The sequence below is a fragment of the Streptomyces sp. NPDC031225 genome (genome assembly GCF_055570355.1).
In genome coordinates this window covers 440,632-495,621 of sequence record NZ_JBVIHJ010000002.1, presented here as the reverse complement: position 1 = coordinate 495,621, position 54,990 = coordinate 440,632, and the positions used below count along the sequence as shown (strand labels likewise).

Below are 54,990 nucleotides of genomic sequence, written 5' to 3'. Positions count from 1 at the left end.
ACAACTACCCGGCCTGGCGCGAGCAGTCCGCCAATGCCTACATCGACGGCTTCAAGCGGGCCTACGAGACCAACCGCGCCCCCTTCTTCGTCGGCAACCACTTCGAGCACTGGAACGGCGGCATCTACATGGACGCCGTCGAGCGGGCCTTCACGCACATCGCGCGGGAGAAGGAGAAGGGCGCCGACGTCAGGCTGGTCTCCTTCCGGCAGTACGTCGACTGGATGGACGTACAGAAGCCGGAGGTGCTCGCCAAACTCCGCACGCTCGACGTCGGCCAGCAGCCGGCCGGTGGCTGGAACGGGTTCCTCAAGGCCCCCGCCACGAACACCGCCTCACCGTCCTCGAACGCCGCCTGAAATGCGGGTTTCCGCCCGCAAGGGGGGTGCGCAAGATCCCCAGAACGGGCATGCGAAACTTTTCACATGAGTGCCGCCAGGCCTAGCCGCTCCCGAACCCGTGCCGCCCTGCTCGTCGCAGGCACCGCGGCAGCCGCGCTGACCCTTTCCGCGTGCGGTTCGGGGGGCACCTCGGGGGGCGGCGGTGACACCAACTTCGTCATGGGGACGGACGGCATCTCCACCGCCAAGAAGGGGGAGCGCGCCGAGGCCCCCGACCTGTCGGGAAAGACCATCGACGGCGGCCGGCTCGATGTGGCCGACTACCGGGGCAAAGTGGTCGTCCTCAACGTGTGGGGCTCGTGGTGCCCGCCGTGCCGGGCCGAGGCGCCGGGCTTCGAGAAGGTCTTCCAGGACCTCAAGGGCCAGGGCGTGCAGTTCGTGGGGATCAACACCCGTGACACCAGCGTCACCCCCGCCCGCGCGTTCGAGAAGGAGCAGGGCGTCACCTTCCCCAGCCTGTACGACCCGACGGGCAAGCTGATGCTCCGCTTCAAGAAGGGCACGCTCAACCTCCAGACCATCCCCTCCACGCTCGTCCTCGACCGGGAGGGCGGCATCGCCGCCCGCTCGCTGGCGCCACTCAGTGAAGAGAAGCTGCGCAGCATGATCGCTCCGGTCCTCGCGGAGAAGTAGACGTGAGCACCTTCACCACGCTCGCCGCCGCGACCGACCCGAACCAGACCGTGCTCAGCGGCACCCTTCTGGTCGCGCTGCCCATCGCACTGCTCGGCGGGCTGGTCTCGTTCTTCTCGCCGTGCGTCCTCCCGCTCGTCCCCGGCTATCTCTCGTACGTCACCGGCGTCGCCGGCACCGATCTGGCCGAGGCCCGACGCGGCCGCATGGTCGCCGGCGCCTCCCTGTTCGTGCTCGGCTTCACCGCCGTATTCGTCTCCAGCGGTGCCCTGTTCGGCTACTTCGGGGACACCCTCCTGGCCAACAACGACGTGCTGTCCAAGGTGCTCGGCGTGCTCATGATCCTCATGGGCGTCTTCTTCATGGGCCTGATGCCCTGGATGACCCAGCGGGAGTTCCGCTTCCACCGGAAGCCCGCCGCCGGCCTGGTCGGCGCCCCGCTGCTCGGCGCGCTGTTCGGTATCGGCTGGACCCCCTGCATCGGCCCCACCCTCGCCTCGGTGATCGCCCTGTCCTCCCAGCAGGGCAGCGCGGGTCGCGGTGCCATACTGACCGTCGCCTACTGCCTCGGCCTCGGCGTGCCCTTCGTGCTCGCCGCGGTCGCCTTCCGCAAGGCGCTCGGCGCCTTCGGCTGGGTCAAGCGCCACTACGTCTGGGTCATGCGCATCGGCGGCACCATGATGATCGTGACCGGACTGCTGCTGCTGACCGGCGCGTGGGACCGCCTCGTGCAGGACGTCCAGTCCTGGTCCGCCGGCTTCACTGTGGGGATCTGATCCATGAGCAAGACCACACCCGACGCTCCCGCCCCCGACCAGGACCTCGGCGCCGCCGGCTCCCAGCTGTCCACCGCGCCCGCGGAGTCCCTGAACATGCCGGCCCTCGGGGTGATCGGCTGGGCCCGCTGGTTCTGGCGCCAGCTGACCTCCATGCGGGTCGCGCTGCTGCTGCTCCTGCTGGTGGCGCTCGGCGCGATCCCCGGCTCGCTCATCCCGCAGAGCGGCACCGACGCCACGAAGGTCGCCGACTTCGTCAAGAAGAACCCCACCCTCGGGAACGTCTACGACAAGCTCGGCCTCTTCCACGTCTACAGCTCGGTGTGGTTCGGCGCGATCTACATCCTGCTGTTCGTCTCCCTCATCGGCTGCATCATCCCCCGCACCTGGCAGTTCGTCGGTCAGATCCGCAGCCGCCCGCCGGGCGCCCCCAAGCGGCTGACCCGGCTGCCCGCCCACACCACCTGGCGCACCGAGGCCGAGCCCGAGCAGGTCCGAGAGGCCGCGCTCACCCTGCTGAAGAAGCGCCGCTTCCGTGCCCACCTCGTCGGTGACAACGTCGCCGCCGAGAAGGGCTACCTCCGCGAGGTCGGCAACCTCGCCTTCCACATCGCCCTCATCGTGATGCTGACCGCCTTTGCCTGGGGCCAGCTCTTCAAGTCCGAGGGCAACAAGCTGATCGTCGAGGGTGACGGCTTCTCCAACACCCTCACCCAGTACGACGACTTCAAGTCGGGGAACCTCTTCGACACCGGCGACCTGGTGCCGCTCAGCTTCACCCTGAACAAGTTCACCGGCACCTACGAGACCAGCGGCCCCAACACGGGCACCCCGCGCCTCTACCAGGCGGCCATCACCTACAGCGAGGGCGCCTACGGCAAGGGCCGGAAAACCCTCGTCAAGGTCAACGAGCCGCTGGAGGTCGGCGACGCGAAGGTCTATCTCACCGCCCACGGCTACGCGCCCGTCATCACGGTCCGCGACGGCAAGGGCGACGTCGTCTACCGCGACGCCGTGCCGATGCTGCCGCTCGACTCCAACGTCACCTCCACCGGTGTGGTCAAGGTCCTCGACGGCTACAAGAACACCAAGGGCGTCAGCGAGCAGCTGGGCATCTCGGCGTTCTTCCTGCCGACCTACACCAAGGGCAGCGAGACGGCCTCCACCTTCCCCGCGCTGAACAACCCGGTGCTCAACCTCGCGCCCTACTACGGCGACCTCGGCGTCAACTCGGGCATCCCGCAGAGCGTGTACCAGCTCGACAAGTCGCATATGAAGGGATTCAAGGACTCCAAGGGCGCCCAGCTCAGGGAGAACCTGAAGCCCGGCCAGACCATGAAGCTCCCGAACGGCGCCGGGTCGATCACCTACGAGAGCACCAGGCAGTGGGCGAACTTCCAGGTCGTCCAGCAGCCCGGCACCGACTGGGCCCTCGCCGGCTCCCTCACCGCGATCTTCGGCCTCGCCGCCTCCCTCTTCATCCAGCGCCGCCGGGTCTGGGTCCGCGCGGTGCGCGGCGCCGACGGCGTCACGGTCGTCGAGATGGCGGGCCTGGGCCGCAGCGAGTCGGCCAAGCTCCCCGAGGAGTTGGGCGACCTCGCCGGAATCCTGTACGACCAGGCACCGGGTGCGCCCGGCCCCGACGAAGACCCACCGCACGACGACACCACCCCCGAACCCCGAGTCGTACCTTCCGAAGGGGCTGAGACCAAGTGACTCTCGCCGCCGCAACCGAGTTGGCCACCGCCACCAACGAACACCTCGCCAACATCAGCAACACGCTGATCTACTCCTCGATGGCCGTCTACACCCTGGCCTTCTTCACGTACATCGCCGAATGGCTCCTCGGCAGCCGCAGCAAGGTCGGCCGCACCGCCGCCGCGCTCACCGGCACCGCGGGCAAGGCCAAGGCGCCGGCCGTCACCGTGAGCAAGGGCGGCAGCACCGCCGTACTGGAGCGGCCGCAGGTCGTGGTGCGGGCCGCGGCCGGGGCGCGGGACGTGCCCGACGGGCCCGGGGCGCACGGCGGGGACGAGCAGGGCGACCTCTACGGCCGTATCGCCGTGTCCCTCACCGTGCTCGCGTTCCTCATCGAGCTCGCCGGGGTCGTCGCCCGCGCGGCCTCGGTGGAGCGGGCCCCCTGGGGCAACATGTACGAGTTCAACATCACCTTCTCCACGGTCGCCGTCGGCGTGTACCTCACGCTGCTCGCGCTGAAGAAGAACGTGCGCTGGCTCGGCCTGTTCCTGATCACGACGGTCCTCCTCGATCTCGGCATCGCCGTCACTGTCTTGTACACCGCCAGTGACCAGTTGGTTCCCGCCCTTCACTCGTACTGGCTGTACATCCACGTCTCGACCGCGATCCTGTGCGGCGCGGTCTTCTACGTGGGCGCCGTCGGCACGATCCTGTACCTGTTCAAGGACTCGTACGAGAGCAAGCTGGCGAGCGGCGGCACGCCGGGCCGGTTCGCCACCTCGTTCCTGGAGCGGCTGCCCGCCTCCGCGACCCTGGACAAGTTCTCCTACCGGGTCAACGCGGCCGTCTTCCCGCTGTGGACGTTCACGATCATCGCGGGCGCGATCTGGGCCGAGTCGGCCTGGGGCCGCTACTGGGGCTGGGACCCGAAGGAGACCTGGGCGTTCATCACCTGGGTCGCCTACGCCTGCTACCTGCACGCCCGCGCCACCGCCGGCTGGAAGGGCCGCAAGGCCGCGTACCTGGCGATGATCGCCTTCGGCTGCTGGCTGTTCAACTACTACGGCGTCAACATCTTCGTCACCGGCAAGCACTCCTACGCCGGCGTCTGACCCCTCTTGCGGCGAAGGCCGGTTCCGCGACGAGAGTCACCGGAACCGGCCTTCGCCGTACGCGCGAGGGCCGCGCGCTACGCCGGCGGCAGGCACTCCTTCGCCGGCGGCTTCTTCTCCGGCCAGGCGATCCTCACGAAGCGGGCGGTGCCCTGCGGGGTCAGTTCCACGATCGGTACGGCCTTGTCGTACGGGTTGCCGTGGTTGTCGAGGCAGATCCAGCCGCTCGCGCCGTCGACCCGCTGCTGGGTGCCCTTGATGAGCCGCCACTCGTTGCGGACCTCCTCGAGCGTGGGGATGTCCTTGGTGCCCTTGGCGAACCGGATGCCCTGGTACGTCAGCCGCATCGCGTCGTAGGCGATGATCAGCTGGCCGTCCTCCAGGTCGACCGTGCCGATCGGGCCCACCTTGGCGCCCTGGCCCGCGCGCACCAGCTCCGCAAGGACCTTCGCGTCGGCGGCCGAACCCCCGGTCGCGGGCGGGGACGTGGTCCAGGCGTCCGGGTGGGCGAGGGCGGTGTAGCGGACGGTGAGGTTGCGGTTCAGGGCGTCCCGGTGCAGGTCCTTGTCACCGGTGAGGTAGGACGCCTCGTCGCCGGTGAGCAGGGTGAACCTCCTTTTCTGGCAGCCGCGTTCGCCGAGCGCGTTGATGAACTGCCGCAGCTGGGTGTGGCGTCCGGCGAAGAGGATGGTGTCGGTGCCGGCATCCGTGTCGCAGACCAGGTGGGTGATCTGCTCGAAGTCGTTGGCGGTGGAGCCCTCCTGGGCGCGGTCGTCGGGCGGGTTGAACGACCAGGGCGCGTACGGCGATCCCTTGAGCAGCTTCTCGAACGAGCGTTGCAGGGTCAGCGAGTAGGGGTCGCCGTCGTCCCGGTCGTCGGCCTTCTCGTCGTAGACCAGGACCGCCTTGTCGGCCGCGACCTGGGCGAAGGAGGTGAGCGCGCGGGCCTCGTCGGTGTTGGTGGGGGCGACCCGGGCGAGGCCGGGGAAGGGGTCCTTGCCGTTCTGCCCGTTGGCCAGGTTGTCGGCGGTGATGGAGGTGCCGACGACCGCGATGCCGCGGGCGGTGAGGGCGGCGACGGCCCGCTTGTTGTTGGCGGTGCTCAGGCCGACCCCGGCGACCGCCCGCAGCCGGTCCTTCGCCCCGGTCATGCCCGCCAGCCGGTCGACGGTGTGCTCCCAATGGGCGCCGGTGGCACCGGGGTTGGCGAGCACCAGCCGGATCGCCGGGACGGTCCCGTTGGACCGGTGGTTGGCCTGGTACTGGGCGAGGTACGCACCCTGCATCTCGTGCAGGACGTCACCGAGGTTGTCGGCGTCGGTCGCGGTGAACGGTTCGAGGAGGGCGACGGTGACGTAGGGGCCCTTGATGGACCTGTTCTCGCGGTCGATCGCCTTGGCGACCGGCCTGAGCGGGGCCCGGCCCCAGTCGTAGGCGGTCGCCGAGACGCCCACGCACTCGTCGCTGCCCTCGGGCCGCACGACGCCCGGCGCGCAGGAGCGGTCGTCGTGGGCGAGGGTGCGGACGCCCAGGACCAGGCCCGCCAGCACCGCCACCCCGAGCACGATCGCGAGGTACCGGCGCAGCGGGATCTCCCACACGCCCTCACGCAGCCACGTTCCGAGTCCCCTGCCGGCCATCACGCCTCCCCCTCGTCGTCGTCCGGGATCCTGAGCGCGCGCCCGGCGAGCGCGTCCTCGGGCCAGTCCCGGGAGGCCCGCCACAGCAGCGCGTTGCCGGCCGGGCGCAGGTTGGACAGCTGCTCCAGCTCGAAGCGCAGCCGGTCGCAGACCTTCGGGTCGGGCAGCGCCAGCGGGTCGGTCAGCTGCCACACGGCGTGCAGCAGCCGCCGTATCCGCAGATGCAGTACGGGGTTCACGCCGTCCGGCACCCGCTGGGCGGCGTCCGTGCGGCCGAGCGCGATCGCCGCGCGCCGGTCGTCGCGGGCGTCGAAGTCGTGGCCCTCGGCGTCGTGCGCGTGGAAGTAGGGCGCCGAGGCGATGAACCGCAGGGTGCGCAGCCAGCTGCCGGTGTCCAGGTCGGTGAACGTGTCGCGCAGGTGGGCGACGGCCGGCTCGGTCGTCCCGAGGGCGAGCTGGTGGTGCAGGTGATACCGGTCCGTGGGTTCGTAGCGCTGGATCAGCGTCTCGTGCGCCTCGCGCCACCGTCCGTGGTCGGCGGCCCGGTGGTGCAGCCGGAGCAGCAGCAGCGTCCGCACGAAGGGGTCGCCGACGAACCGGCCCGGCTCCTCGGGCAGCCCTTCCTGGACGAGCCGGGTCTGCAGGGCCCGTACGTCGGCCGGGCCGAAGTCGTCGGGCAGGAGCGCCTCGGCGAGAGCGGTGGCGGAGTCGTGGTCGTGGGCTGCGGCCAGCACCGTCAGCTCCTCCAGCCGGTCGGCGGGCACCAGCCGGTCGAGGAGTTCGACGTAGGCGGGCCGGCCGTCACGGTCCTCGTGCAGCCGGACGTCCGAGGTGAGCAACTCCCCGAGGGAGGCAGTGCTGTTCTGTGCGGCGGACTCGGTCAGCAGCACGATGCCCAGCGGGTTGCCGCCGGTCAACCGGTGGATCGCGTGCGGGAGTTGGGGCGGGACCTGGTGCTCGTCGACGATGTGCAGGGTGTCGTCGGCGGTGAGGGGCGGCAGCGAGACCAGCAGGGCGCGGGAGGACGGGGACGCGGGGTCGGGCGTCCAGTCGGTGCGCCGGGCGACCTCGGGGAGGGTGTGCCGTACGGCGTTGCGCAGGGCGGGGCGGCCGGAGCCGCGGAGCGCGCTGATGAAGACGACCTGGTCGGCGATGCCCTCGGAGCGGTCTCTCAGGACGGGGTCGGTGAGGCCGGGTCCCGGCGCGGACTGCGCGTTGTCGACGAGGACGAGCGGGCGGCCCAGGCGCTGCATGCGGGGCAGCATGCCGGTGTAGGCGTCGGTGAGGTCGGCGAGCAGGGCGCGGACCAGATGGCGTTCGGCGTGCTCGCGGGAGGTGCCGCCGGCCCTGAAGTGCCCGGACAGCAGCATGAGTCCGCGCCGGGCGTTGCGGCTCGCGTTGGGGTAGTCCCGCCACCAGGTGGCGGCCCGCTGTTGGCGCCGGTGCACGAAGCTGTCGGAGATGGACTCCAGGGTGGCCTCGATGGCGGAGGACAGCAGTGGCCCGGTCCCGGTGGCCGCAGCCGCCACGTTGGCGGCGACCCGTCCGGCCCAGCGTCCGGCGAACCCGGCGATCCACGATCCGCTCTCGTTCAGCAGCAGGATCCGCTCGACCTCGCGCCGGATCCGCTCCGAGTCGGCGTCCCGCCAGCCGCCCGCGGCGACCGCGACCAGGCCCGACATCAGCCGCGGGAAGGTGATGCGGCCCGCGCCGGTCACCGGTTCCGCGAGCTGCTCGGCGATCACCAGCAGTGCCTGGGACACCGGTGACCAGGCCTCGGCGTCCCGGCCCGCGGGCGGCGCCGTGAACTCGGCGGCCTCGCAGTCGATCAGGGCGACCGGGGTGTGCCCCTTGTAGGCATCCCGCAGTTCGCCGAGCATCGCACTCTTGCCGCGGCCGCGGCTGCCGGTGAGCACGACGAAGGGGAGCTCCTGCGGATGCTCCACCGCCGTGGCCCGGTGCTGATGGGGCCGTAACCCCACGAGCCGGGGCGCGAGCCCCGCCGGATCCGTGTCGAACAGCGCCCCGCGCCCGTGCAGCTGTCTGTGCACCCGCATTCCCCCCATGCGCGCTGTGTATCAAGACCAGGGTAAGGAGGGGGAGTTGGTTCGGACTAGATCACGGGATGTCCGTTGGATTACGAAAATGTCGATAGGTGAGCGTTCAGGCGTCCGTTCGCAGCACGAGTTCCAGCAGCCCTGGGAAGCGGATGTCGAACTCCGGGCGCCGGAGCCGGTTGATGCGCCGCGGCCCCTCGTCCCGCTGCTCCAGGAGTCCGGCCGCACGCAGCACCGCCAGATGATGGCTGAGTCCGGCCTTGCCCACGGGCACGTCGAAGCTGCCGCAGGCCAGGGCCCACTCGGGCCGGGCCGCCAACTCCCGCACGATGACGAGGCGGACGGGGTCGGCGAGCGCGGCGAGCGCGGTGAGCACCGGGACGTCGTCCGGATGGATGTGCTCGGGAGCGGCTCGGTGCCGCGGGGTGCTGCTCATGGATTCCTTCTGTTCCGCTTCCGCTGTTCCGCTTGCAGAGTGTTCGATGAAAACCATACAGTGGGGAGTGTTCGGTTTTCATTGAACAGCAGAGGTGGGACATGCGCGCGATCGAGATCCAGCAGTACGGCGGTCCGGAAGTACTGAAGGTGGTCGAGGCCGAGTCGCCCTCGCCGGGCCCCGGCCAGGTGAGTGTCGACGTCGCGTACGCCGGGGTGAACTTCGCCGATCTCAAGGCGCGTTCGGAGGGTTACCGGGTGCCGGAGCTGCCGTTCGTGCCCGGTCTGGAGGTGTCCGGGCGAGTGCGGGTGCTCGGTGAGGGCGTGACCGGGCTGAGCGTCGGCCAGGAGGTGACCGCCGCGCTGGCCGGGGGCGGCGGCTACGCGGACGTGGCCGTCGTCGGCACGGACAACGTCTTCGCGCTCCCGCCCGGCCTCGACCTGCGCACGGCGGCCACCCTGCCCTCGGTGCTGCCGACCGCGTACGCCCTCGTGCACACCGTGGGCCGGCTCCAGCCGGGGGAGACGGTCCTGGTCCAGGGCGCGGCGGGCGGGATCGGCACGGTGGCGGGCCAGTTGGCGAAGCGGGCCGGGGCCACCGTGTACGGCGTGGTGTCCGGCGAGGCCAAGGTGGCGCACGCGCGCGAGCACGGGTACGACGAGGTGTTCGTCGGCGACTTCGAGGAGCCGGTGCGGGCGGCGACCGGCGGCCGGGGGGTCGACCTCGCCCTGGACCCGGTCGGCGGCGACACCCTCCGCGCCTCCCTGGCCTCCCTCGCGGTGTACGGCCGCCTGATCTCCTTCGGCAACGCGAGCGGGGCCCCGCCGTGGCAGGTGGGCCAGCCCGAGCTGTACCCCCGCGGCATCTCCGTCGCCGGCTTCTCCATCCTCACCCTCGCCCAGACCGCCCCCGCCGAGCTGCGAACCCTGTCCGAGCAGGCCTTCGCGACGGTGTCCGACGGCACGGTGACCCTGCCGGTCACCGCCGAGTTCGGCCTGGACGAGGCGGCGGAGGCGCACCGGCTGATGGGAGGGCGGGCAAGCACGGGCAAGCTCCTGCTGAGGGTGAACGGCTGACAGGACGGGCCGGGTTCTGGACACGGAGCCGGGGATTTTGACACGGTGGGGTGCACCGGCCCGCAATCGAACACGTGGTCGATGTGACGCCTTTCGGGAGGCCTGCCGTGTCCCGCTCATTCCACGCCGTCCAGAGCACGTTCTCCGACCCGGGCGAACTCGCCTCCCTTTACGACGACTTGCCGCGCGACCCCGCCCGACTGGCCCGTGTCGTACGGGATGTGATGATCCACCGCGGCGAAGGTGAGCTCTTCGGCCACACCCATCCGGCCGACCGCCTCCACAACGACGCGGAGTCCCGCTACATCGACGACATCCTGCGCATCGTCGTCGACCGGAACTCCGCCGCGCTGACCGTGCGGCGCGAGCCCGGCGACCGGTTCGTCGGGACCTGCCGCGACTTCGCGCTGCTGCACGTCTCGTTCCTGCGGCACGCGGGCGTCCCGGCGCGGCTGCGGTCCGGCTTCGCCGACTACTTCGGTTCCACCGGCTTCCACCACGACCACGTCGTCACCGAGTACTGGGACGAGGAACGCGGTTGGTCGCTGGCGGACGCCCAGCTGACCGACCCCGGGATCACGGCCAACTGGCCGGTGGACTTCGATCCGATGGACGTCCCCCGCTCACGCTTCCTGGTCGCGGGCGAGGCCTGGCAGGCGATCCGGGAGGGCGGGGCGGACGAGACGACCTTCGGTCTGCACCCGCCGCAGGAAGGGCCCTTCCAGGGGGAGCGGTTCGTGGCCGGCAACATCCGGCTCGACCTGGCCGCGCTCAACAAGGTGGAGACGTTGTTGTGGGACGTGTGGGGCGAGGACGAGGGTGAGCCCGGGACGCCGTTGCCTGAGCCGTCGCGCGCGTTCTACGACCGTGTCGCCCCGGTCGTCAGCGGCGAAGTCTCCATCGAGGCCGCGCGCAGGCTGTTCGACGAGGAGGACGTCCTGCGCACCCCGGCGACGGTGACGTCCTACGCACCCTTCAACGGGCCGAGTCTCGTCACCCTTCGCTAGGCCACCGTCCGCAGCCCGCGCCGTACGACGGTTCCCGTTCCCCGGACCACCCGGTGGGCGCAGGTCGCCGTCAGGAGTTCTCCGAGCAGGTCCGGGTCGTCGATGTCGAGGTCCAGCAGTGACTCGATGCGCTCCAGGCGCTGGTACAGGGACTGGCGGCCTATGTGGAGGAGGGCCGCGGTGCGGGTGGGGGAGCAGCCGTTGCGCAGGTGCGTCTCCAGGGTGCGGACCAGATCGCTCGGGTGGGCCGCCTCCCAGGCCAGGAGGGGGCCCAGTGTGTGGTGGACCAGGGCCGACAGGCGTTCCCGGTTGGCGTCCAGGCCGCCCCTGGTCAGCTCCCGCTCCAGCGCCAGCGCCCGTGACGAGGTCACCACGGGGCCGTCGGGGACGGCGGGCTCGGCGGCCGGGACGGTCAGCGCCAGTTCCAGTGTCGTACGGGCCGCCCGCAGCGTGTCGCTCCAGCGCAGCCAGCCGCTGTCCGTGGCGGAGACCGCGTGGCCCACCGCCACCGTGAGGCCGGGGTCGGCGGCCTTGTGGAAGACCTCCCGCACCGCTTTCACGGGGTCGCCGGGGCGCGCTCCCGGCAGCGAGAGCAGCGCCAGGACGTCCCCGGGGAACGCGGCCCGCAGCACACCCGCCCCGCCCAGCAGCCGTACCGCGCGGTCGACCGTGCTCACGTCCCGGGTGCCGTGCAGGGAGACCCCGATCAGCCGGGCGCCGGGGCCGGGGTGGAAGCCCGCGAGCGCGGCCCGCGCCTCCACCTCCGGCTGGTTCAGTGCCGCCCGGTCGGCGAGGTCGGCGAGCAGGGCCGCCGTATGGTCGTCGCCCCACGGCCGTACGACCGCACGGCCGGACAGGCCGCGGGCCACGATCGCCCGGTTGGCGGCCTCCGTGATCCGTACGAAGGGCACGACCCGGTGCAGGGCCAGCAGCGGCAGCTCACGGCGGCGGGCCTCGTCGACGACCTCGGCGGGCATCACCGGCAGCGAACGGCCGACCTCCACTCCGAGCCCGGTGGCACCCCGCGCGGCCAGCTCGCGGACGTAACGGCGGCGGACCTCCTCGGCGGCGTCCGTCAGCCCGAAACCGTTGGTGAGCAGCAGCTCGCCGCCGTCCAGGAAGTTCGCGCCCTCGTACACCTCGCTGGAGTGCACCCAGCGGACCGGGCGGTCCAGCGCGGTGTGTCCGGCCAGCAGCTCGGGCTCGGCGGCGCGGACCGGATCGAGGGCAAGGATCTCGCGAAGGGTGAGTGCGGGCATGCGCGCCTCCCGACAGTTCGTCCGGATGTGGGCTGCCGGGAGAGTACTTTCCGCACGTTGCCCTCGTGTTTCGGCCACAGGAGAGTGAGAGACATGGATCAGGAACAGGACCGGCAGTGGCTCGCCACCGCCGTCGCGGAGGCCCGCGCCGGGCTCGCCGAGGGCGGCATCCCCATCGGGGCCGCGCTCTACGGCGCCGACGGCACCCTCCTCGGACGCGGCCACAACCGGCGCGTCCAGGACGACGACCCCTCCATGCACGCCGAGACGTCCGCCTTCCGGGCGGCGGGACGACAGCGGTCGTACCGCGGTACGACGATGGTGACCACCCTCTCGCCGTGCTGGTACTGCTCCGGTCTGGTCCGTCAGTTCGGCATCGGGCGGGTCGTGGTCGGAGAGGCCACCACCTTCCACGGCGGGCACGACTGGCTGGCCGGGCACGGTGTGGAGATCGTGCTCGTCGACGATCCCGAATGCGTCCGGATGATGACCGACTTCATCGAGAAGAACCCCGCACTGTGGAACGAGGACATCGGTGAGTAAGCCCCGCATCCCCACGATCGATCTGCGCCCCTGGCTCTCCGGGGACCCCGAGGCCCGCGCCGCCATCGCCCGCACCCTCGACGACGCCCTCCAGACGGCCGGGTTCTTCCTGGTCACCGGGCACGGCGTCGACCCCGCCCTGCGCTCCCGCATCCGGGAAGCCGCGCGGACCTTCTTCCGGATGCCGGTGGACGTCAAGCAGCCGTACACCGCGAAGGTCGGCGGCCGCGGCTGGCTCGGTCCCGGGGCGGAGGCCAACGGCTACTCGGAGGGCACCGAGACCCCGCCCGACCTCAAGGAGTCGCTGACCTTCGCCACGCACGAGCCCTTCGAGGACCCGGCCGTCAACGCCGAGTGGTACGCGCCGAACGTCTGGCCCGACGAGGTGCCGGAACTCCGGTCGCTGTGCGAGGAGTACCTGGAGCGGATGGCCGAGCTGGAGAAGGGGCTGCTGTCTCTTCTGGGCGAGGCCCTCGGGCTCGGAGCCGACTTCTTCTCCCGGCACATGGACCATCCGACGTACGGCTTCAACATCAACTGGTACCCGGGCGTCGAGGTCGTCGGGGAGCCGGAGCCGGGGCAGTTCCGCATCGGCCCGCACACCGACTTCGGCACGGTGACGATCCTCGACCGGCAGGCCGGCAAGGGCGGTCTCCAGGTCTTCACCGACGAGGGCGGCTGGGAGGACGCGCCCTTCGACCCCGACGCCTTCACCATCAACATCGGTGACCTGATGGCCCGTTGGACCGGGGACCGGTGGCGGTCCGGACGGCACCGGGTGCTCCCGCCGCCGGCCGACGCGCCCGCCGAGGAACTGATGTCCCTGGTCTACTTCGGCGAGTGCACCCCGGGCACGACCGTCGAGTCCGTCCCGGCACCGGTTGGACGGGTGGCCTACGAGGCGGTGGACTCGCATGTGTACCTGCGGGAGAAGCTGGACTCGATCACGGTGGACTGAGCGGAGGTCCGCGCCGGAAACTCCGTACGGGAACCGGCCGATCGCGTACCGTGAGGAACGGAAGCGCATGTGAACGGCCGTCACGGGGGAGGCGGTTATGGCAGGCCCGTCCCCGCGGCGCACCGCGGTCGTCCTCGCCGCACTCGGTACGGCCTTCGGCGGCCACGTCCTGGTCGTCACCGCCCCCGACCGGTACTCCGACTCCACCACGACGCTGTTCTCGGGCGCGGTCGGCGGCCTGTACCTCGGCGCCGGGCTGCTGGCACGGCTGCGGCGGCCCGGCAACATCGTCGGGCTGCTGATGCTGCTCGTCGGCATCGGCTGGTTCGCGGAGGACCTTCAGATCTCCACCGACCCGCTGACCCACACCGTCGGCCTGTTCCTGCGCTCCGCGTCCACCGGGTTCCTGATCCCGTTGCTGCTGGTCTTTCCCTACGGCCGGCTGCGCTCCCGCGAGGACGACGGCCCGCCGGCCGCCGTGGCCGACCGGGTGCTGCTGACCGTCGGCTGCGCGGTGGCCTTCGTCCTCCAGCCGGTCGCCGTGTTCTTCCACAGGTCGGTGACGCGGAACCTGGTGCTCGTGCACCCGGTGCCGTGGCTACGGCAGTTGACCGACGCCGTGCAGCTCGTCGTCAGCGCGGCCGTGGTCGCGGTACTGCTGTGGCGCTGGGCGCGGGCCTCCCGGCCGTACCGCCGTGAACTCGCCCCGCTGCTCTCCGTCGGCCTGGTCGGCGGCCTCGCCTCCGCCCTGGACGCGGCCCTCGGTGCCGGCCGGCAGTGGTCGCATCCCACGCTGCTGGCGGCCGCGCATCTGGCGGTGCTGTGCCTGCCCCTCGCCTTCCTCGCCGGGGTGTGGCGGATCCGGCTCGGCCGCACGGCCGTGGCCGAACTGCTCCGCCGGCTGCCGCTCGCCTCCCGCGCCGCACTCCAGGACGAACTCGCCCGAACGCTGGACGACGCGTCGCTCCGCCTCGGATTCCCCGACGGCGACGGCGACGGATACACCGACACCGGGGGGCGGCCCCTGACCGCCGGGCCCGGGCAGTGGACGAGCGTCCTGGAGCGCGGCGGGCGGCGGGTCGGCATCCTCGTGCACGACCCGGCGCTCAGGGAGGACCGGCACGTCCTGGCGGCGGTCGTCTCGGCCGCCGCGTTGGAGCTCGACAACCAGGCACTCGTCGCCGAACTGCGCGCCTCCCGCCGCCGGGTCATCGAGGCCGGCGACGAACAGCGGCGCGAGGTGGAGCGGGCCCTGCACGACGGGGCCCAGCAGAAGTTCGTCAACCTCGGCCTGCACCTGCGCATCGCGCGCCGCCGACTGGATCGCGCGGCGAGCCGCCCTGAGCTCGCCCGGATTCTGGACGAGGCGCTCGCCACCCTGGAACAGGGACACGCCGAACTGCGCGTGGCCGCCCGGGGAATCCACCCCGTGGTGCTCAGCGAGGCCGGGCTGGTGCCGGCGCTGCGCTCGCTCACCGCCGACCTGCCCCTGCCCGTCGACCTGCGTGCCGAGGGACTGCCGAAGCTGCCCGAGCCGGTCGAACTCACCGCGTACTACGTCGTCAAGGAGGCCGTCAGCAATGTGCTCAGGCACGCCGACGCCCGCACGGTGCACGTCGACCTCCACCACACCGACGGGGTCCTGAGCCTCAGCGTCACCGACGACGGGGTCGGCGGCGCCGACCTGTCGGACGGCGGCACCGGGCTGCTAGGACTGCGCCACCGGGTCTCCGCGTACGACGGCGGACTGACCGTCCGCTCCCGCCCCGGCGAGGGCACGGTGGTCGCCGTGACGCTGCCCACGAAGGAGCAGCGGGTATGAGCGGGCACCGGCCCCTGCGGATCGTGCTCGCCGACGACGACCCCGTCTACCTGCTGGGACTCGCGGCCATCCTGGAGGACGAGGGCCACGAGATCACCGCGCGGGCCGCGGACGCGCGAGAGCTGCGGGCCGCCGTCGACGGCACCCTGCCCGACCTCGCCGTGATCGACATCAGAATGCCGCCCACGCACACCCTGGAGGGGTTGCGGGCGGCCGTCGACATCCGTCGCGACCACCCGTCGGTGGGCATCCTGCTGTTGTCGAAGGACATGGAACTGACCCATCTGCGGCGGCTGTTGGAGGCCGGGTCCACGACCGCCGCGGGAGGCATCGGCTACCAGCTCAAGTCCCGGGTCTCCGGAGCGCACTTCGTCACCGAGGTCGTCGACCAGGTCGGCGCCGGACGATACGCCATCGACGGCGAGATCCAGCGCGCTCTCTACCGCACCCCGGGCCGCCGTGACCGCCTGGCCGCCCTCACCGGACAGCAGCTCAAGGTCCTCGAACTCATGGCACGCGGACTGTCCAACTCGGCCCTCGCGGCGACGCTGTCCATCAGCAAGAGGACGGTGGAGGACCACGTCAACACCCTCTTCGACAAGCTCGGACTGAGGCCCGAGGCCAAGGAGCTGTACGACCGCCGGGTGCGGGCGGTGCTGATGTACCTGGCCTCCGACGAATAGCGGCCGGTCATGGGGCGACCAGTCGCGTCAGCGCCGCCGCCGACAGCCGCTCCTTCGCGAGGAACCCCACCGCCGGGGACCGGGCGAGCCGCTCTCCGTACAGCTCGGCCTCCCGCGCGGAGCAGAGCACCACGGGGACCGCCGGGGCCACCCCGTACAGCGCCCGGCAGACGGCGAACCCGTCCCCGTCGGACAGCCCGATGTCCAGCAGCACGGCATCCGGCGGCGACCGCACCACGACGGCGAGCGCCTCGGTGCCCGAACCGGCCTCCGCCACCGCGAAATCGCCGTCCGCCTCCAGCAACGCCCGTGCCACGGCTCTGAATCCGGGGTCGTCGTCGACGATCAGCACGGTGCGGGGCATGACCTCATGGTCACCGCGGGCACCCGGCCCGTCATCCGTGCGGGCACGGGATCCGGGCCCCCGCCATCCCGTGCCCACCCCGATGTGGCGGCCCCCGCCGGCCGCCCACACTGACGTGACCGTTCGCCGGCCGGCGACGCGGAAGGGGCCAGAAGGAGCCAGAAGGAAGACCATGACACGCATACGGGGGAGAGGGCGCACGGTCGTCGCGCTGACGCTGGTCCTGGCCGTTCTCGGCCTGCTGGCGGGCAAGTGCCCCGCCGACAAGCCCGCCGAGAAGGTCCTCGTCAAGGCCGTCGCGCGCGGAGCGCTGAGCGCGGCGCCCTTCTTCGTGCGGCTCGGCGCAGACATCGCCATCGACGTCGCGATGGACTACCTCTCGGGGGAGCTGGAGGGCGGCGCCCCGGGTCTGTACGGGGGGACCCGGGACGCCGGCCACTGCGACAAGGCACAACTCGTCGACTTCCTCAAGAAGCCGGCGAACCGGAACAAGGCCAAGGCGTGGGCCGATGCCGAGAAGCTCGGCGGCCCCGGCGAGATCGGCGGCTTCGTGAAGAAGCTGACACCCGTCCTGCTGCGGGCCGACACCCTGGTCAGGAACCACGACTTCAGGAAGGGCAAGGCGAAGCCCTTCGACGCGCTGCTCGAAGCGGGCATCGCCGTCCTGGTCGACCAGTTGGGGAAACCGGTGGTCCAGTGCAGCTGCGGCAACCCGCTGGCCGCGTACGAGAAGGACATCGACAAGGCCGACGTGAAGTTCGACGACCGCAACAGGAAATGGGCGTCGTACGACGCGGAGAAGCTGGTCAAGGTCAAGCCCGCGCCGCAGGACGAGCCGGTCGAGGTCTTCCAGCTCGTCGACGTCCAGGACCAGGGCACCGGGCTGGCGCGCGAGGCGGGCTCGGACGGCACGGTGGACGCGGTGCTGCCGGAGCCGCCGCACCCGGACGACCCGTCCGTCACGCCCACCGACTCGCAGACCCCGTCGGTGACGGTCCCCGACGTACGGGGGCAGTCCGCCGACGACGCGCAGGCCGCTCTGGAGGCCCAGGGCTTCCAGGTGACCCGGACCGAGGAAGTGACCGGTACGGCCGCGCCCGGCACGGTCCTCGCCCAGAGCCCGGAAGCGGGGACCGAGGTCCCGGCCGCGTCGCCGGTGACGCTGACCGTGGAGAGCGCCGTCATCGTGACCGGGACCCCCACGCCGGGGGAGACCGGCGTCGTCGGGAGCGGGGCACCCGGCGGGGACGGCACGGACACCGGGGCGTCCGCCTCGGACGGATTCTTCGGCGGTACGCCCGACGGCGGCTGACGCCGAAGGCGGGGCGCCGGTGCCACGGGGGAGGCAACCGGCGCCCCGGAAGGGGGGAAGGGGGGTGGATGGTGGGCCGTCAACTCCCCTGAATCCGCGGGCAGTCGCTACCGCCGGGCGCGACGCAGGGAAACCGTTGCCGCGTACAGCACGGCACTCACCACGAAGCCGACCACGGGCGTGATGTCCCCGAACGACGGCCAGTGCTCCGGCACATAGCCGACGTAGTCCTCCTGGTTGGAGAAGAGCGGGACGGACACCGCGATGCCGATCAACAGGGCAGCGAGACCGGGCCAGTTGGTGAAGCCGCGGTCGGTGAGGCGGGCGGCGACGGTGTCGTCGGAGGCTCGGGAGCGCAGGAAGCGTTCGACCAGGACGACGCCCAGCCAGGGGGCCACCCAGTACGCGATCACCAGCAGGAACGCCTCATAGGCCGCCCCCGCGTCCGAGAGCGACGCCCACGCCGCCGCCGTACCCGCGACCCCGGACACCACGACCAGCACGCTGCGGCTCAGCCAGGCGGGGAGGTTCAGGCCGAAGGAGGCGATCGAGATCGCGCCGGAGTACACGTTGAGGGCGTTCGCCGACACCGCGCCCAGGATGATCGCCAGCAGCACCAGATCGCCCAGCCAGCCCGGGAGATGGCCGGTGAAGGCCGCCGTGGGAGTGGCGTCCTTCGGGGACACGATCGTCGCCGAGGCCGCGCCGATCACGGCGACCACCGACACGGACAGGAACAGACCGAGCGCCGGGTAGAGGACGGTCCTGGCCTTGTTGGCCGTACGGGGCAGATAGCGCGAGTAGTCCGTGGCGTACGGGTTCCAGCCCGCCGCGTACCCCCAGGCCGCGCTGAACGCGAGCAGGAAGCCGCCGACGCCGCCGCCCGTGCCGCCCCCGCCGAGGTGCGCGTCCTTGAAGGTCCACACCCCGGCCAGCAGGAAGATCACCGCGAGGGCGGGGAAGGCGTACTTCTCGAAGACGTGGACGAAGTTGTGGCCGATGAAGCCGATCAGGATCTCCGCGGCCACCACGAGGAGCAGGGACGGCAGCGGTCGTAGGCCGGTGAGGGTGTTGAGCGCGAAGGCCGCGCTCACGCTGTTCACCGCGAACCAGCCGACGCCCGCCACCAGGCCGTTGGCCGCGGCGGGCAGGATGTTGCCGCGATGGCCGAAGGAGAGCCGGCCGATCACCATCTGCGGCACCCCGAACCGCGGCCCGTCCAGGGACAGCACGCCCTGGGTGAGCGCGCCGAGCGCGGTGCCGAGCACGATGGCGGCCGTGGCCTGCCAGAAGCTCAGGCCGAAGAAGAGGACCGCGATCACGCCGATGAAGACGGTCGCGAACTCGATGTTGGGGGAGGCCCAGGTCCACAGGAGCTGGAGCGGGGTGCCGTGGCGTTCGGCCTCGGGGATGGGCTCCGAGCCCGCCGTCTCGACGGCGATGACCTTGTCACCGTATGCGGGGGCGAGGGTGCCGGTCGTGGAGTCGGCGGGAACTGTCGTCATGCGAGGTAAGTGTCCGGCCCGCGTCCGGCTTGGCCCAGGGGTGCACTGTCCGCTTCGGGCGGCTCGGCGGCTTACAAGGTGTATGGCGGCGCGGCCTGCAAGGGGTACGGCGGTGCGGCTTGCATGGCGTAGGGCGGTGCGGCCTGCAAGGGGTACGGCGGTGCGGCTTGCAAGGCGTAGGGCGGCGCGGCCTGCAAGGGGTACGGCGGTGCGGCTTGCAAGGCGTACGGCGTCGCGGCCCGCGCGGTGTACGGCTTTGCGGCCGCGAGGTGTGCGGGGCGTCCGTGGCCGCGCGGTGTGCGGCGTCCGTGGCCGCACGGTGGACGGCGTCGGGTCAGTTGTCCTTGGGGCCCTCGCCCTGCTCCCGGCGCTTCAGCTCCTCCTCGCGGCGGCGCAGGTCCGCCTCCCAGTCCTTCAGCAGGGCCTCGTCCTTCTTGTTGTCGGCCTTGAGGGAGTTCAGGAACTCGGGGTTGTCGTCGGGGGCGACGTACTCCGTGCGGTGGTTGCGGTGCCACTCGGAGGGGGTGCGGCCGTTCGCCGGCGGGGTGCGCAGCTTGCCCGCGGCGAGCCAGGCGATCGGGCCGACGATCCAGAACAGCAGGATGATGAAGACCCAGGCGATCTTGGGAAGGTGCTTCGCCTCGTCCTCGGGGGTGTTCAGACAGTCGATGAACGCGTAGATCGTCAGTGCCAGCGGCACGAGGTACATCAACAGCCTGAGCATGCGCGCAATCCCCCTGGGAACGTTGTGGGGAGCCTGTGACCGCCCCCTGACGGGGTCAGGGTAGCGGCTTGGCAAAATACCCACGACGTCTCGTCGGCGGTCGTCGTCGGCGAACTCACGGGGGAGGACTCCTTGCATCCGGCTGTCGTCGAAGAACGCTTCCGCGCCGGCACCGACCGGCTCCGGGGCTGGGGGATCGGGCTGCTCAGCCTGGCCGCACTCCTGTGGGGCTTCGCCGCCTGGCAGTTGTTCACGCCGTACGAGGTGCACTACGGGACGTACGGCAAGGCGGACTGCACCGCCCCGGCCTTCGCCGACGGGGACGACGTGTACGTCGACCGCGACGCCGACGCGCGGCACTGCGCTGCCGCCCGCGACTGGCCGCGCCCCGTGGCCGCCCTCGTGCTCGCCGTCCCCCTCGCCACCGCCGGCGGCGCGCTCCTCGCCACGGGCCTGGCAGGCGACCGTCTGCGGCGACGGGAGTCGGAACTGGAGCGGGCCCGGAGCTGAGCCCGGGCGGTGGGGCGGGCGTCGGGGCCCGGCGCGCCTCGGCGATACTGGGGAGCATGGCTTACGACGATCTTCGCTCCCTGCTCAGGGCACTGGAACGCGAGGGAGACCTCAAGCGGATCAAGGCCGAGGTGGACCCGTACCTGGAGGTCGGGGAGATCGTCGACCGGGTGCAGAAGGCGGGGGGCCCCGCGCTGCTCTTCGAGAACGTCCGCGGGTCCGCCATGCCGCTCGCCATGAACGTCTTCGGAACCGACCGGCGGCTGCTCAAGGCCCTCGGCCTGAAGTCGTACGGCGAGATCTCGGAGAAGATCGGCGGGCTGCTGCGCCCCGAACTGCCGAACGGCTTCGTGGGCGTGCGCGAGGCTTTCGGGAAGCTCGGCGCGATGGCGCACGTCCCGCCGAAGAAGGTGAAGTCCGACAACGCCCCGGTCCAGGAAGTCGTGCTGCACGGCGACGACGTCGACCTCGACCAGCTGCCCGCGCTGTTCACCTGGCCGCAGGACGGCGGCTCCTTCTTCAACCTGGGGCTCACCCACACCAGGGACCCCGAGAGCGGGATCCGCAACCTCGGTCTCTACCGGCTCCAGCGCCACGACAAGCGCACGATCGGTATGCACTGGCAGATCCACAAGGACAGCCGCAACCACTACCAGGTGGCCGCCCGGCGGGGAGAGCGCCTGCCGGTCGCGATCGCCTTCGGCTGTCCGCCCGCCGTGACATACGCCTCCACGGCACCCCTCCCCGGTGACATCGACGAATACCTCTTCGCCGGGTTCATCGCGGGCAAGCGGATCGAGATGGTCGACTGCAAGACGGTCCCGCTCCAGGTCCCGGCGCAGGCGGAGGTGGTGATCGAGGGCTGGCTGGAGCCGGGGGAGATGCTGCCGGAGGGCCCCTTCGGCGACCACACCGGGTTCTACACCCCGCAGGAGCCGTTCCCCGCGCTGAAGATCGACTGCGTCACGATGCGGAAGCGGCCGCTGCTCCAGTCGATCGTCGTGGGCCGCCCCCCGACGGAGGACGGGCCCCTCGGGCGGGCGACGGAGCGCTTCTTCCTCCCGCTGCTGAAGATCATCGTGCCGGACATCGTGGACTACCACCTGCCCGAGGCGGGCGGCTTCCACAACTGCGCGATCGTGTCGATCGACAAGAAGTACCCGAAGCACGCGCAGAAGGTGATGCACGCGGTCTGGGGGGCACACATGATGTCCCTGACCAAACTGATCGTGGTCGTCGACGCCGACTGCGACGTCCACGATCTGCACGAGGTCGCCTGGCGGGCGCTGGGCAACACCGACTACGCCCGCGACCTCTCGGTCGTCGAGGGACCGGTCGATCACCTCGACCACGCCTCCTACCAGCAGTTCTGGGGCGGCAAGGCGGGCATCGACGCGACAAAGAAGTGGCCCGAGGAGGGCTACACCCGTGACGGCGGCTGGCCCGACATGGTCCTCCCGGACCCGGAGACGGCGGCGAAGGTCGACCGCCGGTGGAAGGAGTACGGACTGTGAGCCCCATCGCGGCGGGCGGCCCGGCCCTGTTCATCGGCACCGACACCGACTATGTGGCTCTCGTGCGGCCCGAGCTGGACCCGGCCGACCCGGGCGTCCGGCTGGCCGCCGAGCAGGCGGGCGTCACGCCGGAGGAACTCGTCGGCCCCGGTGACACCTGGGCGGTCCTCTTCGAGCACGACGGCGACGGCGACGGCTTCGAGCTGCCCGGTGTGCGTGACGCGGAACCCGCCGACTTCGCGGAGCGGCTGCGCGCGGGGCTCACCGCGGCGGACGGTCCGTTCACGGTCGACGGTGGAGCGGTGCTGCGGGTGGACGCCCGCCCGGCCGGCGCGGACGCGTACACCTTCACGGCGCACATCACCCCGCCCGACGATGCCGAGACACCGCTGACCGTGGAGACCGGGCCGCTGTCCGCCGCCGCACTCCTGACCGACCTCGACGCCTTCCTCGGGAGCCTCGCATGATGACCACCGCCGACGGGGTCGTGGGCCCGGGCCCGGCGCCGCAGCCGACCGGGAAGGTGAAGGGCTTCCTTCGCCTCGTGATGATCGAGCACTCGGTCTTCGCGCTGCCCTTCGCCTACATCGCGGCGCTCACCGCGATGTTCGAGTGGGACAGGAACATCCACTGGGGGCGGCTGCTCCTGGTGACGGTCTGCATGGTCGGCCTGCGCACCTTCGCGATGGCGGTCAACCGGATCATCGACCGGGAGATCGACGCGCGCAATCCGCGGACGGCTCAGCGGGAGTTGGTCACCGGGGCGATGTCGGTGAAGCACGCGTGGACCGGGGCGCTGGTCGCGGTCGTGGTCTTCCTCGGCTCGGCGGCGCTGCTGAACCCGCTGTGCCTGGCGCTGGCTCCGGTCGCCGTCATCCCGATGGTGGTCTACCCGTACGGGAAGCGGTTCACGAACTTCCCGCAGGCCATCCTCGGTCTCGCCCAGGCGATGGGGCCGGTGGGCGGCTGGCTCGCGATCACCGGTGAGTGGTCGTGGGACGCGGTCATCCTCGGTCTCGCGGTCGGCATCTGGATCGGCGGCTTCGACCTCATCTACGCCTGCCAGGACGTCGAGACGGACCGTGAGGTCGGAGTCATGTCGGTTCCGGCGCGCTTCGGGATCCCCGGAGCGATCTGGGGGGCCAGGGTCTGTCACTTCCTGACGATGTCCCTCCTTGTCTGGTACGCCGTCGCGACGGACGCGGGTGGGTTCTTCTGGGTGGGGCTGATGATCGTCGCGAGCGCGTTCGTCTACGAGCACTCGATCGTGCGGCCGCATGACCTGTCCCGGTTGAACAGGGCGTTCTTCAGCGTCAACGGCTTTATCGGCATTGCCCTGTTCGTGTGTGCGCTGTTGGATCTGCTGGTGCGGGGGTTGACGGTCTGACCGCGGGGTCGTCGGGTCCTGGGCTCCGTTGGCCCATTGCAGGTTGCGGGTTGGTTGTGGCTGGTTGCGCCCACGCGGCGGTAGCCGCAGATCGAGTGCAGCCCCGTGCCCCTGGGTGGGTGGGGGTGGCTGGTGTTTGAGCGGGAGCGTCGCTGTCCCGGGCGCTGGTGTGGGGTCGTTGCAGGTTGCGGGTTGGTTGTGGCTGGTCGCGCCCACGCGGCGGTAGCCGCAGATCGAGTGCAGCCCCGCGCCCCTGGGTGGGTGAGGTGGCCGGTGTTTGACGGGAACGTCGTTGACCGTCGCGCCCCTGGGCGGGTCAGGCCGGGCGGCGTTTGAACGCGAAGGCTGCCGCTACTCCTGCCACCAGGCCCAGCAGGTGGCCCTGCCAGCTGACGCCCGTCTGGGTGGGGGCCAGGCCGACCAGGATTGACGTGCCCCAGATCGCGGCCACCAGGAGGCCGGCCAGGACGCTCAGGGGTCTGCGCTCGACGAAGCCGGTGACCAGCAGGTAGCCGAACAGGCCGAAGATCAGGCCCGATGCGCCCGCCGTGTTGGTGTGGGCCGGGGCGATGAGCCAGACGCCCAAGCCGTCGGCCACGATGATCAGGGCGGCGACGGCGGCGAACCGGCGCAGGCCGCCCAGGGCCGCAAGGAAGCCCATGACCAGCAGCGGGACGCTGTTCGCGGCCACGTGGGCGAAGCCGAAGTGGATGAAGGCGGCCGGGACGACGTCGATCAGCTCGGACGGGGTGCGCGGGGTGATGCCGAGGCCGTCGAGGGCGTGGCCGCTCGCCACGTCCACCACTTCCAGCAGCCACAACAGCGCGACCCAGCCCACCATCAGCTTGGCCGCGGCCTTCGCACGGTCACCGTGCGACCACTCGACTTCCCTGCCCGTCATGGCATCCCCCACCACTCGCGCGTCCCCTTCAAGGAACGCCCCGACCCCCTTGGCCGGTTCCCACCCTGCGACGCCGGATAGGCTCGGGGGTGTGAACCCAGTCAAGCCAGGAGAGACGCGGCGTACGCCTTGGATCGTAGGGGTGTCCGGCGCCTCCGGCACCCCGTATGCCGCGTCTGTGCTGCGCGCTCTCCTCGCCGCCGGCGAGAGCGTGGACCTGGTGGTCTCCCGTGCCTCGCGACTCACCCTGCTCGACGAGACGGGGATCTCGTTCCGGGACGCGCACTGGCGCGAGGACCTGCGGGAATGGCTGGCCCGGGGAGCCGACGGCAAGCCCGCGACCTTCGACGTCGACATCGACGCCGTCCGGTACTGGAACGCCGGGGACCTGGCCGCCGGGCCGTCCTCGGGGTCGTATCCGAGCAAGGGGATGCTGATCGTCCCCGCCTCCACCGCCTGCGTCGCCGGGGTCGCCCTCGGTCTCTCCAAGGACCTGCTCCAGCGGGCGGCGAGCGTCACCCTCAAGGAGCGCCGCAGGCTCGTGGTGGCCGTACGGGAGACCCCGCTCAACGGGCAGACGCTGCGGCACCTCGTGACACTGGACGACGCGGGCGCGACCGTACTCCCCGCCTCGCCGGCCTTCTACGCGGGCGCCACCCACATCCAGGACCTGGTGGACTTCGTCGCCGGGCGGGTGCTGGACGCGGCGGGTGTCGGACACGGCCTGTACCGGCGCTGGCAGGGCGAACTGGGCGGCGGCACGGCGGGTCGGTAGGGCAAGCGGCAGTACCTCTCAGCACTTCAGCACCTCTCATCACTTCAGGAACTTTTTCAGCGGAAGGCTCGATCCCATGGACGCGGTGGACAGGCAGCTCATCCAGGCCCTGAGGGAGAACGGCCGGGCCTCCTACGCGGAGCTGGGGCGCCTCGTCGGTCTGTCGGGACCCAGCGTCACCGACCGCATCAACCGGCTGGAGGCGGCCGGGGTCATCACCGGGTACCGCGCAACCGTCGACGCCGCCTCGCTCGGCCTCGGTGTCACCGCGCTGATCGGCATCTCGCTCTCCGACGCGGCCGACCACGAGGACGTGGCGGCCCGTATGAGGGACCTCGGCGAGATCGAGGACTGCTGGTTCATCGCGGGCGACGACTCGTACATGCTCAAGGTGCGGGCGGACAACGTGGACGGCCTGGAGAAGATCATCCGGCGGCTGTCCGGGACCAAGGGCGTCTCCCGGACCCGTACCACGATCGTGCTCTCCACGAAGTGGGAGAACCGGGTCGGAGAGCTGCCCGAAGAGGCGTAGACGTACGGTGGTCGGAGTCGTCGGTGGTAGCAGGCGGTCGTCGGAGAAGGGTGTGGGCATGGACGTCGGGCTCAAGCGCGAGCTGGAGGACAAGGTACGGGAGGGTGTTCGCCTGACCCGCGAGGACGGCATCGCGCTGTACGAGTCGGACGACCTGGCCTGGCTCGGCGGTCTCGCGCACGAGGTGCGGACGCGCAAGAACGGCGACGTCGTCCACTTCAACGTCAACCGCCACCTCAACATGACCAACGTGTGCACGGCGTCCTGCGCCTACTGCTCCTTCCAGCGCAAGCCGGGCGAGAAGGACGCGTACACGATGCGCATCGAGGAGGCGGTGAAGCTCGCCAAGGCGATGGAGGGCGAGAACCTCACCGAGCTGCACATCGTCAACGGCCTGCACCCGAACCTGCCGTGGCGCTACTACCCGCGGTCGCTGCGCGAGCTGAAGGCCGCCCTCCCGGACGTCTCGCTGAAGGCGTTCACGGCGACGGAGATCCACCACTTCGAGACGATCTCCGGGATGTCGGCGTCGGAGATCCTCGACGAGCTGATCGACGCGGGCCTGGAGTCCCTCACCGGCGGCGGCGCGGAGATCTTCGACTGGGAGGTCCGGGAGCACATCGTGGACCACCGCACCCACTGGGAGGACTGGTCCCGGATCCACCGCCTCGCGCACGAGAAGGGTCTCAAGACCCCGAGCACGATGCTGTACGGCCACATCGAGGAGCCGCGGCACCGGGTCGACCACGTCCTGCGGCTGCGTGAACTCCAGGACGAGACCGGCGGCTTCCAGGTCTTCATCCCGCTGCGCTACCAGCACGACTTCGTGGACATGAAGGACGGCAAGGTGCGCAACCGCCTCCAGGCGCGCACCCAGATGGCGACGGGCGCGGAGGCCCTGAAGACCTTCGCGGTGTCGAGGCTGCTGTTCGACAACGTCCCCCACGTCAAGGTCTTCTGGGTCATGCACGGCGTCCAGACCGCGCAGCTGGCCCTCCAGCACGGGGCGGACGACATGGACGGCTCGGTCGTGGAGTACAAGATCACCCACGACGCCGACAACTACGGCACCCCGAACAAGCTGACCCGCGAGGATCTGCTGGATCTCATCCGGGACGCGGGGTTCCGGCCGGTCGAGCGGAACACTCGGTACGAGATCATCCGCGAGTACGACGGTCCGGACGCGGGGCGCCGGGAGTCGCCGCAGCCGATGCGGGTCTGAGGCCGTCGCCGACCGCGGCGCGGTGGGGGCCGGTGCGTGCGCAGTTCCCCGCGCCCCTGGGGGTGCTGAGGCAGTTGGCTGTGAGATCGCCGAGGGTGTCTGCGCCGACGGGGCCTGTGGTCGTTCGCCGGCTGCGGCCCGGTGGGGGCGGGTCGCGCAGTTCCCCGCGCCCCTGGTGGGTGCTCGGGCCGGAGGGCTGACGGGTTCCCGCGTCCCTGAGGGGTGACGTACGTGACGTCGGGACTCGCTTGAGGCGACCTAGGCGTAATGAATAGCCTCGCCTCATGCCCCTTACCTTCACCCTCGACCCGGCCGTGGGACCCGAGCTCCGCGACGGGATCCTCGACCTGTGGACGGACGTGTCCAACGCGGGCGGTGCCGTCGGGTTCGTGGCGCCGGTGGAGCGGGAGACGATCCGGCCCGAGCTGGTGAAGCACCTCGCGACGATGGCGGACGGCCGCGCCCGGCTCCTGGTCGGCCACGACGAGGACGGGCAGGTCGCCGCGACCGCGTTCCTCACCTTCAACACCCACCGTCTGATGACCCACTGGGTGTGGCTGTACACGGTGATGGTGCACCCCCGTCATCAGGGCCTGGGCTACGGCCGCGACCTGCTGGCGGCGGCGGCCGACGGGGCCCGGACCTTGGAGGGCGTCGAGGCGATACGGCTCACCTGCCGCGGCGGGCTCGGCCTGGAGCGCTTCTACGGCTCCTGCGGTTACAAGGAGGTCGGCCGCATACCCGGCGCGATCCGCGTCGCTCCCGGTGACGACCGCGACGACGTCATCATGCTGCTGCCGCTCGGCTGACCCCCTTCGAAGATCGGGTGCCCGGCGTGCTTCACTGGACGGTGCCCCTTTTTGGAACCGGAAGAGTGGATTGACATGCTCCGCTACACGCTGATGCGCCTCGGGATCTTGGTGGGCTGCCTCGTGGTCGTCTGGGGCCTCGTCTACTCCGGCATCGCTCCGCGCGGCCTCGGCGCCTCCAACGGCATGTGGATCGTCCTGCTCTCGCTGCTGATCTCGGCCCCCATCAGCTTCGTGGTCCTCCGCAAGGAACGCGACCGCGCCTCCATCAAGGTCGTGCAGCGGGTCGACCGGATGAAGGCCAACCTGGAGGCGAACCGCAGCCAGGAGGACGAGGCGGCCGACGAGGCCACCCGCGCGCAGGGCCAGGCTCCGCAGGCCTCCTGACCCGGGTGCGGCGCCCAACCCCGCGCCGGACCGTACGCTTTGGGCATGGGTGTCGTGAAGAGCAAGCGGATGCCGCGTGCCGTGCGGGAACAGCAGATGCTGGACGCCGCTGTGGAGATCTTCGGGCAGCGTGGGTACATGGCCGCCTCGATGGACGAGATCGCCGAACTCGCCGGTGTGTCCAAACCGTTGGTCTACCTGTACCTGAACTCCAAGGAAGACCTCTTCACCGCGTGCATCCGCCGGGAGGCGGCCACGCTCACCGAGGCCGTCCGGACGGGTGTGCGGACAGATCTGCCCGCCGACCGCCAACTCTGGGACGGGCTGCTGGCGTTCTTCACGCACACCGCGCAGAACCCGCACGGCTGGTCCGTGCTGCACCTCCAGGCCCGTATCCACGGTGAGGCGTTCGTCGCCGAGGTCACCGCGATGCGGGAGGAGATCGTCGCGTTCGTGACCCACCTGATCGTGGTCGCCGCCCGCGAGGCACACCGTGCCCCCGACCTTCCGGAGCGCGAGGTCGCCGGCCTGGGTGAAGCCCTCGTCGGCGCCGCCGAGTCCCTCGCCGCCTGGGCCAACGCCACCCCCGGTGTCACCGCGAAGCAGTCCGCCGCGACCCTGATGAACTTCGCCTGGGCCGGACTGGGCAACCTGATGCACGGCCGGCCATGGACCCTCCAGGACGCCACCCCGGAGCCCCCGGTCACAGTGGCCTGAGCGGATACACGCCCCCGCTCACATGCACGCGGTCGCCGCCGCACAGTTCGAACCGTTCCCCGTCCGACGTGTACGTCACCGTCCCCGGCAGCAGTACCGGTGCCCTGAACTCCGCCCGGACCAGCACCGCTTGGGGCGTACCGTGTGCCGCCAGGCAGCGGGCCGCCGTCCACATGCCGTGGGCGATCGTCCTCGGGAAGCCGAAGAGGCGGGCCGTGAGCGGGTACAGGTGGATCGGGTTGCGGTCGCCGGACGCGGCGGCGTAACGCCGGCCGATGTCCCCGGCCAGCCGCCACTCGTCGACCCCGGGCAACGGACCGTGCCTCTCACGAGGTTGCTCCCGGTCTCCGCTGCCGGCCCCGGCCCCGTCCTCCGTGCGGTGCCGTGCCAGATACGTGCTGACCGACTCCCATACGACGTCCTCGCCCACCCGCAGCTCGGTGACCACGGCGGCCTCCGTACCGCGTCGGTGCGGTGCCAATCCGTCGACGTACACCGTGAGTTCGTACGTGCCGGTCGCCGACAGCTCCCGGTACCGGGTGATCTCGATCGACGTGTGGACGAGCCCGAGCAACGGCAGCGGGAAGTCCCGCGCGCTCATCAGCCGCATGGCCGACGGGAAGCCCAGCACATGGGGATACGTCACCGGCAGCGCGTCCTCCCCGGTCGGGAACCCGCACACCCGCTCGTACGCGGCCAGCCGCGCCAGATCGACCCGCAGCCGGGGCAGCACCAGCCGGGTCCGGGGCCAGTCCGCGGTGGCGGAGGGCCGCTTGAAGGGGGACCGCAGGGCGCCCGCGGCGAGAAGGGGGGCGAGGGAGGGAGGCCGGGCGAGAACGACCGGCGGACCACCGGGCCGGGGGCCGCGGCGGGGCGAGCCGAAGGGGCCCGCACCCTCGGGACGCGTCCCGTCCCCGGAGCCCGTGCCCTCGTCGCACGCGTCCCCGGCCCGCATGTCGTCGGAGTGCGTCCCCACTACGCCCCCAGCAGGCTCTGGCTGCGCACCCGCACGACCTGCCCGTTCACCGCGCCGGACGGCAGGCGTCGGGTGGGGAGACGGCCGGGCGCGGTGCGGGTGAAGCGCAGATGGCGGTCGGCCATGTCCAACTCCCTGACTGGGCTCCTTGCTTACTCCAGAGTAAGGTTACCCGAGGTAAGTCCTGTGTATCGAGAGGGCGCCGGGCGGGACGGTCGGCCGGGACGAAGATGAAAATTGTTCAGGATACCGTCCGGTAGGGTCCCGGGCGCAAGAAATGCGACGAGGTTGCACATCTCCCCCGTCAAACCGTCGCCGTATCCTCACCCTGCCATCACGCGGGCGCAATACGATCTCCTGCCTGACCTGCGGAAACTCTTCGCGGGTCGTTCTTGGTGAACCTCTGGAGTCGTCCGTGTCCACCTCGCACCCGTCGGCCTCCACGACGGTCCACTCCACGACGTACGACGGCACACCGGTGCTCGTGGAGCCGGAGATCCGGTACGCGGACGGGGCGGCGCGCGAGGTGTCCGTACCGCCGTTCGTCCCGTGGTCGACACACGGCTCGCTCGCCGAGCTGCCCTTCGACAACGCGCGCATCGCCCCCGAGGACCGCGTCCTCAGCCGCCGTACCGAGGACGGCCGTTGGGCGGACGTGACCGCGGCCCGGTTCGCCGACGAGGTACTGGCGGTGGCCAAGGGGCTGATCGCCGCGGGGCTGGTGGCCGGGGACCGGCTCGCCATCATGGCGCGGACGGTCTACGAGTGGACGGTCCTCGACTTCGCGGCCTGGGCCGCCGGCCTGGTCACCGTCCCGATCTACCCCACCTCCTCGGTCTTCCAGGCCCGTTGGATCCTCCAGGACTCCGGCGCGGCCGCCCTCGTCACGGAGACCGCCGAGCAGGCGTCGTCCCTCGGCCCGGAGCTCAGCCGGTTGCCCGACCTGCGGCACCTGTGGGTCATCGAGCGGGGCCATGTGGAGCGGCTGGCGGAGCGCGGCACGGACGTGGGCGACCAGGAAGTCGCCGTACGGCGGGGCATGTTGAGCCCCGACACGCTGGCCACCGTCGTCTACACGTCCGGCACCACCGGCCGCCCCAAGGGCTGTGCCCTCACCCACGGCAACTTCCTCGCCGAGGTCGACAACGCGATCGGACTCCTCTACCCCGTCTTCCGGTCGCGGACCAACGAGGAGGCCGCGATCCTGCACTTCCTGCCGATGTCGCACATCTTCGGCCGCATGGTCGCGGTCGCCTGCATCCGCGCCCGGGTCCGCCTCGGGCACGCGCCGAGCCTGAAGTCGGAGGAACTCCTGCCCGACCTGGCGAGCTTCCGGCCGACCTGCCTGATCACCATCCCGTACATGCTGGAGAAGGTGTTCAACGTCGCCCGCGCGCGGGCCGAGACCGGCGGCCGGGTGACCGCCTTCGACCGCGCGGTGGGCGTGGCCCGCCGCTACGGCGAGGCGCTGGAGTCCCGTCACGCGGGCACCGGCCCCGGCCCGGGCGCCGCGCTGAAGGCGGCCCGCACCTTCTACGACCCGCTGGTCTACCGCCGAATCCGCAACGCCATGGGCGGCAGGGTCCGTTACATGATCTGCGGCGGCTCCCCGCTGGGCAGGCGGCTGTCGTCCTTCTACGCCGGTGCGGGCATCGAGATCTACGAGGGCTACGGCCTGACGGAGACGACCGGCGCGTCCACGGTGACGCCCCCGCTCAAGCCCCGGATGGGGTCCGTGGGCTGGCCCCTGCCCGGCACCCGGGTCCGGATCGCGGCCGACGGCGAGATCCTGCTGGCCGGCGACCACGTCCTGCGCGGCTACTGGGACCCGCACGGCAACGGACTCGCCCCCGCGGCCGGTGACGGCTGGCTCGCCACCGGCGATCTCGGGCACCTGGACGACGACGGGTACCTGTACATCACCGGCCGCAAGAAGGAGATGCTGATCACGGCGGGCGGCAAGAGCGTCGCCCCGGCCCCGCTGGAGAACTGGCTCCGCGCCCACCCCCTGATCTCCCAGGTCATGGTCGTCGGCGACCGCCGCCCCTACATCTCGGCGCTGATCACCCTCGACATGGAAGGCGTCGGGCACTGGCGCCGAATGCGGGGCAAGCACCCCGTTCCGGCCGAACTTCTGCTGGACGACGAGGACTTGAGGAGCGTGCTGCAGCGGGCGGTGGACGAGGCGAACAAGCTGGTCTCGCGCCCGGAGTCGATCCGCCGCTTCACCGTCCTGCCCGTGGACCTCACGGAGGAGGCGGGCCATCTGACCCCGTCGATGAAGCTCAAGAGGGACGTGGTCGCCGAGGAGTTCGGGTCCTGGATCGAGGGGATGTACGCCGGCCCGGCCTTCGGGCCGCACCAGCGCCCGAGGGGCTGACCGCGGTCCACGGAGACCGGCACAGGAGCTGACAGAGATCCACCTGCGGGTCGATACTGCACAGGCCCGGCTCCGGAACATCCCGGAATCCGCACCTACCCCCCACGAGGGCGCCCTAGGATCGCCATGTTAACCGGCGGTAACCCCTGGGCCGTGCACCGCGCGTGAACGCCCAGGCACGCATCGCACGTACAACATGCAGTAAGTGCGGAATCCAGCTGCACGCCCCAGGAGTCGCTCATGTCCCTCTCCTACACCTCCGGTACCGATTACGACGGCGCACCGGTGCTTGTCGAGCCCGAGATCGTGCGGCTGGACGGAGAGGTCCGGGAGGTGTCGGTCCCGCTGCTGGCCCCGCCGGTGACCCACGGTTCGCTCGCCGACCTGCCCTTCGACAACGCGGAGACGGCACCGGACCAGCGTGTGATGAGCCGCCGGACCCAGGACGGCGACTGGATCGACCTGACGGCGGCGGAGTTCGCGCAGCAGGTGCTGGCGGTGGCGAAGGGCCTGATCTCCGAGGGGCTGATGCCGGGCGACCGCATCGCGATCATGGCGCGTACGACGTACGAGTGGACCCTCCTAGACTTCGGAGCCTGGGCCGCGGGCCTGGTCACCGTGCCCGTCTACCCCACGTCCTCCGTCTACCAGACCCGCTTCATCCTCCAGGACTCCGGCGCGGTCGCCCTGATCACGGAGACCGCGGGCCAGGCCACCGCCCTCGGCCCCGAGTTGAGCCGGCTGCCCGACCTCCGCCACATGTGGATCATGGAGAAGGGGCACGTGGAGCGGCTGGGTGAGCTCGGCCAGTCGGTGCCCGAGCAGGAGATCGGCGTACGGCGCGGGATGCTCGGCCCGGCCACCGTCGCCACCATCGTCTACACGTCCGGCACCACCGGCCGCCCCAAGGGCTGTGTGCTGAGCCACGGCAACTTCCTCGCCGAGGTCGACAACGCGATCGAGCTCCTCTACCCGGTCTTCAGGGGGAAGTCGGACGAGAACCCGGCCACGCTTCTCTTCCTGCCCATCTCGCACGTCTTCGGCCGCATGGTCGCCATCGCCTGCGTCCGCTCCGGCGTCCGCCTCGGGCACGCGCCGAGCCTCCAGGCGGACGACCTCCTTGAGGCCCTGGGCAGCTTCAAGCCGACCTTCCTCCTCGTCATCCCCTACATGCTGGAGAAGGTCTTCAACAACGCCCGCGCCAAGGCGGAGAACAGCGGCCGGGTCGGCGCGTTCGACCGTGCGGTGAGCGTCGCCGTCCGCTACGGCGAGGCCATGGAGACCCGCCACGCGGGCACCGGCTCCGGCCCGGGCGCGGCCCTCAAGACGTCCCGCACCTTCTATGACCAGCTGGTCTACAAGCGCATCCGCAACGCCATGGGCGGCCGGATCCGCCACATCATCTCCGGCGGCTCCCCCCTCGGCCGCCGCCTCGCCGCGTTCTACGCGGGCGCGGGCATGGAGATCTACGAGGGCTACGGCCTGACGGAGTCCACGGGAGCCGCGACGGTCACCCCGCCTCTCAAGCCCCGCCTCGACACGGTCGGCTGGCCCATGCCCGGCACGAGGGTCCGCATAGCGGCGGACGGCGAGATCCTGCTGGCCGGCGGCCAGGTGTTCCGCGGCTACTGGGACCCCTACGGCGAGGGGGTGGCCCCCGCCTCGGCCGACGGCTGGTTCCCCACGGGTGACATCGGCAAGCTGGACGACGAGGGCTATCTGACGATCACGGGCCGCAAGAAGGAGATCCTGATCACGGCGGGCGGCAAGAACGTCGCCCCGGCCCCGCTGGAGAACTGGCTCCGCTCGCACCCCCTGATCTCCCAGTGCATGGTCCTCGGCGACCGCCGCCCCTACATCTCGGCGCTGATCACCCTCGACATGGACGGCGTCAACCACTGGCGCCAGATGAACGGCAAGCATCCGGTCCCCGCCGAACTCCTCCTCGACGACGAGGAGTTGCGCCAGATCCTGCAGAGAGCCGTGGACGACGCGAACAAACTGGTCTCGCGCCCCGAGTCCATCCGCCGCTTCACCATCCTCCCGACCGACCTCACCGAGACGGCCGGGCATCTGACCCCGTCGCTGAAACTCCGCCGCGAAGCCGTGATGCGGGACTTCGCGGCGGAGATCGAGGGGCTGTACGCGAAGGAGTGACGCGTCAGCAGCGGCGTATGTCCTTCGTCAGCACCCCCTGCTCGCTCGCGAGCGTGTGGTCGTAGCAGGTGCCGGGCCCGTTCAGCCGGTACCGCTCACTCGTCGTCGCGACCGCGTGCCGCTCCTCGCGGGCCACGCCGAGGGTGAAGGTGGCGTCGCCGCGGTAGGTGTCGTCGACCCGGGTGGCGCCCGTCCGGGCGTGGTCGCCGAGGGCCATGACGACCCGCAGCCGGTTGGCGCTGTCGATGGTGGCCCGGCCGTCGAGTGTGTAGTCGCGGTCGGTGCGCACCAAGTGCCCGTTGGTGGCGACGACTTGGTGATCGGTCCACTTGCCGGTCAGGTCGTCGGTGTTCTCGTCGGGCGTCCACTGGTGGTCGACGGCCGCGGTGAGCGTCCGCTCGACGGTCGTGGTCACGCGGCCGTGCGAGGTGTTCAGATAGCCGGAGACCTTGAGCCGGTCCTTTCCGCTGGTCACCAGGTGCCGCAGCGAGCCGTCCGTGAAGGTGTTGCCGACGGCCGGATCGGTCTTCGCGTACGACGTCACGGCCCCCGTCACCACCGACTTGTGCGCGTCCTGCCACACCAGGACGTTCGTCGGCGCGCTCCACCCGCTCTGCCCGGCCGGCACCCCGACCACCGACACGTCCACGGTGTGCGCCTTGCCGTCGTTGAGGAGCCCCGCGAACGGCGTCAGGTCGAAGGTCAACGGCCGTACGTCGAAGGCGGTCGGGGAGGGAATCACCGACCACAGATAGGGCGACCAGCCGCCGGTCCACACGTTCGGGTACGGGGACGCGATCCCCGCGACCTTCCCGTCGACGCTCACCTGCACCTCGCGGTACGGCCCGTCGTCCCCGGCCTGGCAGGAGTACGACGCGGACGGCGTGGTCGCCGAGTACCAGAACTCCTCGCAGCCACCGCCCGACCCGGTGGCGTACACCTCGGCGAGAATGCGCTCCGAGTTGCGCGGAGTGGTGAGGGAGGCGCCGGTGGTGACGCTGTCACCGTCGCTGAGGGGGATGACCTGGTCAGGAGCGTCCGCGGCGGGCCGATGGCGCTCGGGCGCGTAGAAGGTGAGCGTCACCTTGACGTCGAGGATGCCCGTGTACGTGTCGTTGACAACGTTGCCGATGAGCATGTCGACGGACTGCGCGCTGCTCAGCGTCTTCTCGTACTCGGTGACGTCCTTCTCGACGGACCAGTTGATCCCGTCCTGCGAGGGCTCGGGCGTGGACGTCCGGAAGACCTGCACGCCACCGATGTCCAGGTACCCGAGCCGGTCGTACTGCCGCCCCTTCACGTTGCCGTCCATCCGCAGCACGACCTTCGACCAACGGCCGGGCGTCCCGCATCCGGTCGGCGGCGTGTACGTCCCTGTGTACGGGGTGAAGTCCTTGAACTGTGCCTCCGCGACCGTGACCAAACACGCCTTGGTGTGCGGGGTGCTGATCGGCGGGGCGGCGGTGACGGGGTCGTGGTAGTCGGTGCCGAACTCGACGGGGACCGTGGTGGCGGACGCAGTGCCCGCCGCGAGGGTCAGCGAGGCGAGGGCGGCGGTGAGGACCGCCGCGATGCGCCGTGGGGAGTGGGGGAGAGGTCGTCTCATGCGGCGCAGTGAACCCGGCTGCCTCGCCTGTGACCAGAGGGCTAGAGGATTTCTTGACCAATTCCAGCCAGATCGCTGACTTTCGGCTTGGTACAACCATTACCCGCCGCAGCGAGTCTCCTCCGTGCCCGACCCATGATCACCGCAGGAGACGCATGTTCACGCGCACCGGTTTCCGCCTGGCACTGGCCACGACCACCGTCGTGTCCCTGACCGGCGGACTGCTCACCCTGACCGTCGGCGCCGCGAGTGCGGCCACCCCGGCGAAGTACGCCGACGACTTCAACGGGGACGGATTCCGCGACTACGCGGTCGCCGGCCTCGGCGGTGCCTTCACCGTCACGTACGGGACGGCCACCGGCACCAGTACCACCACGAAGACCTTCACGCAGTCCACCGCGGGCATCCCGGGCACGGCCGGTGACGCGGGCGGCTACGCCGACGCGTTCGGCGAGGACATCGCCGCCGCCGACCTCAACCGCGACGGATACGCCGACCTCGCCGTCGCCGACTTCACCGAGAAGGTGAGCGGCAAGGTGAGCTCCGGCGCCGTCACCATCCTGTGGGGCAGGAAGACCGGCCTCACCGGTACCGACGCCACCCGTCTCAAGGTCACCGCCCGCTCCGACCAGGGCTTCGGAAAACAGATAGAGACCGGCGACTTCAACGGCGACGGCAAGGCCGACCTGGCCATCGCAGACGGCTCCCAGTCCGTCTATGTCTACCGCGGCGGCTTCGCCAAGGCCGGCACGACGGGCAAGGTCACCAAGCACACCCTCGACGCCACCTTCGAGAACACCGGCCTGGTCGCCGGCAAGGTCACCAAGGACAAGGCGACCGATCTCTACGTCCTGGGCCAGGGCTACCACAGCGACAAGATGACCCAGGACGCGTGGTTCCTGCGGGGCGGCTCCACGATCAAGCCCGGCAAGGTCACGGTCATCAACGGCTCGAACCCCGACTACGGCCCCACCGGTGTCGTCGCCGACTTCGACAAGGACGGCTACGGCGACCTCGCGGTCAGCGACACCCGGTACAACAACAATGCGGGCTCGGTGGTCGTCTGGCGCGGCGGCAGCACCGGTCCGACCACGAAGTACCGGCTCACACAGTCCACTTCGGGCGTGGCCACGGCCGCCACGGCACGCGAGTACTTCGGCGCCGCCCTCTCCGCCGGGGACACCAACGGCGACGGTTACCAGGACCTGGCGGTCGGCGTGCCCCGCGAGAACGTCGGCTCGGTGGAGGACGCGGGAGGCGTCCACGTCCTGCGCGGCGGCAAGTCAGGCCTGACCGGCAAGAACTCCCAGTGGTTCACCCGCGCGACCGCGGGCGTCCCCGGGAACCCCGACCAGTACGAGAACTTCGGCTCCCTCGTCCGCCTGCGCGACATCGACCGCGACGGCGACAAGGACCTGTTGATGTCGAGCAACTACTACGACCCGAGCGTGCTGCTTCCCGGCACGGGTTCCACCATCACGGCGACCGGTGCCAGGGAGCTCAACGTGGTGCCCGCCTTCCCGCAGTAGGGGAGACGAAGGCCGACCAGGCGGCGGGGGAGAGGGCGAGGTGAGGGCCGGCGGGGTGCTTGGAGTCGCGGAGGTGGATGGTGTGGGGGGTTACGGCGACTTCGAGGCATTCGCCGCCCTCGCCACCGCTGTAGCTGGACTTGAACCAAGTGAGCTGCTCGACGGTCATAGCTCCTCCAGCTTCTGCTCGATCAACTTCCGGGACTCCGAAGGGGAGAGTGCCATCGCTCGCATGATCCCATAGCGGTCAGCGATCTTCCTGACCTCTTCCGAGTCGGTGATCAATCGGGGATACCCCTGTACCTCCGTGTATGCCACCTGCCCATGGCCCTTGGGCGTCAACAGATTGAACGCGCCGTCCATGTTGGGGTGTTCCTCCAGCCCGGACGACATCACCTGAATCTCGATGTTCCTCATATCTCCGACGCGCAGCAGATGTCGAAGCTGGTCCGGGTGCACGCGGCTCCCGCCGATCGGCCGGTCCAGCACGATCTCTTCGAGGACGTAGCTCACCACCGGGGACGGCCAACGCTCGAAGACCTGTTGGCGAGAGAGCCGGTCAGCGACACGCTTCTCGATCGTTTCCTCGTCGAGGAGCGGGCGTCGCTTGGCGAACACGGCCCGCGCGTAGTCCTCGGTCTGCAACAGGCCCGGCACCCCATGGTTGGCGTAGAAATGCAGCTCGACCGCCTCCGCCTCCAACCCCGCGTAACTCCGGTACCACTCCGGATGCCGTGTCCGGGTCTTCGCCATCGCCGCCTCGACCTCGGGGAGGACCTCCTTCAACAGGCCCCCGGCGTCGAGCAGTTCATCCGCCTTCAGCAAGACCTCCGGCCGGAGTGTCCGCACTCCCCGCTCCATGGAGGAGACCGCGTCGGGGCCGTACCCCACCAGCTCGCCGAACTCCTTCTGCGTGAGCCCCTTCCGCTCGCGCAGGAACTTGACCATCTTGCCCAGCGCGACGAACAACTCCGCCGTACCGTCCGCCTCCGCAGATGTCTCCGGCCTCCGCTCACCCACGCGCCTCACCCCTCCTGCCCGACAACCCGTACACCGAACCGACCGCACCCGTACAGCTACTCAGCGTCGCCGAGTCGTACCTGGTCAGCGTAGGGACAACCCGCCACGCTCGGTCATGTGAACGCCGAAATCTCCACCCCCACCGACGAACTGACCCAGCGTCTGAGCGCGACGCCCCGCGGTGCACGCCTGGCCCGCAGACTCACGGCCACCCAGCTCGCGGAATGGGGCCACCCCCACGACACGGCGGTGAACGACACCGCGCAGCACGTCGTCGCCGAACTCGCCGCCAACGCGGTGACCCACGGCCGCGTACCCGGAAGGGACTTCGAGCTGCGGCTCCTGCTCCTCCCGGAGAACACGCTGCGTATCGAGGTGAGCGACCCAAGAGGCGACCGCCCGCTCCGCTTCGCCCATCGAGAAGACGACGAACGCGGCCGGGGGTTGGTGCTCGTCACCCTCCTGGCCGACACCTGGGGCGTCATGGAGCGGGACGTCGGCAAGACGGTGTGGGCCGAGATCGGGCTCGGGAGGGCATGAGGACGGCGGCACGGTGTGCCCGTGCCGCCGTCTTCCCGCGTTGTTCCTGACGTCAGTTGCTGAAGTAGAAGTACTGCCAGGCGCCGATGGTGTTGGTGTTGACGCTGTCGCCCGAGGACGGGTCCACGTACACGGCGCGTACCCGGGCGCGGATACCCGACGTTCCGGCGTGGCCGAGGTTGACGACGGATTTGCCGTTCGTGCCGAGGGCGAAGTACTCCGAGCCGGTCGTGTACCACCTGCCCTCGGAGTAGACCTGGAGGTCCAGGCGCGTCTTGCGGCCCGTGTAGTACGTCATCGTGGTGGTCAGGATGGCGTCGGTGTTCTTGTGGAAGTACCGGTAACGGGTGGAGCCGATCGTGCCGGTCTTGTAGTACTTGGACAGCGAGGCGGCGACCTTCACGTGTGCGTACGCGGTGGACTTGACGGTCCGTGGGGCGTAGCGGGGATCGCCCTTGTAGACGGCCTTCACGGCGGTGTCGCGGGACATGGTGACGCTCGCCGACAGGTTGCCGTGCGCGTCGACCTTGGCGGACTTCAGCAGCTTGTTGGGCTTGTCCGTGCCGTAGGGGTCGGCCCAGATCTCCACCGTGCGGTTGCTGTAGGTGGTGCCGAGGTGGGCGGTGAAGGTGACCTTCTTGCCGTAGGCGTACGTCTTCTTGTTGTTGGTGAGTGTCAGGGCGGGCGTGGCCCGGGAGACGGCGACCGTGTCCGAGGCGGACGCCGAGGTGTGTGCGGCGTCCCCGGGATACGTGACCGTGTAGCGGACCTTGCCGCCGGCCGGGGGTGCGTCGGTGAAGGAGAACGCGCCGCCCGCGCCCAGCTTCGTGGTGCCCAGGGACTTGCCCGACGGGGAGAGCATGTCGGTGCGGACGACGTTCACCGGGGTCCCGGCGGGCGGCTTGAGACCGGTGGTGAGGGTGCCCTTGACGGTGAGCTTCTTGGCACGGGTGGCGGTGGCCGGGGCGTTGACGGCGAGCTTCGCGACGTACTTGCGAGGCTCGCTCACCGTCTGGAACTGCATGGAGCTGGACGATCCGGTCAGCACGTACAGCTTCGTGCCGTCCGCAGACCAGGCCGTCGTGTGCCCGCCCCACGGCATCCAGGAGTACGACAGGTTGCGGACGCTGGCCGGGGCGTCGGCGCCGCCGGGGAAGACGAAGGTGTCGCCGGTGTCGTCGGTGTCCAGCGAGGTGGCCGCGATCGTGCCATCCGGCGCGACGGTGACGGTCTCCGCCTGGTTGTTGAGCGGGTAGTCGTGCACCTTGGCGAGGTCGGAGAGCCGGTACTCCTCGACGGACCGGCGGCCCTGCCCGACCACGAGGATCGACTCCCCGCCGGGGGTGAGCGCGGCGTCCCCGTAGAAGCCGCCCTCGTCCGCGGTGACGCGGATGACCGGGGTTCCGGAGGCGATGTCGTAGACGACGATCGGCCCGGAGCTGATGCCGCCGTCCAGCGCGACCAGGGTGTCCGGGTTGGCCGGGGCGGCGTACAGCATCGGCGTGCTGGCGAAGTCGTGGTCGCCCGCGAGGTCGAGCCGCACGGTGGCCGGGTCGGCGGTCAGGTCGACCTCGCCGAGCCCGGAGTCCCACTGGTCGCCGTAGCCGAACCAGATCCGGCCCTGTGTCAGGGCGATGTGACGCGGTGCCGTGCCCGTGCCGGTCGGGTATGAGGCGGTCTGGCCGAGCGTCGCCGTGTCGAAGGCGACGATCTTGTCGGCGCCGGTGACGGCGGCATACAGCGTGCTGCCGTCCGCACTCAGCTGAAGGTCCGAGACCTGGGGCAGGCCGGTGAGTCTGGTGACGACCTTGCCGCTGTTGTCGACGACGGCTATCGCGTCGCCCGTGCTCATGTACAGGTGCTGGTGGGCGCCGTCGACGACGGTGTCGCTGACGTCGCCGACGCCGATCGGCACGCTGGTGTCGGCGACCGCGGGAGACGCGGCGAGCAGCAGCGAACCGAAGAGAGCTGCCGTAGCGACGGCAGCAGGAAGTGTGCGAATGCGCACGGTGATTGGACCCCCCAAGACTGTGGCCGCTGTCAACGGCCCTTACCGGCCCCCTGGCCGGAGAGTGAAGCGTAGGGCAGAGCTATGACACTCCGTACGCCACCCTCAGCGATCTGATGGAGCTCGGTATCGGTGCTCGGCCAAGAACGCGAACACGCTCCCCGCCGGGATCAACTCCCGGCAGGTCTCCCACACGTCCGGCCCGACCATCTCCCCAGCTCATTCCCCCTGCATGCCTACAAGGCTGGCCCCGACTCCACCGAGCCGCGGCCAGAACCCGAGATTTTCAGCAGCCTTGTAGGGGCCGGCTCAGCCCTCGGCGACGATGCGGCGGGCCGCCTCCACCTTTTCCTGGTGGGCCGTGCGCAGTTCCTCCAGGGCCTCGGAGTTCTTCTTGATGCCCGCCTTCTGGATGTCGGTCTCCGCTGCGAACCAGATGGCGAGAAGGCCGGTCTGCTCCTTGCAGCGCACATCCGCGGTCGCGGTCCGCTTCTCCTTCGCGGAGATCTCGTCACCCTGGAACGCGGCGGTGTTCAGCGGGTCCATCGGAGAGGAGTACCGGTATTTGGAACTCCGCATACACCGGGACCATTTCCGGAATCCTTCCCTCACCGCCGGGTCCGAGAGGGAATCCTGGTAGCTCTCGTTGGCGATGCGGCTCGCGACCGCCGCTCCGGCCGGATCGTCGTACTCCTTGGAGAGCTTGGAGACCGACTGGCCGAAGCAGCCGTCGTCCGGTACCTCTTTCCCCTTGTACGTGAGTTTTTCGCCGTTGCCCTGCGGCAAGCCCCGCTTGCCGTAGAACACCGTGAGGTCGTCATTGGAGAGGCGGGGCCCTTCGGGCAGTTGGGCGGCGTCGCGGTTCGGGTGGTAGCCGAAGCGTGCGGCCTCGCTCGCGCTCGACAGCCCGTAGCGGCGCTCGGCGGGCCGGGGGGTGTCCGGGGCCTGCTCCGGCGGCTCGTAGGCGATGCCGTACGTCTTCAGGCAGCGTCGCGTCAGGACGTACTGGGCCGACTCGATCGCGGTGGTCTCGGCGACCGTGTAGCTGTAGCGGGCCATCGGCAGGCGGTTGGTGTACGTGACGAGCCGTTCCGCCGTCGAACTGCCGGATGTGGTAGGGGTGTTGGTCGCCCCGGCCGGGGCGCCGCCCTCGCCCGAACCGCTCCCGGAGGAGCAGCCGAGCAGGGCGGCGGCCAGGGCCAGGCAGAGGAATGCCAGGCGTCGCACGTGGATCAGAACTTGTAGCAGTCGCCGTCGTAACGGCCGTACCCGAAGGACGCGTTGTTGTTGTACGTCTTCTGGAGGCGGCCGCCGGGACCGTTGTCGGTGCTCTTGAAGGCCGGGATGGCGTCGCAGGCGCCCGCGAGGTTGCTGTTGTAGTAGATGACCAGGTTGTACGGCGCCAGGTTGATCGCGGAGGCGGCGTTGTTCTTGACGGCCTGACCCTTTCCGGCCCCGTCGCCCAGGAACGTGTAGCCGTTCAGGCTGTAGTGGTCGAAGCCCACGAACACGGTTCTCGAGCCCGCCGTACCGCTGTTGTAGTAGAAGACCATGCAGTAGGTCTCGGAATTGGGACACGTGAGCGAGGCATAGGCCTGGGACTGCGGGGCCGTACCGAGCACAAGGCCCGCGGTGGCGGCGGCGGTGAGGCCGAGAGCGGCGAACTTGCGACGCAGACGCATGACGAATCTCCTGTGCTGGTCGTCGGGCACGGATGACGCGGCGCGCGAGTTCCTCGCCGCGAAAACGCCTGATCGTAACAACCCTTGATTCATACGGGAATTGACTTATTTTGGCGCTGCTTCCCGGAGGAATTCATTCCGGTCGAATCGTCATGTTTCGAGAGCCACCTCACCGCGGCCGAGCACCACCTCCAGCAGCACCATTGGCCCGGGCAATTCCGATCACAACCTCAAGATCTGCGGCTGCAGTGCGTGGTTCGGCAGGATTCCGTCACGGTGTCCGCGAACGCCCGCGCCGACGGCGACAGCGCGTCCCAGCGGCGTACCGCCCAGCCGACGGAGAGAGGGCGCAGGGCGGGGACGGGAACCAGCCGCACGTTCCCCCGGCCCGGCACGTCCAGACCCGGCGACGCCGGCACCACTGCTCGCCCCAGCCCCAGCTCGGCCAGCATCAGCGCCGTGTCCCAGTCGGCCACGCTCGTGTCGAAGGCGAACCTGACCCCCAACTCCGCGCAGGACGCGTCCAGATGGGCGGCGGAGGTGGAGTTCGGGGGCAGGCGGATGAGCCGTAGGCCGGACAGGTCGGCAGCGTCGACGTGCGGGCGCCTCGCGAGCGGATCGTCGGCCCGTACCGCCAGCACCCACGGCAGTTCCATCACCGGCCGCTGCTCGATGCCCCGCACCGGCGCACCCAGCGTGATCCACGCCAGGTCGAGACCGCTGTCGGCCAGCGCGTCGAAGCAGGCCCGGCTGGAGCTCTCGGTCCTGAACTCCAGGCTGACGTCAGAGTGTTGCTGCCGGAAGGCCACCACCGCGTCCGCCATGAAGTGCCGTACTGTCGTCGCGCCGGTCGCCACCCGGACCGACCCGCTCTCGCCGTCGACCATTTCCCGCAGCCGCCGCAGGGCGAGATCCAAGCCCGCGATGCCCTCCGCCGCAGCCGTCTCCAACACCCGCCCCGCCTGCGTCGGTACGACTCCCCGAGGCTGCCGCTCCAGCAGGCCGATCCCCGTCTCCCGCTCCAGTCGCTTCACGTGCTGGCTCACCGCGGACTGCGTGCAGTCCAGTTCACGGGCCACCGCACTGAGGCTTCCGGCGCGGCACACGGCCACGAAGACACGCAGGTCGTCGAGGGTCATGACCCCCAAGCTAACACTTGGGTTCAACGACAAATCCTTAGGATTGACTGGGGTGAGTGCCCGTACGACGATCTCCTCAGGGCCCGGGCGGCAACCCGCTTCCGCACCCGGGAGGAGCGGGTGCCGACCCAACCCACCCCTCCTGCCGAGGAGTTCGGTTGCCTGTGCAGACGACCACCACAGACGAAGCCAGAGCCCTGTTACGGCGGCTCGGTGCCGACCGCACTCCCCACCCCGGCGGCACCCTCCTCGCCCACCTCGAACGCGTCCGCGTCCAACTCGCCCTCTGGGACGCCCGCCCCGCCCTCCGGCTCGCCGGACTCTGCCACGCCTTCTACGGCACCGACGGCTTCCCCGCCGCTCTGCTCCCGCTCGACCGGCGCCCCGAACTCGCGGCCGTGATCGGCCCGGACGCCGAGGCGATCGTGCACTTCTACGCGAGCTGCGACCGCGGGGCGACCTACCCCCACCTCCTGGAACCTCGCTTCAGGGACCGGTTCACCGGGCGGACGTACGTCCCAAGTCCCCTCCTGTGCCAGGACTTCGCCGAGCTCACCGCCGCCAACGAACTCGATCTCGCCCGCCGGGACCCGGTCTTCCGTGAGCGCTGGGGCCCCGAACTCCTCGCTCTGCTGACCCGGTTCAGGCCGTTCCTCAGCCAACCGGCATGGCGGGACACCCTCGCCGTCCTGCACGGTTATTGACTTCTCAAGACCCCCGCGCGACGTTCCGGACCCTTCGTCCATACCAAGCGCAGGGGGACCCGACCATGAGTGTGACCCGAAGACACCTGCTGGCCGCCGGTGCCGGGGCGGCCGTCGCCGCCGGTGTGCAACAGGGGGCGAGCGCCGCCGACCTGCCGACGATCGGGACGTACGACGTCGTCGTCATCGGCTCCGGCGCCGCCGGCATGACCGCCGCGCTCACCGCGGCCAAGCAGGGGCTCAGCGTGGTGGTCCTGGAGAAGGCGCCCACCTTCGGCGGGTCCGCCGCCCGCTCCGGCGCCGGGATCTGGATCCCCAACAACCCCGTCATCCTCGCCGCGGGCGTCCCGGACACCCCGGCCAAGGCGGCCGCCTACCTCGCCGCCGTCGTCGGACCGGGCGTCCCCGCCGCCCGTCGGCAGTCCTTCCTCGCGCACGGCCCCGCGATGATCTCCTTCGTCCTGGCCAACAGTCCGCTCCGGTTCCGCTGGATGGAGGGGTACAGCGACTACTACCCCGAGCTGCCCGGCGGTCTCCCCAACGGCCGCTCCATCGAGCCCGACCAACTCGACGGCAACATCCTCGGCGCCGAACTCGCCCACCTGAACCCGCCGTACCTCGCAGTCCCCGCAGGACTCGTGGTGTTCAGCGCCGACTACAAGTGGCTCGCCCTGTCCGCCGTCAGCGTCAAGGGCGCCGCCGTCGCCACCGAATGCCTGGCGCGCGGCACGAAGGCGGCCCTGCTCGGGCAGAAGCCGCTCACCATGGGACAGTCGCTGGCCGCCGGGCTGCGCAAGGGGCTCCTGGACGCCGGCGTGCCCGTCCGGCTCAACACCCCGCTCACCGAGCTGTACGTCGAGAACGGGACCGTCGCCGGTGCCGTGACCCCCGGCGGCCTCTACCGCGCACGGCGAGGCGTGATCGTCGGGTCCGGCGGCTTCGAGCACAACGTGGCGATGCGGGCGCAGTACCAGCGCCAGCCCATCGGCACGGAGTGGACCGTCGGCGCGAAGGAGAACACGGGCGACGGCATCCGGGCGGGCCAACGCGTCGGCGGGGACCTCGCGTTGATGGACGACGCCTGGTGGGGCCCGGCCATCCCGCTGCCCGACGAGCCGTACTTCTGCCTCGCCGAACGCACCCTGCCCGGCGGGCTCCTCGTCAACGCGGCCGGGCGGCGCTTCGTCAACGAGGCCGCCCCCTACAGCGACGTCGTCCACACCATGTACGACCTCAACCCGACCGACCCCGACATCCCGTCCTGGCTGATCGTCGACCAGAACTACCGCAACCGGTACCTCTTCAAGGACATCGCGCCGACCTTCGTCCTCCCCGACGACTGGTACAGCTCGGGAGCGGCCCACAAGGCCTGGACGGTCGACGCCCTCGCCACCTCCATCGGCGTCCCCGCCGCCGCTCTCCGCGCCACCGTCGACCGCTTCAACTCCCTCGCGCAGAAGGGCGACGACCCGGACTTCGGGCGGGGCGACAGCGCCTACGACCACTACTACACGGACCCGTCCGTCCTCCCCAACTCCTGCCTGGCACCCCTGTGGCTGCCCCCCTACTACGCCTTCCGGCTCGTCCCGGGAGACCTGGGCACCAAGGGTGGCCTGGTCACCGACGCCCGCGCCCGCGTCCTACGGCCCGACGGCTCCGTCATCCCCGGCCTGTACGCCGCCGGGAACGCCAGCGCGGCCGTCATGGGCCACAGTTACGCGGGCGCCGGCTCGACGATCGGTCCGGCGATGACGTTCGGGTACATCGCGGCCCGGGACATCGCAGGGGTGCTCTAGTCGGAAGCGCCCCCGTCCCGCCGGACGATCAGCGCCGCCTGCTGCGACACCTCCCCACGGCCCGGTTCGCGTACCGTCCGCGAGACGAGCGCGAACCCGGCCGCGCGGAGCAACTCGACGACCTGCTCCGGCTGCCGCCTGAGGAAGGTCAGTGCCACGGGGTGCCCCCAGGGGCCGTCGTGGTGCCGGTGCTCGTCGCCCGCCTGGAAGCCGACGAGCAGATGGCCGCCCGGTGCCAGGACGCGGTGGAACTCGGCGAAGAGACGGGGGAGCTCGTCCACAGGCGTGTGGATGGAGGAGTACCAGGACAGGGCACCCGCGAGCGCCCCGTCCGGAAGGTCCAGTGCCAGCATCGACCCCCGCTCGAACCGCAGCCCCGGGTTCTCCCGCCGTGCGATCGCCAGCATCGACTCCGACAGGTCGATCCCGAAGACGGACAGTCCGAGTGAGGCGAGGTGTCCGGTGACCCGTCCGGGCCCGCACCCCAGGTCGGCCACCGTCCCGTCCCTGCCCACGAGCTCGGCGAACCCGGCGATCACCGCCCGGTCCAGCGGGGACTCGGCGAGCCCGTCACGGAACTGCTCGGCGTAGCTCTCGGCGACGGCGTCGTAGAAGGTGCGGGTGGCGGTCACGAAGTCGGTGTCGGTCATGGCGGGGGACCCTAGCCGCCGCCACTGACAACGGGTCGGCGCACGAAGGCGCACAAGAAAAGGCAGGAGCCCCGCTGCCGTGCGGCGCGGGGCTCCTTGGGTACTGCGTCAGGTCCGGATCAGAGGCAGGATCGCCTGTGAGACGGGATCAGACGGGGGTGACGTTCTCCGCCTGCGGGCCCTTCGGCCCCTGGGTCACGTCGAAGGAGACTGCCTGGTTCTCCTCCAGCGAGCGGAAGCCGCTCGCGTTGATCGCGGAGTAGTGGACGAAGACGTCGGGTCCTCCGCCCTCCTGGGCGATGAAGCCAAAGCCCTTTTCGGCGTTGAACCACTTCACGGTTCCGGTAGCCATAAGCCCTCCTTGGGCCCAAAAGGGTTGCCCTGCTCCAGAACCTGCAAGTGTGAAAACAGTGCCGCACAACTGCATTCGTCTGAAAACGACTAGAGCCCGCGGTTACATGCTCCGCAGGCTCTGTACTGCAAGGGAAACCAAACTGCAACTTGCGGCGAGCGTAGCACGCAGGCAGCCGAAAGCAATAGAGGCCAAGATCACGTCACCCGGATGTTTGAAGGTCGGGAGAGGGTGACTCCTGGGGCCGAAGTCCGAAGCGTACCCCAAGGGGTCTAGTGTCGCGATGTGGACAATTCTCGCACCCGGCCGCGCGTCGGCCACATCCAGTTCCTGAACTGCCTGCCCCTGTACTGGGGGCTCGCGAGGACGGGCACGCTCCTCGACTTCGAGCTCACGAAGGACACCCCGGAGAAGCTCAGCGAGAAGCTGGTGCAGGGAGATCTCGACATCGGGCCCATCACCCTCGTCGAGTTCCTCAAGAACGCGGACGACCTGGTCGCCTTCCCCGACATCGCCGTCGGCTGCGACGGCCCGGTCATGTCCTGCGTCATCGTCTCGCAGGTCCCGCTGGACGAGCTGGACGGCGCAAGGGTGGCCCTCGGGTCGACCTCGCGCACCTCGGTCCGTCTCGCCCAGCTCCTCCTCGCCGACCGCTACGGGGTCCAGCCCGACTACTACACGTGTCCGCCCGACCTCAGCCTGATGATGCAGGAGGCGGAGGCGGCCGTACTCATCGGGGACGCGGCTTTGCGCGCGAACCTCCTCGACGGCCCGCGCTTCGGCCTGGAGGTGCACGACCTCGGCTCGCTCTGGAAGGAGTGGACCGGGCTGCCGTTCGTCTTCGCGGTGTGGGCGGCCCGCCGGGACTACCTGGAGCGCGAACCGGTGATCACGCGGCGCGTCCACGAGGCCTTTCTCTCCTCCCGCAACCTCTCCCTGGAGGAGGTCGGCAAGGTCGCCGAGCAGGCGGCCCGCTGGGAGGCCTTCGACGAGAAGGTCCTGGAGAAGTACTTCACGACGCTGGACTTCCGCTTCGGTGAGCCGCAGCTGGCCGCCGTCACCGAGTTCGCGCGGCGGGTCGGGCCGACAACTGGTTTCCCCGGGGACGTGAAGGTGGAACTGCTCCGGCCCTAACCTGCATCTCAACCTGATGGGGGAGGCAGTATGCAGCCGCTGGGCGTCGACGAGCCCACCGTCGTGGGGCCCTACCGGCTGCTCGGCCGGCTGGGCTCCGGTGGCATGGGCCGGGTCTACCTCGGCCGCAGTGCCGGGGGCCGCACGGTCGCCGTCAAGATCGTGCACCCGCACTTCGCGCTCGACGAGGAGTTCCGCGCCCGTTTCCGGCGCGAGGTCGACGCGGCGCGCAGGGTCGGCGGGGCGTGGACGGCACCGGTCCTGGACGCGGACCCGGAGGCGGCGGTGCCGTGGGTCGCCACGGGCTACGCCGCGGGCCCTTCGCTGGCTTCGGCGGTCGCGGACGGGGGACCGCTGCCCGAGCACTCCGTACGGGTCCTGGGGGCCGGCCTCGCCGAGGCGCTGACCGCCGTGCACGGACTGGGGCTCGTCCACCGGGACGTCAAGCCCTCCAACGTCCTGCTCACCGTCGACGGCCCCCTCCTCATCGACTTCGGCATCGCCCGTGCCACGGACGGCACCGCGTCCCTGACCTCGACCGGTGTCTCCATCGGCTCGCCCGGCTACATGTCCCCCGAGCAGATCCTGAGCCGGGGTGTGGCGGGCCCGGCGGACGTCTTCTCCCTCGGCGCGGTGCTGGCGTACGCGGCGACGGGCGCGCCGCCCTTCCCGGGGGACTCCTCGGCCTCCCTCCTCTACAAGGTGGTGCACGAGGAGCCCGAACTCGGCTCGCTGAGCGGTGAGTTGCGGGAGGTCGTGCAGGAGTGCCTGGTCAAGTCGGCGCAGGACCGGCCGACTCCGGCGGAGGTGGCCCGGCGGCTGGCTCCCGAAGGGGCGGCGCGGCTGGTGGCGGCGGGGTGGCTGCCGGGAGCGCTGGTCGAGCAGGTGGGGCGCAGTGCCGTACAGCTGCTGAATCTGGAGGCGGTGGGGGAACAGCCGTCGGGGCCGGTGGGGTTCAGCAGTCCCTCGGTGGGCGGGGGGTCGGCGGAAGCGTCGGATGCGGTCGGGTCGTCCGGCACGTTCGGCGCCTTCGGGCCGCCGCCCGTGATGCCGGTGGTGTCCGCGGGGGCCCCGCCGGCGCCGGCCGCCGGGCCTCCGTCGTTCCCGGTCACGCCGCCGGCCTTCACGGGCGGCCCCTTCGTGCCCGAGCCCCGGGACGCGGTGCCGCAGGAAGGCGGGGCGCACGAGACGGTGGTGCCCTCCGACCTGCGCCCCGGCTCCGGCTCCGGTCCCGGAAAGCTCTCCGTCTCCGTGGCCGCCACCTCCACGTCCGGTGACGACGGGCGTGGCCGTCGGCTGAGCTGCACCGTGGCGCTCGCGGTCGCGGGGGCGCTGGCCGCGGTGACCGTGGGGTCGGCGTTCATGTTCGACCTGCTGCCGGGGCGGGGTGACGACGACTCGGCGAGTTCCGCGTCCGGCAACGACTCCTACTCCTCGGCGCCGACCCCCTCCGCCACGGCCTCCGCCCCCTCGGGCTCCTCCCATTCGGCGCCCGCCCCCTCGGCCGTCCCGTCGAGTGCGGCGGCGAGCGGGCCCGGCGCGGTCCCCGCCCGCTATCTCGGCACCTGGGAGGGCGAGGGCAGCGGCCTCGACGGAGCCGTCCCCATGGGGACCTTCCGGATCACCGTCGAACAGGTCGCTGTCGGCGAGGAGTTGGGCAGACTGCGGCAGACCGACGTGCTCGGAGCGGTCTGCACCGACATCCTCACGCTGAAGAAGGTCACGGACACCGAACTCGTCACCACGGCCGTCGGCGCCAAGGACAACCACGCGGGCTGCAACCCCACCGCCCACACCGTCCTCCTCACCGCGTCCGGCGACGACCTGACGTACACGTCGCAGAGCGAGGCGGAGGGATATCCGGAGGCGCGGATGTCCAAGGTCGGGTAGCGCGGGAACCCGCACAGAGCTGCGGCTGGGTACGCTCTCGCCATGCCGCGCCCCCGACGCCGTACCGCGCACTCGTGACCGCACTGCTCATCGCCCTGGCCGCGTTGTGGGGTGCGGGCGCGGGGGCACTGCTGCCGAGAGCGGCGTACCGGTTCTCCGTCCCGCAGGAGGAGGACTGGCGCACCCTCTGCCCCGGCGGGCACCCCCTGCCCGGCTGGCTCGGTCGGGGGCGGTGCGCGCGATGCGCGGCGGAGACGGCGGGGGCCGCGGCGGTCGTGACCGAAGCCGCCGTACAGCCGCCGCCCTCGGCGTATGGACCTCGCACCCCCCTCGTCTCCCTCGCCACCGCCCTCCTGTGCGCGGTGCTCGCCCTCGCCACGGACACCCGGCCCGAACTCGCCGTCTGGCTGCTCCTCACCCCCGTCGGTGTCCTGCTCACCCTCGTCGACCTGCGGGTTCGCCGGTTGCCGGACGTGCTGACGCTGCCCCTCGCGGGTGCCGCCCTCGGACTGCTCGGGGTGGTCGCGCTGGTCCCCGAGCACACGGGGGACTGGCCGAGGGCACTGTGGGGCGCCCTCGCGCTCGGCGGCTTCTACTACGTGCTGTGGCGGGTGAACCCCGGCGGCATGGGCTTCGGCGACGTGAAACTGGCCCTCGGGGCGGGGGTGGTCCTCGGGTGGTACGGCTGGGACACCCTGCTGCTGGGGACCTTCGCCGGGTTCCTGCTCGGCGCGCTCTGCGGCGGTGTCCTCGTCCTCGTGGGGAAGGCGGGCCGCAAGACGGCGATCCCGTTCGGGCCGTTCCTGATCGCGGGGGCGTACACAGGGCTGCTGATCGGTGCGTACACGGCCTGACGGCCGGGTTGTCGGAGCGCTGGCGTAGGCTGGCGTGGTCCGTCCGAACCTTGACGAAAGGCACGCCCCGGTGACCGAGAAGGCCGACCTTCAGTCCGTCCTCGACCGTGCCGCCGAGGGCGGGCGCATCACGCCGGAGGAGGCGCTCGACCTCTACCGCGACGCACCGCTGCACGCGCTGGGCGCCGCCGCCGACGCCGTGCGCCGCCGTCGGTACGCGGGTACGGAGCACATCGCGACGTACATCATCGAGCGGAACATCAACTACACGAACGTGTGCGTCACGGCGTGCAAGTTCTGTGCCTTCTACGCCGCTCCCAAGGACACGGCCAAGGGCTGGACCCGCGAGCTCGACGACATCCTGCGCCGGTGCGCGGAGACCGTCGAACTCGGCGGCACGCAGATCATGTTCCAGGGCGGACACCACCCGGACTTCGGCGTCGAGTACTACGAGCAGCACTTCTCCGCCATCAAGAAGGACTTCCCCCAGCTGGTGATCCACTCGCTGGGCGCGTCCGAGGTCGAGCACATGGCCCGGATCTCCAAGGTCTCGGTCGAGGAGGCCATCCAGCGGATCCACGCCGCCGGCCTCGACTCCTTCGCGGGCGCCGGCGCGGAGCTCCTCCCCGCGCGCCCCCGCAAGGCCATCGCGCCCCTCAAGGAGTCCGGCGAGCGCTGGCTGGAGATCATGGAAACCGCGCACAACCTGGGCGTGGAGTCCACCTCCACCATGCTGATGGGCACCGGCGAGACCAACGCCGAGCGCATCGAGCACCTGCGGATGATCCGTGACGTACAGGACCGGACGGGCGGCTTCCGCGCGTTCATCCCGTACACCTACCAGCCGGAGAACAACCACCTGAAGGGCCGCACCCAGGCCACGCTCTTCGAGTACCTCCGGATGATCGCGATCGCCCGTCTCTTCATGGACAACATCGCCCACATCCAGGGCTCCTGGCTGACCACCGGCAAGGAGGTCGGCCAACTCTCCCTGCACTACGGCGCGGACGACCTCGGCTCGATCATGCTGGAGGAGAACGTCGTCTCCAGCGCGGGCGCCAAGCACCGCTCCAACCGCATGGAGATCATCGACCTGATCCGCAAGGCGGACCGGGTACCGGCCCAGCGGACCACGACGTACGAGCACATCGTCGTCCACGACGACCCGGCGAACGACCCCGTCGACGAGCGGGTCATGTCCCACATCTCCTCCACGGCGATCGCGGGCGGCACGGCTCACCCCGAGCTGAAGATCCTCGCCTCCAACTAGGCCCGCCTTGACCACCATTCACGCCGCCGACCTGCTGATCCCCGGGGGCGGACAGCCGTCGCTGCCCGGCGGGGCGGTCCTGGTAGAGGGGCGCGAGATCACGGCCGTGGCGGTCTACGAGGAGCTGGCGGCCGCCCACCCGACCGCAAGGGTCAGGCGCTGGCCGGGAGTTCTCACGCCGGGGCTGGTGAACCCGTACGGCCCCGAACTCCTGGAACAGGCCTACCACCCCGACCCGCGCGAGGACCTGGGCGGCGAGGCGATCTCGGGCGAGGCGTTGGCGTCCCTCGCCATGACGGACGCGCGGTGGGGCGCGAGTGGCCGGCGGGGCGTGCAGCGGATGCTGGCGCACGGGGTGGTGGCGGTTTCGGGACCCCTGCGGCGTCCCGCCGTGATCGATGCCGTGCACAGATCGGGCCTGAAGATCCAACAAAGGCTCACGGATCCGGAGGGTCCGCCTTCCCTGGCCCCGGCGTCCTTCGCGACCACCCTGCTGCCCCGGGCCGAGGCGACCTTCGCGGTCTTCGCCACACCGGAACGGACGGAGTGCGTGGCGACGGTCATCGGTGGCCGCCTGCTGCACCGGCGCAGGTGAGGGCCTTGAGGGCGCCGACGGGTGGATCGCGACCATGGCCGGGGAGACCGTCGGCCGGTAGCCTGCCGAGATGGCCCGATCCTGGACAGAGCAGCAGTTGATCGCGGACGGCTTCGAGCAGGTGTACGCCGTCCTGGACCTGTACGACGGGCCGATCAAAGGACTCTCGGCCGTCGACGGCGTCCCTCACTACTTCGAGTTGGACTTCGACCGACGAAGTGCGGCGGATGAGGAGTACTTCGTCTGGCCTGCGAGCGAGGAGGCGGCCGCGATGGAGCGCGAGCAGTGGGCCATCTACGTCGCCTACGAGGTCTCCGACGCCGGGCTGGAGATGCATCCGGGGACCGGAGGGGTCGATGCCCGCTACGACGAACTGGGCGTGCTCCTCGCGCCGCACCGTCAGAAGCCGGACGGTGCCCGACGGCTCTTGGGCGAGGCGCGGTTCGACGACGGTGAGCGCTACCGGCCCGACGGGGGAGACGTCTGGTTCCGATGGAGCCCGAGCCGACGCGCTCAGCCGGACAACGCGGCCCCGAACGCCCCGGCATCCTGAGCGACCCCACTGCAGTCGGTCAGCGCGTCATCCTCGTCGGCGTCTCCCTTCTGGCACTGCTGATCCCGGAACGTCGACCACATCGACACCCACGCCACCTCCTTCGACTCCGCGAACTCCCGTACCTGCGCCGCGTCGGACAACGTGAACGTCTCCCCGGCCACGTCGTTCGTCCCGATCATCGAGGTGAGCGCCAGAGCCCGCCACGCGACGGCGTCCGACGTCCCGAAGACCGATGTCAGCTGCGCCTGCGCCGCCTTCGCGGAGGTGATCGCGTAGTCCCCCATGTCCCCGTCGTACGACTCCCCGTAGTTCATCGTCATGATGTTGACGGTCGACACCTGCACCGACCTGTCGTTCGCGGACTCCAGCAGTGCCACGCTGTCGTCGTCCAGCCCTGACGGCATCACGGGCAGCGTGAACGAGACGGCCAGGTCGGTGCGTTCCTTCTGCAGCAGCGCGATCGCCTCGGACCGCAGGTCCACCGAGTCGGAGTCGGTGAGCGTGTCCCCCTCGATGTCGAAGTCGGCGAGCGAGGAACCGGCCGCGTCCAGGGCGGTGCCGTACGCCGCCGCCAGCTTCGCCGCGCTGGAGCACGTCTCGGCCAGCTCCTTGCCCGAGGCCCCGCCGAAGGAGACCCGGACCTGCGCGCCGTCCGTCTTCAACGCCTTGATGCGGGACGCGACGGAGGAGTCGCCGATGGCCTTCTCGTCGTTCCACCTCGGTGTGCAGGCACTGCCGTCGGCGATCACGAACGCGAGGTTGTACACCGAGGGTGAGCCGGCGGCGTCGTTGGCGGAGGCGTCGGTGGCGCTCACGTAGGGGGCGTACGAGGTGCTGGACGACGCCTCCTGCGACGCCTCCTGCGAGGCGTCCGGCGACGCCTGACCGGAGGGACTCGCGCCGCTTCGCCCTTCGGGCTCGGACTTCGCGGAACACCCCGTGGTGGCCAGGGCAAACAGACAAGTGAGCCCGATGATCGGCCTCAGGAAACGCCGCATTGCTCATGCACCAGCTCTCGTGATGTTCGTCTCAGGACGGAAACAAGGCCTCATTCAAAAGGAGAACGTCTCATACGGAGCCGGTGTTCAAAGCGACAGTCGATACACAGGCACTTCATGGGAGGCATTTCGCGAATCCGGCCAACCGGGCGAACTGAATCGGGTATAAGGCCCACTTCCCTCCATGGTGACCTGCGCAGCTGTTCGTGGAATTTCTCAGGTGAATGACAGGTTAAGGCGTTTCTCATATGTCTCTCACAAGAAGAAGGGCTTCGGTCACATAAAGACTCCTTAACGTCTGGGGAATGCATTCCGAGCCTGCCATCGAAAGCCGCGCAGACAAGCGCGGTCGCCGCCGCAAACGCGGTAACGAGTCCGCCGACGGCCCCGTGTT

55 protein-coding genes (2 of these 55 cut by a window edge) are annotated in these 54,990 nt (G+C 70.5%); 35 read left to right on the top strand and 20 right to left on the bottom strand.

What is annotated here, in order from left to right; genetic code table 11:
- The 5 genes from ACZ48Z_RS05150 to ccsB all read left to right on the top strand — a co-directional run.
- Window positions 1-359 carry the 3' portion of a polysaccharide deacetylase family protein gene (locus ACZ48Z_RS05150; protein ID WP_468734388.1) on the top strand. 919 nt of this gene lie to the left of the window's left edge, so only the last 359 of its 1,278 coding nucleotides appear in the window; its start codon lies off the left edge, out of view; the stop codon is at window positions 357-359.
- 66 nt (window positions 360-425) lie between these two features.
- Window positions 426-1,034 carry a TlpA family protein disulfide reductase gene (locus tag ACZ48Z_RS05145; protein WP_468734387.1) on the top strand — a complete coding sequence of 203 codons (609 nt, stop codon included), beginning with the start codon at window positions 426-428 and terminating at the stop codon, window positions 1,032-1,034.
- A gap of 2 nt (window positions 1,035-1,036) precedes the next feature.
- Complete coding sequence (locus ACZ48Z_RS05140; protein ID WP_468734386.1) at window positions 1,037-1,810, top strand: cytochrome c biogenesis CcdA family protein; 774 nt, start codon at window positions 1,037-1,039, stop codon at window positions 1,808-1,810.
- Between the two features lie 3 nt (window positions 1,811-1,813).
- Window positions 1,814-3,526, top strand: a complete 1,713-nt coding sequence (gene resB, locus ACZ48Z_RS05135; protein ID WP_468734385.1) for a cytochrome c biogenesis protein ResB — start codon at window positions 1,814-1,816, stop codon at window positions 3,524-3,526.
- Window positions 3,523-4,620, top strand: coding sequence for a c-type cytochrome biogenesis protein CcsB (gene ccsB / locus ACZ48Z_RS05130; protein WP_468734384.1), 1,098 nt, complete (start codon window positions 3,523-3,525; stop codon window positions 4,618-4,620). Before resB ends, ccsB begins: the two co-directional genes overlap by 4 nt.
- Before the next feature lie 77 nt (window positions 4,621-4,697).
- Here the strand turns inward: ccsB and ACZ48Z_RS05125 are convergent, their stop codons facing one another.
- The 3 genes from ACZ48Z_RS05125 to ACZ48Z_RS05115 all read right to left on the bottom strand — a co-directional run bounded on the left by ACZ48Z_RS05125 (window position 4,698) and on the right by ACZ48Z_RS05115 (window position 8,753).
- Complete coding sequence (locus ACZ48Z_RS05125; protein ID WP_468734383.1) at window positions 4,698-6,260, bottom strand: type 1 periplasmic-binding domain-containing protein; 1,563 nt, start codon at window positions 6,258-6,260, stop codon at window positions 4,698-4,700.
- On the bottom strand, window positions 6,260-8,317 hold the full coding sequence (locus ACZ48Z_RS05120) for a hypothetical protein (RefSeq protein WP_468734471.1): 2,058 nt from the start codon (window positions 8,315-8,317) through the stop codon (window positions 6,260-6,262). The genes ACZ48Z_RS05125 and ACZ48Z_RS05120 overlap by 1 nt, the downstream gene beginning before the upstream one ends.
- Window positions 8,318-8,423: 106 nt before the next feature.
- Window positions 8,424-8,753 carry an ArsR/SmtB family transcription factor gene (locus ACZ48Z_RS05115; RefSeq protein WP_468734382.1) on the bottom strand — a complete coding sequence of 110 codons (330 nt, stop codon included), beginning with the start codon at window positions 8,751-8,753 and terminating at the stop codon, window positions 8,424-8,426.
- A 101-nt stretch (window positions 8,754-8,854) separates the two neighbouring features.
- On the opposite strand from ACZ48Z_RS05115, the gene ACZ48Z_RS05110 reads away from it, so the two are divergent.
- Both ACZ48Z_RS05110 and ACZ48Z_RS05105 read left to right on the top strand, forming a co-directional pair.
- Window positions 8,855-9,829 carry a quinone oxidoreductase family protein gene (locus ACZ48Z_RS05110; RefSeq protein WP_468734381.1) on the top strand — a complete coding sequence of 325 codons (975 nt, stop codon included), beginning with the start codon at window positions 8,855-8,857 and terminating at the stop codon, window positions 9,827-9,829.
- A 107-nt stretch (window positions 9,830-9,936) separates the two neighbouring features.
- Window positions 9,937-10,836 (top strand): transglutaminase-like domain-containing protein, encoded by a 900-nt coding sequence (locus tag ACZ48Z_RS05105; protein ID WP_468734380.1) that lies wholly within the window; start codon window positions 9,937-9,939, stop codon window positions 10,834-10,836.
- Here the strand turns inward: ACZ48Z_RS05105 and ACZ48Z_RS05100 are convergent.
- Window positions 10,833-12,095, bottom strand: a complete 1,263-nt coding sequence (locus tag ACZ48Z_RS05100) for a PucR family transcriptional regulator (RefSeq protein WP_468734379.1) — start codon at window positions 12,093-12,095, stop codon at window positions 10,833-10,835. The two genes, ACZ48Z_RS05105 and ACZ48Z_RS05100, sit on opposite strands and share 4 nt — an antisense overlap.
- Window positions 12,096-12,188: 93 nt before the next feature.
- Here ACZ48Z_RS05100 and ACZ48Z_RS05095 point away from each other — a divergent pair, with 93 nt between their 5' ends.
- From ACZ48Z_RS05095 to ACZ48Z_RS05080, 4 genes are all read left to right on the top strand, one after another.
- Window positions 12,189-12,638: a nucleoside deaminase gene (locus ACZ48Z_RS05095; protein WP_468734378.1), complete on the top strand. Its 450-nt coding sequence runs from the start codon at window positions 12,189-12,191 to the stop codon at window positions 12,636-12,638.
- Entirely contained in the window at window positions 12,631-13,596 is a 966-nt protein-coding gene (locus ACZ48Z_RS05090; protein WP_468734377.1) for an isopenicillin N synthase family dioxygenase, read from the top strand. The genes ACZ48Z_RS05095 and ACZ48Z_RS05090 overlap by 8 nt, the downstream gene beginning before the upstream one ends.
- Window positions 13,597-13,693: 97 nt before the next feature.
- The gene (locus ACZ48Z_RS05085) at window positions 13,694-15,418 is read left to right on the top strand and encodes a sensor histidine kinase (RefSeq protein WP_468734376.1); all 1,725 of its coding nucleotides are present in this window, start codon (window positions 13,694-13,696) and stop codon (window positions 15,416-15,418) included.
- Window positions 15,415-16,101 carry a response regulator gene (locus ACZ48Z_RS05080; RefSeq protein WP_468734375.1) on the top strand — a complete coding sequence of 229 codons (687 nt, stop codon included), beginning with the start codon at window positions 15,415-15,417 and terminating at the stop codon, window positions 16,099-16,101. The genes ACZ48Z_RS05085 and ACZ48Z_RS05080 overlap by 4 nt, the downstream gene beginning before the upstream one ends.
- Before the next feature lie 7 nt (window positions 16,102-16,108).
- Here ACZ48Z_RS05080 and ACZ48Z_RS05075 read toward each other — a convergent pair whose 3' ends face one another.
- Entirely contained in the window at window positions 16,109-16,465 is a 357-nt protein-coding gene (locus ACZ48Z_RS05075) for a response regulator transcription factor (protein WP_468734374.1), read from the bottom strand.
- Between the two features lie 172 nt (window positions 16,466-16,637).
- On the opposite strand from ACZ48Z_RS05075, the gene ACZ48Z_RS05070 reads away from it, so the two are divergent.
- Window positions 16,638-17,777, top strand: coding sequence for a DUF6777 domain-containing protein (locus tag ACZ48Z_RS05070; protein WP_468734373.1), 1,140 nt, complete (start codon window positions 16,638-16,640; stop codon window positions 17,775-17,777).
- 107 nt (window positions 17,778-17,884) lie between these two features.
- Here ACZ48Z_RS05070 and ACZ48Z_RS05065 read toward each other — a convergent pair whose 3' ends face one another.
- A complete protein-coding gene (locus tag ACZ48Z_RS05065; RefSeq protein ID WP_468734372.1) occupies window positions 17,885-19,282 on the bottom strand; it encodes a purine-cytosine permease family protein in 1,398 nt (465 codons plus the stop codon).
- 334 nt (window positions 19,283-19,616) lie between these two features.
- On the bottom strand, window positions 19,617-20,006 hold the full coding sequence (locus ACZ48Z_RS05060) for a PLD nuclease N-terminal domain-containing protein (protein ID WP_468734371.1): 390 nt from the start codon (window positions 20,004-20,006) through the stop codon (window positions 19,617-19,619).
- A 132-nt stretch (window positions 20,007-20,138) separates the two neighbouring features.
- On the opposite strand from ACZ48Z_RS05060, the gene ACZ48Z_RS05055 reads away from it, so the two are divergent.
- The 4 genes from ACZ48Z_RS05055 to mqnP are packed head-to-tail and all read left to right on the top strand — an operon-like array spanning window position 20,139 to window position 23,417.
- The gene (locus tag ACZ48Z_RS05055; RefSeq protein WP_468734370.1) at window positions 20,139-20,516 is read left to right on the top strand and encodes a hypothetical protein; all 378 of its coding nucleotides are present in this window, start codon (window positions 20,139-20,141) and stop codon (window positions 20,514-20,516) included.
- A 56-nt stretch (window positions 20,517-20,572) separates the two neighbouring features.
- A complete protein-coding gene (locus ACZ48Z_RS05050) occupies window positions 20,573-22,030 on the top strand; it encodes a menaquinone biosynthesis decarboxylase (protein WP_468734369.1) in 1,458 nt (485 codons plus the stop codon).
- A complete protein-coding gene (locus ACZ48Z_RS05045) occupies window positions 22,027-22,497 on the top strand; it encodes a hypothetical protein (protein WP_468734368.1) in 471 nt (156 codons plus the stop codon). The genes ACZ48Z_RS05050 and ACZ48Z_RS05045 overlap by 4 nt, the downstream gene beginning before the upstream one ends.
- On the top strand, window positions 22,494-23,417 hold the full coding sequence (gene mqnP, locus ACZ48Z_RS05040) for a menaquinone biosynthesis prenyltransferase MqnP (RefSeq protein WP_468734367.1): 924 nt from the start codon (window positions 22,494-22,496) through the stop codon (window positions 23,415-23,417). The genes ACZ48Z_RS05045 and mqnP overlap by 4 nt, the downstream gene beginning before the upstream one ends.
- 316 nt (window positions 23,418-23,733) lie before the next feature.
- Here mqnP and ACZ48Z_RS05035 read toward each other — a convergent pair whose 3' ends face one another.
- Window positions 23,734-24,318, bottom strand: a complete 585-nt coding sequence (locus ACZ48Z_RS05035; protein ID WP_468734366.1) for a rhomboid family intramembrane serine protease — start codon at window positions 24,316-24,318, stop codon at window positions 23,734-23,736.
- Between the two features lie 91 nt (window positions 24,319-24,409).
- Between ACZ48Z_RS05035 and ACZ48Z_RS05030 the strand changes: the two genes are divergently transcribed.
- The 6 genes from ACZ48Z_RS05030 (at window position 24,410) to ACZ48Z_RS05005 (ending at window position 28,760) form a co-directional block, all read left to right on the top strand.
- Window positions 24,410-25,093 carry a UbiX family flavin prenyltransferase gene (locus ACZ48Z_RS05030; protein WP_468734365.1) on the top strand — a complete coding sequence of 228 codons (684 nt, stop codon included), beginning with the start codon at window positions 24,410-24,412 and terminating at the stop codon, window positions 25,091-25,093.
- 76 nt (window positions 25,094-25,169) lie between these two features.
- Window positions 25,170-25,625: an Lrp/AsnC family transcriptional regulator gene (locus ACZ48Z_RS05025; RefSeq protein WP_362670801.1), complete on the top strand. Its 456-nt coding sequence runs from the start codon at window positions 25,170-25,172 to the stop codon at window positions 25,623-25,625.
- A 58-nt stretch (window positions 25,626-25,683) separates the two neighbouring features.
- Window positions 25,684-26,847, top strand: a complete 1,164-nt coding sequence (gene mqnE / locus ACZ48Z_RS05020; RefSeq protein WP_468734364.1) for an aminofutalosine synthase MqnE — start codon at window positions 25,684-25,686, stop codon at window positions 26,845-26,847.
- 284 nt (window positions 26,848-27,131) lie between these two features.
- Complete coding sequence (locus ACZ48Z_RS05015; RefSeq protein WP_468734363.1) at window positions 27,132-27,656, top strand: GNAT family N-acetyltransferase; 525 nt, start codon at window positions 27,132-27,134, stop codon at window positions 27,654-27,656.
- A gap of 75 nt (window positions 27,657-27,731) precedes the next feature.
- On the top strand, window positions 27,732-28,043 hold the full coding sequence (locus tag ACZ48Z_RS05010) for a DUF4229 domain-containing protein (RefSeq protein WP_389096610.1): 312 nt from the start codon (window positions 27,732-27,734) through the stop codon (window positions 28,041-28,043).
- A 45-nt stretch (window positions 28,044-28,088) separates the two neighbouring features.
- On the top strand, window positions 28,089-28,760 hold the full coding sequence (locus ACZ48Z_RS05005; protein ID WP_468734362.1) for a TetR/AcrR family transcriptional regulator: 672 nt from the start codon (window positions 28,089-28,091) through the stop codon (window positions 28,758-28,760).
- Here ACZ48Z_RS05005 and ACZ48Z_RS05000 read toward each other — a convergent pair.
- Window positions 28,747-29,736: a MaoC family dehydratase gene (locus tag ACZ48Z_RS05000; protein ID WP_468734361.1), complete on the bottom strand. Its 990-nt coding sequence runs from the start codon at window positions 29,734-29,736 to the stop codon at window positions 28,747-28,749. The two genes, ACZ48Z_RS05005 and ACZ48Z_RS05000, sit on opposite strands and share 14 nt — an antisense overlap.
- Window positions 29,736-29,861: a hypothetical protein gene (locus ACZ48Z_RS04995; protein WP_468734360.1), complete on the bottom strand. Its 126-nt coding sequence runs from the start codon at window positions 29,859-29,861 to the stop codon at window positions 29,736-29,738. The genes ACZ48Z_RS05000 and ACZ48Z_RS04995 overlap by 1 nt, the downstream gene beginning before the upstream one ends.
- A gap of 290 nt (window positions 29,862-30,151) precedes the next feature.
- Here ACZ48Z_RS04995 and ACZ48Z_RS04990 point away from each other — a divergent pair, with 290 nt between their 5' ends.
- Window positions 30,152-32,116: an AMP-dependent synthetase/ligase gene (locus tag ACZ48Z_RS04990; RefSeq protein WP_468734359.1), complete on the top strand. Its 1,965-nt coding sequence runs from the start codon at window positions 30,152-30,154 to the stop codon at window positions 32,114-32,116.
- Between the two features lie 240 nt (window positions 32,117-32,356).
- Complete coding sequence (locus ACZ48Z_RS04985) at window positions 32,357-34,273, top strand: AMP-dependent synthetase/ligase (RefSeq protein ID WP_468734358.1); 1,917 nt, start codon at window positions 32,357-32,359, stop codon at window positions 34,271-34,273.
- Between the two features lie 4 nt (window positions 34,274-34,277).
- On the opposite strand, the gene ACZ48Z_RS04980 is transcribed toward ACZ48Z_RS04985, so the two are convergent.
- Complete coding sequence (locus ACZ48Z_RS04980) at window positions 34,278-35,879, bottom strand: peptide-N4-asparagine amidase (RefSeq protein WP_468734357.1); 1,602 nt, start codon at window positions 35,877-35,879, stop codon at window positions 34,278-34,280.
- 155 nt (window positions 35,880-36,034) lie between these two features.
- On the opposite strand from ACZ48Z_RS04980, the gene ACZ48Z_RS04975 reads away from it, so the two are divergent.
- Window positions 36,035-37,408: an FG-GAP and VCBS repeat-containing protein gene (locus ACZ48Z_RS04975; RefSeq protein ID WP_468734356.1), complete on the top strand. Its 1,374-nt coding sequence runs from the start codon at window positions 36,035-36,037 to the stop codon at window positions 37,406-37,408.
- On the opposite strand, the gene ACZ48Z_RS04970 is transcribed toward ACZ48Z_RS04975, so the two are convergent.
- Window positions 37,380-37,577 carry a DUF397 domain-containing protein gene (locus ACZ48Z_RS04970; protein WP_468734355.1) on the bottom strand — a complete coding sequence of 66 codons (198 nt, stop codon included), beginning with the start codon at window positions 37,575-37,577 and terminating at the stop codon, window positions 37,380-37,382. The two genes, ACZ48Z_RS04975 and ACZ48Z_RS04970, sit on opposite strands and share 29 nt — an antisense overlap.
- Window positions 37,574-38,428 (bottom strand): helix-turn-helix domain-containing protein, encoded by an 855-nt coding sequence (locus tag ACZ48Z_RS04965; protein ID WP_468734354.1) that lies wholly within the window; start codon window positions 38,426-38,428, stop codon window positions 37,574-37,576. The genes ACZ48Z_RS04970 and ACZ48Z_RS04965 overlap by 4 nt, the downstream gene beginning before the upstream one ends.
- A gap of 117 nt (window positions 38,429-38,545) precedes the next feature.
- Between ACZ48Z_RS04965 and ACZ48Z_RS04960 the strand changes: the two genes are divergently transcribed.
- Window positions 38,546-38,968 (top strand): ATP-binding protein, encoded by a 423-nt coding sequence (locus tag ACZ48Z_RS04960; protein ID WP_468734353.1) that lies wholly within the window; start codon window positions 38,546-38,548, stop codon window positions 38,966-38,968.
- Between the two features lie 52 nt (window positions 38,969-39,020).
- On the opposite strand, the gene ACZ48Z_RS04955 is transcribed toward ACZ48Z_RS04960, so the two are convergent.
- The 4 genes from ACZ48Z_RS04955 to ACZ48Z_RS04940 form a co-directional block, all read right to left on the bottom strand.
- Window positions 39,021-40,976, bottom strand: coding sequence for a YncE family protein (locus tag ACZ48Z_RS04955; RefSeq protein WP_468734352.1), 1,956 nt, complete (start codon window positions 40,974-40,976; stop codon window positions 39,021-39,023).
- Between the two features lie 309 nt (window positions 40,977-41,285).
- Window positions 41,286-42,203 (bottom strand): hypothetical protein, encoded by a 918-nt coding sequence (locus tag ACZ48Z_RS04950; RefSeq protein ID WP_468734351.1) that lies wholly within the window; start codon window positions 42,201-42,203, stop codon window positions 41,286-41,288.
- Between the two features lie 5 nt (window positions 42,204-42,208).
- Complete coding sequence (locus ACZ48Z_RS04945) at window positions 42,209-42,658, bottom strand: peptidase inhibitor family I36 protein (protein WP_468734350.1); 450 nt, start codon at window positions 42,656-42,658, stop codon at window positions 42,209-42,211.
- Between the two features lie 230 nt (window positions 42,659-42,888).
- Window positions 42,889-43,797, bottom strand: coding sequence for a LysR family transcriptional regulator (locus tag ACZ48Z_RS04940; protein WP_468734349.1), 909 nt, complete (start codon window positions 43,795-43,797; stop codon window positions 42,889-42,891).
- A gap of 164 nt (window positions 43,798-43,961) precedes the next feature.
- Between ACZ48Z_RS04940 and ACZ48Z_RS04935 the strand changes: the two genes are divergently transcribed.
- Window positions 43,962-44,501, top strand: a complete 540-nt coding sequence (locus ACZ48Z_RS04935) for a DUF6817 domain-containing protein (protein WP_468734348.1) — start codon at window positions 43,962-43,964, stop codon at window positions 44,499-44,501.
- Between the two features lie 65 nt (window positions 44,502-44,566).
- Window positions 44,567-46,297: a 3-oxosteroid 1-dehydrogenase gene (gene kstD, locus ACZ48Z_RS04930; protein WP_468734347.1), complete on the top strand. Its 1,731-nt coding sequence runs from the start codon at window positions 44,567-44,569 to the stop codon at window positions 46,295-46,297.
- Here kstD and ACZ48Z_RS04925 read toward each other — a convergent pair.
- Together ACZ48Z_RS04925 and ACZ48Z_RS04920 are read right to left on the bottom strand one after the other, a co-directional pair.
- Complete coding sequence (locus ACZ48Z_RS04925) at window positions 46,294-46,947, bottom strand: class I SAM-dependent DNA methyltransferase (protein WP_468734346.1); 654 nt, start codon at window positions 46,945-46,947, stop codon at window positions 46,294-46,296. The genes kstD and ACZ48Z_RS04925 overlap by 4 nt on opposite strands.
- A gap of 148 nt (window positions 46,948-47,095) precedes the next feature.
- Complete coding sequence (locus tag ACZ48Z_RS04920) at window positions 47,096-47,299, bottom strand: cold-shock protein (RefSeq protein WP_003998944.1); 204 nt, start codon at window positions 47,297-47,299, stop codon at window positions 47,096-47,098.
- Window positions 47,300-47,584: 285 nt separating this feature from the next.
- Between ACZ48Z_RS04920 and ACZ48Z_RS04915 the strand changes: the two genes are divergently transcribed.
- The 6 genes from ACZ48Z_RS04915 (at window position 47,585) to ACZ48Z_RS04890 (ending at window position 53,595) form a co-directional block, all read left to right on the top strand.
- Window positions 47,585-48,433: a menaquinone biosynthetic enzyme MqnA/MqnD family protein gene (locus tag ACZ48Z_RS04915; RefSeq protein ID WP_468734345.1), complete on the top strand. Its 849-nt coding sequence runs from the start codon at window positions 47,585-47,587 to the stop codon at window positions 48,431-48,433.
- Window positions 48,434-48,463: 30 nt separating this feature from the next.
- Complete coding sequence (locus ACZ48Z_RS04910; protein WP_468734344.1) at window positions 48,464-50,323, top strand: serine/threonine-protein kinase; 1,860 nt, start codon at window positions 48,464-48,466, stop codon at window positions 50,321-50,323.
- Window positions 50,324-50,397: 74 nt separating this feature from the next.
- Window positions 50,398-51,177 carry a prepilin peptidase gene (locus ACZ48Z_RS04905; protein ID WP_468734343.1) on the top strand — a complete coding sequence of 260 codons (780 nt, stop codon included), beginning with the start codon at window positions 50,398-50,400 and terminating at the stop codon, window positions 51,175-51,177.
- A gap of 70 nt (window positions 51,178-51,247) precedes the next feature.
- Window positions 51,248-52,447, top strand: coding sequence for a cyclic dehypoxanthinyl futalosine synthase (gene mqnC / locus ACZ48Z_RS04900; protein ID WP_468734342.1), 1,200 nt, complete (start codon window positions 51,248-51,250; stop codon window positions 52,445-52,447).
- A 7-nt stretch (window positions 52,448-52,454) separates the two neighbouring features.
- Window positions 52,455-53,042 carry an imidazolonepropionase-like domain-containing protein gene (locus tag ACZ48Z_RS04895; protein ID WP_468734341.1) on the top strand — a complete coding sequence of 196 codons (588 nt, stop codon included), beginning with the start codon at window positions 52,455-52,457 and terminating at the stop codon, window positions 53,040-53,042.
- 70 nt (window positions 53,043-53,112) lie between these two features.
- Window positions 53,113-53,595 carry a hypothetical protein gene (locus tag ACZ48Z_RS04890; protein ID WP_468734340.1) on the top strand — a complete coding sequence of 161 codons (483 nt, stop codon included), beginning with the start codon at window positions 53,113-53,115 and terminating at the stop codon, window positions 53,593-53,595.
- Here the strand turns inward: ACZ48Z_RS04890 and ACZ48Z_RS04885 are convergent.
- Complete coding sequence (locus tag ACZ48Z_RS04885) at window positions 53,556-54,596, bottom strand: chitinase (RefSeq protein WP_468734339.1); 1,041 nt, start codon at window positions 54,594-54,596, stop codon at window positions 53,556-53,558. The two genes, ACZ48Z_RS04890 and ACZ48Z_RS04885, sit on opposite strands and share 40 nt — an antisense overlap.
- Before the next feature lie 305 nt (window positions 54,597-54,901).
- Here ACZ48Z_RS04885 and ACZ48Z_RS04880 point away from each other — a divergent pair, with 305 nt between their 5' ends.
- Window positions 54,902-54,990: the 5' portion of a hypothetical protein gene (locus ACZ48Z_RS04880; protein WP_468734338.1), read on the top strand. The gene runs 307 nt beyond the window's last position; only the first 89 of its 396 coding nucleotides appear in the window; the start codon lies at window positions 54,902-54,904; the stop codon falls past the right edge of the window.

What these genes read in the sequence shown, in the direction of transcription:
- ACZ48Z_RS05080 (WP_468734375.1), top strand. Translation starts at nt 15,415, where the DNA reads ATGAGCGGGCACCGGCCCCTGCGGATCGTGCTCGCCGACGACGACCCC.
- ACZ48Z_RS05005 (WP_468734362.1), top strand. Translation starts at nt 28,089, where the DNA reads ATGGGTGTCGTGAAGAGCAAGCGGATGCCGCGTGCCGTGCGGGAACAG.
- ACZ48Z_RS05125 (WP_468734383.1), bottom strand. Translation starts at nt 6,260, where the DNA reads ATGGCCGGCAGGGGACTCGGAACGTGGCTGCGTGAGGGCGTGTGGGAG.
- ACZ48Z_RS04985 (WP_468734358.1), top strand. Translation starts at nt 32,357, where the DNA reads ATGTCCCTCTCCTACACCTCCGGTACCGATTACGACGGCGCACCGGTG.
- ACZ48Z_RS04995 (WP_468734360.1), bottom strand. Translation starts at nt 29,861, where the DNA reads ATGGCCGACCGCCATCTGCGCTTCACCCGCACCGCGCCCGGCCGTCTC.
- ACZ48Z_RS05145 (WP_468734387.1), top strand. Translation starts at nt 426, where the DNA reads ATGAGTGCCGCCAGGCCTAGCCGCTCCCGAACCCGTGCCGCCCTGCTC.
- kstD (WP_468734347.1), top strand. Translation starts at nt 44,567, where the DNA reads ATGAGTGTGACCCGAAGACACCTGCTGGCCGCCGGTGCCGGGGCGGCC.
- ACZ48Z_RS05050 (WP_468734369.1), top strand. Translation starts at nt 20,573, where the DNA reads ATGGCTTACGACGATCTTCGCTCCCTGCTCAGGGCACTGGAACGCGAG.
- ACZ48Z_RS05115 (WP_468734382.1), bottom strand. Translation starts at nt 8,753, where the DNA reads ATGAGCAGCACCCCGCGGCACCGAGCCGCTCCCGAGCACATCCATCCG.
- ACZ48Z_RS05110 (WP_468734381.1), top strand. Translation starts at nt 8,855, where the DNA reads ATGCGCGCGATCGAGATCCAGCAGTACGGCGGTCCGGAAGTACTGAAG.
- ACZ48Z_RS04890 (WP_468734340.1), top strand. Translation starts at nt 53,113, where the DNA reads ATGGCCCGATCCTGGACAGAGCAGCAGTTGATCGCGGACGGCTTCGAG.
- ACZ48Z_RS05085 (WP_468734376.1), top strand. Translation starts at nt 13,694, where the DNA reads ATGGCAGGCCCGTCCCCGCGGCGCACCGCGGTCGTCCTCGCCGCACTC.
- ACZ48Z_RS05095 (WP_468734378.1), top strand. Translation starts at nt 12,189, where the DNA reads ATGGATCAGGAACAGGACCGGCAGTGGCTCGCCACCGCCGTCGCGGAG.
- ACZ48Z_RS04970 (WP_468734355.1), bottom strand. Translation starts at nt 37,577, where the DNA reads ATGACCGTCGAGCAGCTCACTTGGTTCAAGTCCAGCTACAGCGGTGGC.
- ACZ48Z_RS04885 (WP_468734339.1), bottom strand. Translation starts at nt 54,596, where the DNA reads ATGCGGCGTTTCCTGAGGCCGATCATCGGGCTCACTTGTCTGTTTGCC.
- ACZ48Z_RS05065 (WP_468734372.1), bottom strand. Translation starts at nt 19,282, where the DNA reads ATGACGACAGTTCCCGCCGACTCCACGACCGGCACCCTCGCCCCCGCA.
- ACZ48Z_RS05070 (WP_468734373.1), top strand. Translation starts at nt 16,638, where the DNA reads ATGACACGCATACGGGGGAGAGGGCGCACGGTCGTCGCGCTGACGCTG.
- ACZ48Z_RS04940 (WP_468734349.1), bottom strand. Translation starts at nt 43,797, where the DNA reads ATGACCCTCGACGACCTGCGTGTCTTCGTGGCCGTGTGCCGCGCCGGA.
- ACZ48Z_RS05015 (WP_468734363.1), top strand. Translation starts at nt 27,132, where the DNA reads ATGCCCCTTACCTTCACCCTCGACCCGGCCGTGGGACCCGAGCTCCGC.
- ACZ48Z_RS04980 (WP_468734357.1), bottom strand. Translation starts at nt 35,879, where the DNA reads ATGAGACGACCTCTCCCCCACTCCCCACGGCGCATCGCGGCGGTCCTC.
- ACZ48Z_RS05010 (WP_389096610.1), top strand. Translation starts at nt 27,732, where the DNA reads ATGCTCCGCTACACGCTGATGCGCCTCGGGATCTTGGTGGGCTGCCTC.
- ACZ48Z_RS04920 (WP_003998944.1), bottom strand. Translation starts at nt 47,299, where the DNA reads ATGGCTACCGGAACCGTGAAGTGGTTCAACGCCGAAAAGGGCTTTGGC.
- ACZ48Z_RS04945 (WP_468734350.1), bottom strand. Translation starts at nt 42,658, where the DNA reads ATGCGTCTGCGTCGCAAGTTCGCCGCTCTCGGCCTCACCGCCGCCGCC.
- ACZ48Z_RS05120 (WP_468734471.1), bottom strand. Translation starts at nt 8,317, where the DNA reads ATGCGGGTGCACAGACAGCTGCACGGGCGCGGGGCGCTGTTCGACACG.
- ACZ48Z_RS04975 (WP_468734356.1), top strand. Translation starts at nt 36,035, where the DNA reads ATGTTCACGCGCACCGGTTTCCGCCTGGCACTGGCCACGACCACCGTC.
- ACZ48Z_RS04925 (WP_468734346.1), bottom strand. Translation starts at nt 46,947, where the DNA reads ATGACCGACACCGACTTCGTGACCGCCACCCGCACCTTCTACGACGCC.
- ACZ48Z_RS05035 (WP_468734366.1), bottom strand. Translation starts at nt 24,318, where the DNA reads ATGACGGGCAGGGAAGTCGAGTGGTCGCACGGTGACCGTGCGAAGGCC.
- ACZ48Z_RS05060 (WP_468734371.1), bottom strand. Translation starts at nt 20,006, where the DNA reads ATGCTCAGGCTGTTGATGTACCTCGTGCCGCTGGCACTGACGATCTAC.
- mqnE (WP_468734364.1), top strand. Translation starts at nt 25,684, where the DNA reads ATGGACGTCGGGCTCAAGCGCGAGCTGGAGGACAAGGTACGGGAGGGT.
- ACZ48Z_RS05025 (WP_362670801.1), top strand. Translation starts at nt 25,170, where the DNA reads ATGGACGCGGTGGACAGGCAGCTCATCCAGGCCCTGAGGGAGAACGGC.
- ACZ48Z_RS04910 (WP_468734344.1), top strand. Translation starts at nt 48,464, where the DNA reads ATGCAGCCGCTGGGCGTCGACGAGCCCACCGTCGTGGGGCCCTACCGG.
- ACZ48Z_RS05100 (WP_468734379.1), bottom strand. Translation starts at nt 12,095, where the DNA reads ATGCCCGCACTCACCCTTCGCGAGATCCTTGCCCTCGATCCGGTCCGC.
- ACZ48Z_RS05075 (WP_468734374.1), bottom strand. Translation starts at nt 16,465, where the DNA reads ATGCCCCGCACCGTGCTGATCGTCGACGACGACCCCGGATTCAGAGCC.
- resB (WP_468734385.1), top strand. Translation starts at nt 1,814, where the DNA reads ATGAGCAAGACCACACCCGACGCTCCCGCCCCCGACCAGGACCTCGGC.
- mqnP (WP_468734367.1), top strand. Translation starts at nt 22,494, where the DNA reads ATGATGACCACCGCCGACGGGGTCGTGGGCCCGGGCCCGGCGCCGCAG.